The 57,671-nt window shown below is 42.8% G+C and carries 55 protein-coding genes and 3 pseudogenes (2 of these 58 running past the window's edge); 25 read left to right on the top strand and 33 right to left on the bottom strand.

Features of this window, described 5'->3' with window-relative positions; genetic code table 11:
* From Q7A_RS08620 to Q7A_RS15665, 4 genes are all read right to left on the bottom strand, one after another.
* A protein-coding gene (locus Q7A_RS08620) for a LysE family translocator (protein ID WP_014706964.1) crosses the window boundary here: on the bottom strand, positions 1 to 11 show its 5' portion. 616 nt of this gene lie to the left of the window's left edge; 11 of the gene's 627 nt are visible here — the first part of the coding sequence; the start codon lies at positions 9 to 11; the stop codon falls past the left edge of the window.
* Positions 12 to 119: 108 nt separating this feature from the next.
* Positions 120 to 1,493 carry a Trk system potassium transporter TrkA gene (gene trkA, locus Q7A_RS08615; protein WP_014706963.1) on the bottom strand — a complete coding sequence of 458 codons (1,374 nt, stop codon included), beginning with the start codon at positions 1,491 to 1,493 and terminating at the stop codon, positions 120 to 122.
* A 16-nt stretch (positions 1,494 to 1,509) separates the two neighbouring features.
* Positions 1,510 to 2,451, bottom strand: coding sequence for a TrkH family potassium uptake protein (locus Q7A_RS08610; RefSeq protein ID WP_331230998.1), 942 nt, complete (start codon positions 2,449 to 2,451; stop codon positions 1,510 to 1,512).
* Positions 2,432 to 2,956, bottom strand: coding sequence for a potassium transporter TrkG (locus tag Q7A_RS15665; RefSeq protein WP_331230996.1), 525 nt, complete (start codon positions 2,954 to 2,956; stop codon positions 2,432 to 2,434). The genes Q7A_RS08610 and Q7A_RS15665 overlap by 20 nt, the downstream gene beginning before the upstream one ends.
* A 242-nt stretch (positions 2,957 to 3,198) precedes the next feature.
* Here Q7A_RS15665 and Q7A_RS08605 point away from each other — a divergent pair, with 242 nt between their 5' ends.
* Positions 3,199 to 4,695 carry a sensor histidine kinase gene (locus tag Q7A_RS08605; protein ID WP_169697744.1) on the top strand — a complete coding sequence of 499 codons (1,497 nt, stop codon included), beginning with the start codon at positions 3,199 to 3,201 and terminating at the stop codon, positions 4,693 to 4,695.
* An 8-nt stretch (positions 4,696 to 4,703) separates the two neighbouring features.
* Entirely contained in the window at positions 4,704 to 5,381 is a 678-nt protein-coding gene (locus Q7A_RS08600) for a response regulator (protein ID WP_014706961.1), read from the top strand.
* Between the two features lie 55 nt (positions 5,382 to 5,436).
* On the opposite strand, the pseudogene Q7A_RS08595 reads toward Q7A_RS08600, so the two are convergent.
* Positions 5,437 to 6,321: pseudogene (locus tag Q7A_RS08595) on the bottom strand (hypothetical protein).
* Between the two features lie 757 nt (positions 6,322 to 7,078).
* On the opposite strand from Q7A_RS08595, the gene Q7A_RS08585 reads away from it, so the two are divergent.
* On the top strand, positions 7,079 to 7,450 hold the full coding sequence (locus tag Q7A_RS08585; RefSeq protein ID WP_014706959.1) for a DUF4870 family protein: 372 nt from the start codon (positions 7,079 to 7,081) through the stop codon (positions 7,448 to 7,450).
* A gap of 127 nt (positions 7,451 to 7,577) precedes the next feature.
* A complete protein-coding gene (gene dacB / locus Q7A_RS08580; RefSeq protein WP_014706958.1) occupies positions 7,578 to 8,984 on the top strand; it encodes a D-alanyl-D-alanine carboxypeptidase/D-alanyl-D-alanine endopeptidase in 1,407 nt (468 codons plus the stop codon).
* An 80-nt stretch (positions 8,985 to 9,064) separates the two neighbouring features.
* Here the strand turns inward: dacB and fae are convergent, their stop codons facing one another.
* The 3 genes from fae to Q7A_RS08565 form a co-directional block, all read right to left on the bottom strand.
* Positions 9,065 to 9,616, bottom strand: a complete 552-nt coding sequence (gene fae / locus Q7A_RS08575) for a formaldehyde-activating enzyme (RefSeq protein WP_014706957.1) — start codon at positions 9,614 to 9,616, stop codon at positions 9,065 to 9,067.
* 282 nt (positions 9,617 to 9,898) lie between these two features.
* On the bottom strand, positions 9,899 to 10,807 hold the full coding sequence (ypfJ, locus tag Q7A_RS08570; RefSeq protein ID WP_014706956.1) for a KPN_02809 family neutral zinc metallopeptidase: 909 nt from the start codon (positions 10,805 to 10,807) through the stop codon (positions 9,899 to 9,901).
* Between the two features lie 548 nt (positions 10,808 to 11,355).
* A complete protein-coding gene (locus Q7A_RS08565; RefSeq protein WP_014706954.1) occupies positions 11,356 to 11,721 on the bottom strand; it encodes a hypothetical protein in 366 nt (121 codons plus the stop codon).
* Between the two features lie 441 nt (positions 11,722 to 12,162).
* On the opposite strand from Q7A_RS08565, the gene Q7A_RS08560 reads away from it, so the two are divergent.
* Positions 12,163 to 12,648 carry a phosphate-starvation-inducible PsiE family protein gene (locus Q7A_RS08560; RefSeq protein ID WP_014706953.1) on the top strand — a complete coding sequence of 162 codons (486 nt, stop codon included), beginning with the start codon at positions 12,163 to 12,165 and terminating at the stop codon, positions 12,646 to 12,648.
* Between the two features lie 8 nt (positions 12,649 to 12,656).
* Here the strand turns inward: Q7A_RS08560 and Q7A_RS08555 are convergent, their stop codons facing one another.
* The 4 genes and pseudogenes from Q7A_RS08555 to Q7A_RS15735 form a co-directional block, all read right to left on the bottom strand.
* Positions 12,657 to 14,948 (bottom strand): ATP-binding protein, encoded by a 2,292-nt coding sequence (locus tag Q7A_RS08555; RefSeq protein ID WP_089418522.1) that lies wholly within the window; start codon positions 14,946 to 14,948, stop codon positions 12,657 to 12,659.
* Entirely contained in the window at positions 14,948 to 15,964 is a 1,017-nt protein-coding gene (locus tag Q7A_RS08550; RefSeq protein WP_041354469.1) for an ABC transporter substrate-binding protein, read from the bottom strand. Before Q7A_RS08550 ends, Q7A_RS08555 begins: the two co-directional genes overlap by 1 nt.
* Positions 15,965 to 16,105: 141 nt before the next feature.
* Positions 16,106 to 16,480: pseudogene (locus tag Q7A_RS15740) on the bottom strand (methyl-accepting chemotaxis protein); the annotation flags it as partial.
* A 156-nt stretch (positions 16,481 to 16,636) separates the two neighbouring features.
* Positions 16,637 to 17,401, bottom strand: a pseudogene (locus Q7A_RS15735) (PAS domain-containing protein); the annotation flags it as partial.
* A 202-nt stretch (positions 17,402 to 17,603) separates the two neighbouring features.
* On the opposite strand from Q7A_RS15735, the gene Q7A_RS08540 reads away from it, so the two are divergent.
* Positions 17,604 to 17,954 carry a YkvA family protein gene (locus Q7A_RS08540; RefSeq protein ID WP_014706949.1) on the top strand — a complete coding sequence of 117 codons (351 nt, stop codon included), beginning with the start codon at positions 17,604 to 17,606 and terminating at the stop codon, positions 17,952 to 17,954.
* Positions 17,955 to 17,968: 14 nt separating this feature from the next.
* Here Q7A_RS08540 and Q7A_RS08535 read toward each other — a convergent pair whose 3' ends face one another.
* The 6 genes from Q7A_RS08535 to Q7A_RS08515 form a co-directional block, all read right to left on the bottom strand.
* Positions 17,969 to 19,303 (bottom strand): class II fumarate hydratase, encoded by a 1,335-nt coding sequence (locus Q7A_RS08535; protein ID WP_014706948.1) that lies wholly within the window; start codon positions 19,301 to 19,303, stop codon positions 17,969 to 17,971.
* A gap of 22 nt (positions 19,304 to 19,325) precedes the next feature.
* Positions 19,326 to 19,556: a DUF2789 domain-containing protein gene (locus Q7A_RS08530; RefSeq protein WP_041354467.1), complete on the bottom strand. Its 231-nt coding sequence runs from the start codon at positions 19,554 to 19,556 to the stop codon at positions 19,326 to 19,328.
* 122 nt (positions 19,557 to 19,678) lie between these two features.
* Positions 19,679 to 19,846 carry a hypothetical protein gene (locus tag Q7A_RS15200; RefSeq protein ID WP_014706946.1) on the bottom strand — a complete coding sequence of 56 codons (168 nt, stop codon included), beginning with the start codon at positions 19,844 to 19,846 and terminating at the stop codon, positions 19,679 to 19,681.
* A gap of 164 nt (positions 19,847 to 20,010) precedes the next feature.
* Positions 20,011 to 20,712, bottom strand: a complete 702-nt coding sequence (gene mtgA / locus Q7A_RS08525) for a monofunctional biosynthetic peptidoglycan transglycosylase (protein WP_014706945.1) — start codon at positions 20,710 to 20,712, stop codon at positions 20,011 to 20,013.
* A gap of 108 nt (positions 20,713 to 20,820) precedes the next feature.
* Entirely contained in the window at positions 20,821 to 23,304 is a 2,484-nt protein-coding gene (locus tag Q7A_RS08520) for an ABC transporter permease (protein ID WP_014706944.1), read from the bottom strand.
* Positions 23,301 to 24,032 (bottom strand): ABC transporter ATP-binding protein, encoded by a 732-nt coding sequence (locus Q7A_RS08515; protein ID WP_014706943.1) that lies wholly within the window; start codon positions 24,030 to 24,032, stop codon positions 23,301 to 23,303. Before Q7A_RS08515 ends, Q7A_RS08520 begins: the two co-directional genes overlap by 4 nt.
* Before the next feature lie 28 nt (positions 24,033 to 24,060).
* Here Q7A_RS08515 and Q7A_RS08510 point away from each other — a divergent pair, with 28 nt between their 5' ends.
* Together Q7A_RS08510 and Q7A_RS08505 are read left to right on the top strand one after the other, a co-directional pair.
* Entirely contained in the window at positions 24,061 to 24,699 is a 639-nt protein-coding gene (locus Q7A_RS08510) for an arylesterase (protein ID WP_014706942.1), read from the top strand.
* Between the two features lie 105 nt (positions 24,700 to 24,804).
* Positions 24,805 to 25,470: an HAD family hydrolase gene (locus Q7A_RS08505; protein WP_014706941.1), complete on the top strand. Its 666-nt coding sequence runs from the start codon at positions 24,805 to 24,807 to the stop codon at positions 25,468 to 25,470.
* A 59-nt stretch (positions 25,471 to 25,529) separates the two neighbouring features.
* Here the strand turns inward: Q7A_RS08505 and Q7A_RS08500 are convergent, their stop codons facing one another.
* The 5 genes from Q7A_RS08500 to Q7A_RS08480 all read right to left on the bottom strand — a co-directional run bounded on the left by Q7A_RS08500 (position 25,530) and on the right by Q7A_RS08480 (position 31,536).
* Positions 25,530 to 26,651 carry an ABC transporter permease gene (locus Q7A_RS08500; RefSeq protein WP_014706940.1) on the bottom strand — a complete coding sequence of 374 codons (1,122 nt, stop codon included), beginning with the start codon at positions 26,649 to 26,651 and terminating at the stop codon, positions 25,530 to 25,532.
* A complete protein-coding gene (gene rbbA, locus Q7A_RS08495) occupies positions 26,652 to 29,462 on the bottom strand; it encodes a ribosome-associated ATPase/putative transporter RbbA (RefSeq protein ID WP_407939498.1) in 2,811 nt (936 codons plus the stop codon).
* Positions 29,429 to 30,502 (bottom strand): HlyD family secretion protein, encoded by a 1,074-nt coding sequence (locus Q7A_RS08490; RefSeq protein WP_014706938.1) that lies wholly within the window; start codon positions 30,500 to 30,502, stop codon positions 29,429 to 29,431. Before Q7A_RS08490 ends, rbbA begins: the two co-directional genes overlap by 34 nt.
* Before the next feature lie 251 nt (positions 30,503 to 30,753).
* Entirely contained in the window at positions 30,754 to 31,059 is a 306-nt protein-coding gene (locus Q7A_RS08485) for a hypothetical protein (RefSeq protein WP_014706937.1), read from the bottom strand.
* A gap of 138 nt (positions 31,060 to 31,197) precedes the next feature.
* Positions 31,198 to 31,536 (bottom strand): DUF2845 domain-containing protein, encoded by a 339-nt coding sequence (locus Q7A_RS08480; protein WP_014706936.1) that lies wholly within the window; start codon positions 31,534 to 31,536, stop codon positions 31,198 to 31,200.
* 232 nt (positions 31,537 to 31,768) lie between these two features.
* Here Q7A_RS08480 and Q7A_RS08475 point away from each other — a divergent pair, with 232 nt between their 5' ends.
* Positions 31,769 to 33,451, top strand: coding sequence for an NAD-dependent malic enzyme (locus tag Q7A_RS08475; protein ID WP_014706935.1), 1,683 nt, complete (start codon positions 31,769 to 31,771; stop codon positions 33,449 to 33,451).
* A 64-nt stretch (positions 33,452 to 33,515) separates the two neighbouring features.
* Here the strand turns inward: Q7A_RS08475 and Q7A_RS08470 are convergent, their stop codons facing one another.
* Positions 33,516 to 35,699, bottom strand: a complete 2,184-nt coding sequence (locus Q7A_RS08470; RefSeq protein WP_014706934.1) for a TonB-dependent receptor — start codon at positions 35,697 to 35,699, stop codon at positions 33,516 to 33,518.
* A 266-nt stretch (positions 35,700 to 35,965) separates the two neighbouring features.
* Here Q7A_RS08470 and Q7A_RS08465 point away from each other — a divergent pair, with 266 nt between their 5' ends.
* The 3 genes from Q7A_RS08465 to Q7A_RS08455 all read left to right on the top strand — a co-directional run bounded on the left by Q7A_RS08465 (position 35,966) and on the right by Q7A_RS08455 (position 37,329).
* On the top strand, positions 35,966 to 36,241 hold the full coding sequence (locus Q7A_RS08465) for a cupin domain-containing protein (protein ID WP_014706933.1): 276 nt from the start codon (positions 35,966 to 35,968) through the stop codon (positions 36,239 to 36,241).
* Between the two features lie 108 nt (positions 36,242 to 36,349).
* On the top strand, positions 36,350 to 36,877 hold the full coding sequence (locus tag Q7A_RS08460; protein ID WP_014706932.1) for an NADPH-dependent FMN reductase: 528 nt from the start codon (positions 36,350 to 36,352) through the stop codon (positions 36,875 to 36,877).
* An 89-nt stretch (positions 36,878 to 36,966) separates the two neighbouring features.
* Positions 36,967 to 37,329, top strand: coding sequence for a helix-turn-helix domain-containing protein (locus tag Q7A_RS08455; RefSeq protein WP_014706931.1), 363 nt, complete (start codon positions 36,967 to 36,969; stop codon positions 37,327 to 37,329).
* A gap of 146 nt (positions 37,330 to 37,475) precedes the next feature.
* Here the strand turns inward: Q7A_RS08455 and Q7A_RS08450 are convergent, their stop codons facing one another.
* Entirely contained in the window at positions 37,476 to 38,360 is an 885-nt protein-coding gene (locus Q7A_RS08450; protein ID WP_014706222.1) for an IS982 family transposase, read from the bottom strand.
* A 99-nt stretch (positions 38,361 to 38,459) separates the two neighbouring features.
* Here Q7A_RS08450 and Q7A_RS08445 point away from each other — a divergent pair, with 99 nt between their 5' ends.
* On the top strand, positions 38,460 to 38,786 hold the full coding sequence (locus Q7A_RS08445) for a hypothetical protein (RefSeq protein WP_041354466.1): 327 nt from the start codon (positions 38,460 to 38,462) through the stop codon (positions 38,784 to 38,786).
* 106 nt (positions 38,787 to 38,892) lie between these two features.
* On the top strand, positions 38,893 to 40,506 hold the full coding sequence (locus Q7A_RS08440; RefSeq protein ID WP_014706929.1) for a methyl-accepting chemotaxis protein: 1,614 nt from the start codon (positions 38,893 to 38,895) through the stop codon (positions 40,504 to 40,506).
* A 3-nt stretch (positions 40,507 to 40,509) separates the two neighbouring features.
* On the opposite strand, the gene Q7A_RS08435 is transcribed toward Q7A_RS08440, so the two are convergent.
* A complete protein-coding gene (locus Q7A_RS08435; RefSeq protein WP_014706928.1) occupies positions 40,510 to 41,478 on the bottom strand; it encodes a DUF3080 family protein in 969 nt (322 codons plus the stop codon).
* A gap of 210 nt (positions 41,479 to 41,688) precedes the next feature.
* Between Q7A_RS08435 and Q7A_RS08430 the strand changes: the two genes are divergently transcribed.
* The 3 genes from Q7A_RS08430 to Q7A_RS08420 all read left to right on the top strand — a co-directional run bounded on the left by Q7A_RS08430 (position 41,689) and on the right by Q7A_RS08420 (position 44,302).
* Complete coding sequence (locus tag Q7A_RS08430) at positions 41,689 to 42,696, top strand: sensor domain-containing diguanylate cyclase (protein WP_048480988.1); 1,008 nt, start codon at positions 41,689 to 41,691, stop codon at positions 42,694 to 42,696.
* A 93-nt stretch (positions 42,697 to 42,789) separates the two neighbouring features.
* Positions 42,790 to 43,818, top strand: a complete 1,029-nt coding sequence (locus Q7A_RS08425; RefSeq protein ID WP_014706926.1) for an acyltransferase family protein — start codon at positions 42,790 to 42,792, stop codon at positions 43,816 to 43,818.
* A 280-nt stretch (positions 43,819 to 44,098) separates the two neighbouring features.
* The gene (locus Q7A_RS08420) at positions 44,099 to 44,302 is read left to right on the top strand and encodes a cold-shock protein (RefSeq protein ID WP_014706925.1); all 204 of its coding nucleotides are present in this window, start codon (positions 44,099 to 44,101) and stop codon (positions 44,300 to 44,302) included.
* An 81-nt stretch (positions 44,303 to 44,383) separates the two neighbouring features.
* Here Q7A_RS08420 and Q7A_RS08415 read toward each other — a convergent pair whose 3' ends face one another.
* Positions 44,384 to 45,130: an SDR family oxidoreductase gene (locus Q7A_RS08415; protein WP_014706924.1), complete on the bottom strand. Its 747-nt coding sequence runs from the start codon at positions 45,128 to 45,130 to the stop codon at positions 44,384 to 44,386.
* A 123-nt stretch (positions 45,131 to 45,253) separates the two neighbouring features.
* Here Q7A_RS08415 and Q7A_RS08410 point away from each other — a divergent pair, with 123 nt between their 5' ends.
* The 3 genes from Q7A_RS08410 (at position 45,254) to Q7A_RS08400 (ending at position 47,444) form a co-directional block, all read left to right on the top strand.
* On the top strand, positions 45,254 to 46,570 hold the full coding sequence (locus Q7A_RS08410) for a mechanosensitive ion channel family protein (protein WP_014706923.1): 1,317 nt from the start codon (positions 45,254 to 45,256) through the stop codon (positions 46,568 to 46,570).
* A gap of 110 nt (positions 46,571 to 46,680) precedes the next feature.
* A complete protein-coding gene (gene pqqA, locus Q7A_RS08405) occupies positions 46,681 to 46,752 on the top strand; it encodes a pyrroloquinoline quinone precursor peptide PqqA (RefSeq protein WP_081443609.1) in 72 nt (23 codons plus the stop codon).
* Positions 46,753 to 46,865: 113 nt separating this feature from the next.
* Entirely contained in the window at positions 46,866 to 47,444 is a 579-nt protein-coding gene (locus tag Q7A_RS08400) for a TetR/AcrR family transcriptional regulator (RefSeq protein WP_151903912.1), read from the top strand.
* 134 nt (positions 47,445 to 47,578) lie between these two features.
* Here Q7A_RS08400 and Q7A_RS08395 read toward each other — a convergent pair whose 3' ends face one another.
* Complete coding sequence (locus Q7A_RS08395) at positions 47,579 to 48,601, bottom strand: helix-turn-helix transcriptional regulator (RefSeq protein WP_014706921.1); 1,023 nt, start codon at positions 48,599 to 48,601, stop codon at positions 47,579 to 47,581.
* Positions 48,598 to 48,729: a hypothetical protein gene (locus Q7A_RS15635; RefSeq protein ID WP_014706920.1), complete on the bottom strand. Its 132-nt coding sequence runs from the start codon at positions 48,727 to 48,729 to the stop codon at positions 48,598 to 48,600. Before Q7A_RS15635 ends, Q7A_RS08395 begins: the two co-directional genes overlap by 4 nt.
* Positions 48,730 to 48,877: 148 nt before the next feature.
* Here Q7A_RS15635 and Q7A_RS08385 point away from each other — a divergent pair, with 148 nt between their 5' ends.
* The 4 genes from Q7A_RS08385 (at position 48,878) to Q7A_RS08370 (ending at position 53,184) form a co-directional block, all read left to right on the top strand.
* Positions 48,878 to 50,920, top strand: a complete 2,043-nt coding sequence (locus Q7A_RS08385; protein ID WP_014706919.1) for a TonB-dependent receptor — start codon at positions 48,878 to 48,880, stop codon at positions 50,918 to 50,920.
* Positions 50,921 to 50,985: 65 nt separating this feature from the next.
* Positions 50,986 to 51,261, top strand: a complete 276-nt coding sequence (locus Q7A_RS08380; protein ID WP_041354463.1) for a hypothetical protein — start codon at positions 50,986 to 50,988, stop codon at positions 51,259 to 51,261.
* The gene (locus Q7A_RS08375; RefSeq protein ID WP_014706917.1) at positions 51,258 to 51,545 is read left to right on the top strand and encodes a hypothetical protein; all 288 of its coding nucleotides are present in this window, start codon (positions 51,258 to 51,260) and stop codon (positions 51,543 to 51,545) included. Before Q7A_RS08380 ends, Q7A_RS08375 begins: the two co-directional genes overlap by 4 nt.
* Before the next feature lie 13 nt (positions 51,546 to 51,558).
* Positions 51,559 to 53,184: a PepSY-associated TM helix domain-containing protein gene (locus Q7A_RS08370; protein WP_014706916.1), complete on the top strand. Its 1,626-nt coding sequence runs from the start codon at positions 51,559 to 51,561 to the stop codon at positions 53,182 to 53,184.
* A gap of 215 nt (positions 53,185 to 53,399) precedes the next feature.
* On the opposite strand, the gene Q7A_RS08365 is transcribed toward Q7A_RS08370, so the two are convergent.
* From Q7A_RS08365 to Q7A_RS08355, 3 genes are all read right to left on the bottom strand, one after another.
* Positions 53,400 to 54,191 (bottom strand): hypothetical protein, encoded by a 792-nt coding sequence (locus tag Q7A_RS08365; RefSeq protein WP_238595892.1) that lies wholly within the window; start codon positions 54,189 to 54,191, stop codon positions 53,400 to 53,402.
* A gap of 30 nt (positions 54,192 to 54,221) precedes the next feature.
* Entirely contained in the window at positions 54,222 to 55,625 is a 1,404-nt protein-coding gene (locus Q7A_RS08360) for a sensor domain-containing diguanylate cyclase (protein WP_014706914.1), read from the bottom strand.
* A gap of 226 nt (positions 55,626 to 55,851) precedes the next feature.
* Positions 55,852 to 56,163: a hypothetical protein gene (locus tag Q7A_RS08355; protein ID WP_014706913.1), complete on the bottom strand. Its 312-nt coding sequence runs from the start codon at positions 56,161 to 56,163 to the stop codon at positions 55,852 to 55,854.
* Positions 56,164 to 56,299: 136 nt separating this feature from the next.
* Here Q7A_RS08355 and Q7A_RS08350 point away from each other — a divergent pair, with 136 nt between their 5' ends.
* Positions 56,300 to 56,665 carry a hypothetical protein gene (locus Q7A_RS08350; protein ID WP_048480987.1) on the top strand — a complete coding sequence of 122 codons (366 nt, stop codon included), beginning with the start codon at positions 56,300 to 56,302 and terminating at the stop codon, positions 56,663 to 56,665.
* A gap of 1 nt (position 56,666) precedes the next feature.
* On the opposite strand, the gene Q7A_RS08345 is transcribed toward Q7A_RS08350, so the two are convergent.
* Positions 56,667 to 57,671 carry the 3' portion of an ABC transporter permease gene (locus Q7A_RS08345; protein WP_014706911.1) on the bottom strand. Its footprint extends 234 nt past the window's final position, so the window shows 1,005 of its 1,239 coding nt (coding positions 235–1,239); its start codon lies off the right edge, out of view — the gene reads right to left on this strand; it ends in the stop codon at positions 56,667 to 56,669.

Here is a 57,671-nt window from a genome sequence, read left to right as displayed (position 1 = left end):
ATTGGCATCATCTTGGAGATCACATATAAAAGTACTTATTCAGATAATGATTTTCACAAAAAGTCTAGAATCGGATCACACTCTGCAGTCTAGAGAAAACTTGATAGCTAAAAACGGATTTACAAAAACTCAAATCCCACTTGAAACAGTTTTTCAACCTCATCGACATCCTGCTGCTCGGTCAAAAAGATGACCAGATGATCACCACTTTCAATCTCAATATTTTTTTCGGCAAACAAAATCTTTTCTTTGCGTAATATCGCTCCGACGGTAGCCGTTTTAGGCAGTTTGAGTTCTGAAAGTTTGCGTCCCACAACATTAGAAGTCTGCTTATCGCCATGTGCCACAATCTCTATGGCTTCTGCAGCCCCCTGTCTTAACGAATGCACGGTAATCACATCACCACGACGAATATGGGTCAATAAGGTCCCAATAGTGATTTGTGCGGGCGATACAGCAATATCAATACTGGTTCCTTCAACCAGCTCTACATGGCTGGCCTTACTGATAATGGAAAAGGTTTTGCGAGCTCCCAGGCGCTTGGCCAGCATCGCAGACAAGATATTAGCTTCGTCGTCGTTAGTCACAGCGCAGAACACATCCGTTTTATGAATATATTCTTCCTTAAGCAGGCTGGCATCGCCTACATCACCATGTAATACTAGGCTGTGATGCAGATCTTCGGCGATCACCCGTGCCCGATTTTCATTATGTTCGATAATTTTAACGTTATGCGACTTTTCCAAGCGTTGAGCCAGTTGTTTACCAATTTGTCCGCCACCGGCAATAAATATTCGTTTATACGGTTGGTAATCTTTTTTGAATACTTTTACCAACTCACTGATTTGATGTTTTTCGGCCAGAAAAAATACTTCATCTTCAGCCTGCAAAATGATTTTTCCACCCAATGGAATAGCACTCTCATTACGGAAAATAGCCGCAATGCGCATTTGTATTTTGGGAAGCAGATCCAGCAAATCATGGATGGCTTTACCATCCATAATACTCCCGGCATCTACTCTAACGGCGACCAATCGTGCGCGATCTTCAAAAAAAGTCAGAACCTGCAAGACTTCAGGTTGCTCAATCAGATGGGTAATGTAATCAGTGACTAATTGTTCAGGACTGATAATGACATCAATTGGCACCGCATCCAGCGCAAATAAAGCCGGATATTCCAGATAATCTGCGGCACGTATCCGAGCCAGTTTTTTGGGCGTATTAAATAATGAGCTGGCAATCTGACAGGCAATCATATTGATCTCATCATTATGGGTGACCGCGATCAGCATGTCGGTGTCTTTGATACCCGCCTTTAACAAGGTTCCGGGATGCGCTGCATACCCTACCACCGTGCGAATATCCAGATGCTCCTGCAGTCGTTCCAGTAGTACCGGGTTTTGATCAATGACCGTGACATCGTTACCTTCATTGACCAGACTTTCTGCCGTCGAACTGCCGACCTGTCCCGCACCCAGAATAATAATTTTCATCTGCAAAACCTCTCTGTTAATTGCGCCAATAGGCTGGCAGAAATAGAATCAACAAGGTGAACACTTCCAGGCGCCCTACCAGCATCGCAAAGATCCCGAGCCATTTAACCGTGGCATCCATTGTGGCAAAATTCGAGGCTACCTCCCCTAAACCCGGGCCCAGAAGATTGATCGTTGCGACTACCGCCCCAAAGGCTGAAACCAAATCAAGCCCGGCTGCCATCATCGCAACGGTCAGCACCAATGCTGTGACAATATAGAGCACATAAAAACCCCAAATCGAAAACAATACTGTTTCAGATATTGGCCGTTTTCCCAACTTCACCACCGACACAGATCTTGGATGCACCAATAGCTCAAGCTGCCGTAAACCCAATTTAGCAAGCAACATGATGCGCATAACTTTAATACCGCCAGCGGTTGAACCGGCACATCCACCAATAAACGATAAAATCACCAGAATTAATGGGATGTGTAATGGCCATTCCGCAAATACCGCCGTACCAAAACCGGTACTGGTCATAATGGAAGCCACCTGAAACGCAGCATAACGAAGCGCTTCCCATCCGGCAGAATACACCCCGGCGAAATAAAGACTTATCGCAATAAAAATACTGGCAAACACAAACAACAATCCAAAAGTTCTTACTTCTGGGTCTTCGGCATAGGATGATATTAGCTTGCGTCTTAGCACTAAAAAATGCACGGCAAAGTTCACCCCGCCAGCCAGCATAAATACGATGGCGATAGCTTCAATAAGTGGGCTGTTAAAATAGCCGATACTGTCGTCATGAGTAGAAAACCCTCCAGTCGCCACCGTAGTAAAAGCATGGCCTATCGCATCAAAGAAGCTCATTCCCGCAAACCAGTAAGCCAACGCACAACACACCGTAAGCAACAGATAGATCAGCCAAAGGGAACGGGCAGTTTCAGCGATTCTAGGTGTCATTTTTTTCATTTTTGGCAACGCCGGAAGTTTCCGCTCGATACAGCTGCATGCCACCGACGCCCAATAAAGGTAGAATGGCGACTGCCAGAACGATAATCCCCATGCCACCTAACCATTGTATTTGTTGTCGATGATATAAAATTGATTGGGGTAATTGATCTAACCCAACAATAACGGTTGCACCCGTGGTGGTAAATCCTGAAATGGATTCGAATACCGCATCGGTAAAGCCCAGATGCAGACTGAGATAAAACGGTAAAGCACCGACCAGCCCCAATAAAAACCAGAATAATGTTACAACCAGAAAGCCGTCTCGAACCGATAATTCCTGCCGTTGATAATAGTTGCTTAACCACAAAGTCAATCCCAATAAAAACACGATCAGACTGGAACCGATAAAGGTCATTGATTGGGCATCGTTATAGATCCAGGAAACGATCAACGAAGGTAGAAAACTGAGACTGTAAAACATCAACAGCAAACCAAATAACCGGATGATGGCTCGCCAATGCATTAGTTTATGACCTCAACCAAAAATGTAAGCCAAGCAGCACACGGTGTAATATACGTTTGAAACAAACCCTTAAAACTCAACATCAGTCTATTCATCCCAATAATCAACGTGGATGGATTATTGGTGCCAGAAGACTGAAAGTCAGCTAAAAAAAAGATAAAAATTTTATATAAATTTTACTTTTTTAAATGCGATTTATTGTTAAAACAGCTTTAACAATATTCCAGAAAAAGCGAGCAGCGATGCGTTTTCGACCAACCAATACCCCGCTCAAACATTATCTACTGGCGATCGGATTGATTTTAGTGATCGTGGTGTTTGCCCAGGTGCTTAACCGTTATCTGCCCTACACCAGTCTGTTATTACTGTTTCTGGCGGGTGTATTGCTGATATCAGCCAAAACCAGTTTTGGTCCGGCACTATTAAGCAGCTTGCTCAGCTTTTTGACATTCAATTACTTTTTCACTGAGCCTTATTACACTTTTAATATGTTGCACAAGGCAGATGTCGCCACATTAATTATATTTTTGATGGTGGCATTGATGACAGCACATTTAGCCACGCAAATGCGCGAAGCAATAGCCAAGCAGGAAACGGCATTAAACCGGCTGTCTCATTTTTATGAGTTCAGCCAAATGCTCTCTTCAGCGACCAACACAGAAGCCACTATCGAAATTTTATGGGAAGCGTTAAGACGGGTTCTGAGCAATGATGGTCGTGTGGTGATTGCCATTGAGCAGCAATCTAACTTGATTTTGCACCCAGAGGGCATATCAAGTGGCCACCCAGGTGAAGAAGTTTTTAAATTGATGCTATCCAAACATCTGGACGGTGAAACCTGGCATAAGGGTTGGCTGTTTTTCCCACTGAGCTGGGATGGTCGGCAACTTGGTCTGGTTGCCATTAATGAACGTATTAATGACAGGCAAATTGCCGCAATAGAAACGTTCTGCCAGCTAACCGCAGTGGTATTGCATCGTACCATGCTGGTGGCGGAACTCTCACAAACCAAATTACTGGCGGAAACTGAACAGTTACGGGCCACATTACTTTCTTCGGTATCCCATGATTTACGTACTCCCCTCTCTTCCATTATCGGGGCGAGTTCGTCATTACGGGAATACGCTCAGCATTTATCAACTGATGATCAGCAGTTGCTGATCCAGACCATTGAAGATGAAGCGCACAGATTAGATCGTCATATCCAGAATCTGCTTGATATGACTCGTCTGAGCCAAGGGAAACTGAACCTGAATCGTGAATGGATGGATATCGACGATCTGATTAACGGTGCTATAAGCCGATTGGGCCATCCATTGGAAAATGTGCAATTTAAGCTTGAATTAGCCGAAGAGACCCCGATGCTTTTTATTCAGGGATTACTGATCGAACAAGCCATATTCAATCTGCTGGATAATGCCATTCGCCATAACACAGCAGAATTGGCTATAACGTTAATCGTTCAGCATGATGACAACTGGATAACGCTGGATATTATTGATAACGGCCCGGGTATTGCGGATGCTGAAAAAGAAAAAGTATTCAATATGTTTTACAGCCTCGCTCAAGGCGATCGACACGAATCCAGTTTACCGGGCACTGGAATGGGACTGGCAATTTGTCGCGGCATGATCGAAGCGCATGGTGGCGAGGTGATGGCATTGGATAATCCTTATGGCAGAGGCACGATGATGCGGGTCAAATTACCAAACAATTCTAATAATGCTAACTTCAACTGAGCGTTTACATGGCCACAATATTACTTATTGAAGACGAAGTGCAGATTAAGAAATTTTTGAGGATCAGTCTTGAAGCACATCATCATAAGGTGCTGGAAGCCCGGCTCGGTGAACAGGGATTAGCCATTATGGTCGAACAACAGGTTGACCTGCTGATTGTTGACTTAGGTTTGCCGGATATGGATGGACAGGATGTTATAAAAGCATTACGTAAATGGTCGCAGATACCGATTATTGTTCTGTCTGTTCGATCCAGCGAAGACGAAAAAGTGCAGGCATTGGATGCCGGTGCCAATGATTATGTCACCAAGCCGTTTGGCATCAGTGAGTTGATGGCGCGCGTTAGAGCGTTACTGAGGATAAACGACAACACTGCGGCTTCGAGCAGTAAACGCGAAATCAATGGCCTGTTTATCGATTTAGCGGAATATCAGGTCAAACTGGATGACAGAATAATTCATTTATCTCGCAAAGAATTCGAGTTGCTTCGTTTACTCACAGAACAGCCAGGGCATATCCTGACCCATCGTTTTTTAACCCAGAGCATCTGGGGTGAAAGCTTTGTTGATGAAACACATTATTTACGTGTTCTGGTGCGCCAGTTACGCCACAAGCTTGGAGAAGAACCTATACAACCAAGATTTATTGAAACCGTTCAAGGTGTGGGGTACCGGTTTAAAGTTTAAATCAAAAAAGTCACTTCACCTTAAATTCTGCCTCAATAATATGACAGGAGCCATATCACTGAGGCGTGAAACACTTTCGGACATCGTAATTGCTGGCAGATATATTTCCACCGCGCCCTGTCCAATTGGTATGAAAAAACTCACCTCGCGGTTTATCCAGCCGTTCGTAGGTATGGGCACCAAAATAATCGCGCTGCGTCTGTAGCAGGTTGGCTGGCAAACGTTTACTGCGGTAACCATCATAAAATGACAAAGCACTGCTGAAGGTAGGCACCGGCACACCAATCTCAATCGCTTTAACGACCGCTTTTCTCCAGCCCGAGAACGCTTCGCTAACGGCGTCAATAAAAAAAATCATCCAGCAACAGGTTCTGTAAATTCGGATTACGCTCAAATGCGTCACGGAAGTTGGGTAAAAACTGGCGCCGAATAATACAGCCACCACGCCCGCAATACCACCAAAGTTCAACTGCCAACCATAGGTTGTCGCTGCTTCACGCATTAACATCTAGCCTTGGGCATAGGAAATGATTTTGGAGGCATAAAGTGCATCGCTTACCGCATTAATCATTTCACGTTTATCACCGGTAAACGCAACAGCCTTAGCCGGTAATACACTAGATGCCGTAACCCGTTCATCTTTCAGAGCTGATAAACAACGGGCAAATACCGCCTCGCCAATTAATGTCAGCGGCGTGCCTAAATCCAACGCATTCATGCCCGTCCACTTGCCGGTACCTTTTTGACCTGCGGTATCCAAAATATGATCGATTAACAAACTGCCATCGGGTTCTTTTACTTTAAGAATGTCGCGAGTAATTTCAATCAGATAGGAATCCAGCACGCCATCATTCCATTCGGCAAAGACTTGCTGTATTTCGTCCCCCGACAGGCCCATGCCTTCACGCATCATTTGATAAGCTTCACAGATAAGCTGTATATCATCATATTAAAACACAGTTTATTCATATAAAAACAATCGTTAAAAACGATTTAACTCCATAAAAACGTGACACAGTTAACATTTTTGGATTGTTTTCTGCGTTTATTGCGCAGAAAACGTGACTTAGTTATCATTTTTTTGTGTGAGGTTGTTATTTTGTTTAAATAATATTGAATTAAGCGTTTAAATTAACAGCTACATGCCATTGTTAATTAATAGGTTTTCCGTTTTTCTTAGGTGTTGACGGGTAAAGTTTCCTGTGAAAACAGGAATTATTCATTTACGTTAAATGAAGTTGTAGGAGTACTAATAAATATGTGACTGACCTGTTAGTTCAATATTGGCCTAACGGAAAACAAAGATGTTTTTAAAATCAGGGAGATATCGATATGGCAAGTTATTATCTAGCTTCAAATCCTAACTTACCTAACAATGGCTGCGATATTCATCGTGTATGTCCCGAAGGGTGTCCCAACCTGCCACCTCCGGTAGAACGCATTAATTTGGGTGATCTGCCGGATAGCAAAACGGCAATTCATGTAGCCAGAAGAAAATTTTATAATCATGCCCATTTAATTGATGGATGTGCACACTGCACCAACTCCACTCCTCACGAAACGCTTAATTAATTAAACCAACTAATTCAAACAGCGGTACAAAAACTTTTCCCAACCTAACTTTTTCCTGATATAAAAATTTTGGTATCTGCCTGCAAAAGATTTATCCTTGCAGGCAGATAACCAAAGGATAATTCATGTCTGAACCCAGAGTCATTCCCACTCCTTCCCCAGATCCCGTTATGAACGATAATTCTAATCAAACCAAAATACTGACGATTGTCATTTATGCACTGCAAGCAGCATCATTTATTGTTGGTTTAACCTTCCTGGTGGCCGTTATCATGAATTACATCAAACGTGATGATGTCCGTGGTACGTGGCTTGAATCACATTTTCGCTGGCAGATCCGTACCTTCTGGTTTTGTCTTTTGTGGGGCTTGATAGGTGCTTTATTGAGTGCTGTTGTTATCGGGGTTTTCATTCTGCTGACCAATGCGGTTTGGGTTATCTACCGTATAGCCAAAGGCTGGATGAATGTGGCCGAAAACAAACCGATGTACACTTAAGATCCATCTGCCATTCGCTGTCATTATGGGAGTTTCTCCAAGGACAGCTTTTGTTTCAAATCAAATGCTGATTTTCATGTTAGGCTTTGCAATCTTTCAACCCTAAACTCATGTATCACTGGACTGTATGACCAAATATCTCACTCTGGCAATGTTGCTCTTATTTAGTTTTTCAACTCAAGCTACACAAACTTTCTCTGACCCGGCATTGAATGGCAAGCCTACACCGGAAGGTGCGGATATTGCTTTGTATGTTGTCGATACTGCAAGTGGCAAGGAAATTTACTCTGAACGTGCTGAACAGTTCCAACAACCTGCCAGTTTGCAGAAAATTATTACCGGTCTCGGAGCTCGCCTGGTTCTGGATAAAGATTTTCGGTTTGAAACCACAATGGAAACGACTGAAAACGATGCCATAATCAACTTCAGTGGTGACCCGACTTTTACTCGTACCCATCTGCGTGTTCTGGTCGAAAAGCTTAAACTCAAACAAACCACTATCGATGGAAATCTCTATTTGAATGGCGGCGCCTTTGATACCTCTGAGCGAGCTGTTGGCTTACCATGGGATATTATGGGCGTCTGTTACAGTGCACCTTCCAGTAGCATTACCATGAATGGTAACTGTATCTACGGAAAAATAGAGGGTACTTCCCCAGCCCCCGTTAAGGGTCTGAAAGCCAGTGGCTCGCCTTATATCAGTATCAGTGCTGACGATATCATCATCCGCGAAGGCCTGGAAAATCAGAATATTGATTGTGATCTCAAGCTGACTGCCGACAATAAAAATCATTTCTCTCTAAACGGTTGCGTGGGCTCACATCGTTTACCGGTAAACTTCCATCTCGCAGTACAAAACACCACCTTATATCTCAAAGAGGTTCTTCAAGAGGAACTGGATCGTGCCGGAATCAGATTACGTGGCAAAATTATCCGTGACGATACCGCAACCGGAACCGTTATTGCCTTGCATCAATCAGAACCGTTGATGAAACTGATCGATTTGATGATGAAACGCTCTGATAACCTGATTGCTGACAATTTGCTTAAAACGATTGGTCGTGTTTATTTCAAACAGCCCGGCAGTTACGAGAATGGCGCAGCCGCTATCAAAGCGGTTCTTAAAGAAAAAGCCGATATTGATTTGTCTCGTGCGATTATCATGGATGGTTCAGGGTTATCACGTAACAATCGTGTCACTGCCAAACAGTTGATGCAGGTCATCCAGTACATCTTCAGCAATAAGGAACTGGGACTGGTTGGAACCCTCCCCGTATCCGGACAATCAGGAACCCTGCGATATCGCAGCAGCCTGGTTAATACCCCACTGAGTGGCAAAGTAACGGCTAAAACCGGATCTATCTATGGTGTTTTCAATCTGGCCGGAAAAATCAATACAAAATCAGGCAAGTCATTGTACTTTGTACAGTTACTTTCAAATTATCATTCAAACAGCGATAACCGCAATGTAGCGCGTAAGCCACTACGCGATTTTGAACGTAGTTTCTATGAAAGGTTATTTAACGAGCATTGATAGGCTTTTATTTGCCCTTCAACCATAAAAAAACCCTCTTTGCTTACACAAAGAGGGTTATTAGTGAATACGGGTTTAACTTACCAGGCTGATTCACCAGTCTCAGGATCATACATTTCATGATGGATTTTGTGGCGGTTGGCAATCAGCTCATCAATTGTTGGTGAACCTGACATCGCACGTTTGATGGCCAGTTTCATGGCTTCGTAATTAGTGCGGTATAAATCCTTGCGATCAACATCCGGATTAGCAGCCGCATCTGGAGCGATCCAAATCATCGCCACGATGCACAAATCATCGGCATGTTCTTTTGGTATTACGCCTTCAATAACACTATCCAATACCGCATCGGCTACTGCCGACTGAACCGGCCCACCAAACAGTTCCACATAACTGCTAGATTTAATGGTGACTTTAGGCACGATCATGGTTGCAGGTTTAACCTGTTGATTGGTGGCACGAATGGCAAACATACGGGTGTGACCTTCTGTCTGCCCCATCAAATTGGCAAATGCCTGGCCTGCCGGACCTTTGGTGCTGCCAATTAAAATTTCCGGCATCGCATCAGTGCCTTGATCTTCACTGGCAAAAACGGTGGCTTCTGCAGTTCTAAACCAAACGGGTTCTGACATTGTTAAACTCCAAATAATTATAAGAAAAAACGCGCCATTCTATGTTGCTGGTATCTGCGCCCGCAAGCAATAATCCAAAAGGTGTAATTGACCGTTATTTATTGAGCACGTTTTTGGTATTAATCACTTTCCATAAATGCTGACGAACGCATCAAAATGACCAGTTTTCAGTACATGTTCAATGCATACTGGGGTAATATTAAGTTTTAAGCTTCCAAAATATTGCATTCGGTGAGCAGAGTCGCTGTTATTTTTAAAATAAAAAACTCTTGCCTAAAGGGATTAACTGTTTGCAAATGTATTACAACGCGCGATATCTCCAGTTTCAAACCCCGTTTTAAACCATTGCATGCGTTGTTGGGAGCTGCCATGGGTAAAAGAGTCAGGGCTAACATAGCCTTGCGATTTTTTTTGCAAGGTATCATCCCCTATTGCACTGGCGGCTCGTAAACCTTCTTCAATATCACCGGTTTCCAGAAGCTGACGTTGATCATTTGCATGATTGGCCCAGATACCTGCAAAACAGTCTGCCTGTAATTCCTGTTTCACTGAGAGTTTGTTGGCTTCTTTTTCATTTAACCGGCTGCGGGCAGTATGAACTTTCTCTGAAATTCCCATCAGAGTCTGAATATGATGTCCTACTTCATGGGCAATTACATAAGCCTGAGCAAAATCACCAGGAGCTTTGAATCGGTTTTTGAGTTGATCGAAGAAATTCAGATCCAGATAAATCTGTTGATCCGCAGGACAATAAAAAGGGCCAATTGCTGACTGAGCCGTTCCACAGGCCGATCGTACCGCTCCTCTGAATAATACCAGACGAGGCTCCTGATACTGCTCATCATTTTCCTGAAAGATACTACTCCACGTCTGCTCGGTATCGGCGAGGATTACTGAAACAAACTCCACCAGTTCCTTTTCTTGCGGCGTTTGATTTAGCGTTTCGGTGGAAACACTGGTGGGTGGACTATCTCCTAGTCCCAGCGCATACAGCATATTGTCTAAATTACCGGTAAACAAACCATATGCAACCACACAGACAATAACTAACAAAGTCCCTTTGAAACCCAGAAATCGAAAAACTAACGGTAATAATCGTAAACCATCACGTCCAACGCCTCCTGCTGTGGAAGTACGCATTGCCCGTTTGTCTTCAATATTGCTGCTTTTGGGTCTGCCCTTCCAACGCATTGTTATAAATCCTTAATTTATACCAGCTGAAATGTCGATGAAATTAACGCTGTGTGGTTCTGCAGACATCATAGTCTTTTCCAGAGGTGAAGCTAAAGGAGTTTAATAAGCGGAAATGGTATTCATTTAAAAGCTTACTTTCTGCCGAAGTATAAATTTTCACGACATATTCACCTGGAAAACGCTACTTTAATTCTAAATTATTCAACGAGTCGGTAATATGCGTAATAGTAAATCTGAGCCAAATTTGAAGCACAGCCCACAATCGAAACGGTTACCTTGCCGAGGCTGCACTGCCGACTGTAAAAATTATGCTTTTTGTGACGGTAAGCCATGGAGACAAAATCAAGCAGGTGTCCAAATGGGATCCAAAATTCATTAATTTAAAAGAAAACCCAATAAACCATTATGATTTATTGGGTCTCGTTGATAAGACAGATCCCGGTGAATTTTCTAGCTGACACTGAGAAATCGGCCAGAAAATTTTTCTTCCTTAAAAACGCTACGATCTCACCCAATCTAGTAATGGTTACCAGCACAAGTTAAAACTATTCGCTTTCACCCATTTCATGGGCAGGATGTTTACCGTTTCCATTCTTATCGTACGCTTTTTTGTCAGGTCTAACCTCACCCTCTTCTCTATCCATTTCGTCGTAATTCATTGTTTCGCCTTGAGTATTTTTGCGTTCAATATCACTACCTTCCATATCATGAGCGGGATGATTAGCTTTCTCATCGTCAGCTTTATTTTTATACGCTTTTTTATCAGGAGTCACCTTGTTTCCATCTCTATCTACTTTATCGTAGGTTTTAGTATCACCTTTTGCATCATGATTACCATGATCATCGGCAAGAACTGGTGTAGCGATGAAAGCTGTAGCAATTGCAGTTGAAAGAAATAGTTGCTTAAACATTTCATTCTCCTTTTTATTTATCGGCATATTTTTTGTTAATTACGAAAAACATCTGAATCCAACAAGAAAAGTGCCGATATTGCTTTCCTTGTAATTAAAACTAACGCAATGGCTATGCCAAATGACTTCTGATTAATTAACCAGCGGATAATAAATTTATTTTTTCTTTATTTTTATAACGTTAGAAAAGAAATCTATAGATTAAATTACAATTTTTTTGACTATTTAAAATGAAATTTTCCTCATTGAGGCATGAATTAATCATGTAATTTTTACAACCTGATCGGAAAAATTTCAGGTCTAGAAAAAGCTTTTCCTTTATATTTACACTGAAATAAACATATAAATTTGTTTTGTGAAATTACACATAAGCACTTGAATTTATGACTGTATTACCCATATCTCAGTCACTTTTAAGATTCATACTGAGAGGTAAACAGCATGCAAATGAGACAGGCAAAACCATTCAGTCATCAGTTCAAAAAAGACTGGGCATTGATGAGCTATTACGAACGGTTTGAACAGATAATCGCTTTGGTTTTATCAGTTGTTATCTCCGTTATTATTCTCATATCGCTATACCAACTGATACGAACTGTATTTGATTTGTTGATAATAGATGCTTTCAATCCACTGGAACATCAGGTGTTTCAAACAGTATTCGGCATGATCATGACATTGCTCATTGCAATGGAATTCAAACATTCCATTGTAAAGGTAGCTTTGCGTCAGGACAGCATTATTCAGGTTAAAACCGTCGTTTTAATTGCATTAATTGCTCTGTCACGTAAATTTGTGATTCTGGATCCAGAGGCCAATAGCCCTGCCAAGATTTCTGCGCTTGCCGGAGCAGCTGTCGCAATGGGAATTGTGTATTGGTTGCTACGGGATCGTGATGACAAGATCGGCAATCACCAGAAGGTTTAAACCCTGTCCTATTCGCCAGTCAGCAGTGCCATCCTGACTTTGCTGGCCAGCTCTTCACGCTTATAGGGTTTAGATAGGAGTAATACCCCTTTATCCAGTCGACCATGGTGAACAATAGAATTTTCGGTATAACCTGAAGTATATAAAACACGTAATGCTGGTCTCAGCTTCAAGGCGTGTTCAGCTATTTTTCGACCATTAAATCCCTCAGGCAAAACCACATCGGTTAATAGCAAATCAATCGACTGCTCGGATTCCAGAATATCCATTGCCTGTTTGCCATCGGCGGCTGACAATACGTCATACCCTAAAGCTTTCAATTGGGTTAGCACATATTCTCTTACCAACGGATCATCTTCAACGACTAAAATAGATTCATGACCAACCTGTAATGTATCGGAATCTTTTTTATTAACGGTCAGCTGGGCGGTTTTATCAATGGCGACCGGCAGGTATAACCTTACTGTTGTTCCCTGCCCGGGCTCAGAGTAGATATTAACGTGTCCGTTACTTTGTTTAATAAAGCCATAAACCATTGCCAGCCCTAAGCCGGTGCCCTTATCTTTTGATTTAGTGGTGTAAAAAGGCTCAAAGACCTTATCAATTTTGTCTGCATCTATCCCACAGCCAGAATCCGAAACGGCAAGCACAACGTAATCTCCCGCAGCGATGTCATGATGATGAGCATATTGTTCCGGTAGATGGGTATTTTCGGCTTCAATGACCAATTGTCCGCCTTTTGGCATTGCATCTTTTGCATTTAAGGCCAGATTAAGCAGAGCATTTTCAAACTGCCCCGCATCGACTAGTACATCCTTTAATGGCTCTTCAGCAATAAACTTGGTGCCAATTTCTTCACCAACAGCACGTTCCAATAAGGGCCACAGCTGATCGATTAGCGGTTTTATCTGTTCTGGTTTAGGGTCAAGCGGCTGTTTACGGGCAAAGGCTAGCAAACTGCGGGTTAACTCCGCACCACGATAGCCGGCTTGTAAAATCATATCCGCTAGCGGTTTCAATCTGCTGGAGTCTTCAAATGATTCTGTAAGGATTTGGGCATTACCAATAACCACTGTTAATAGATTATTGAAATCATGCGCCACCCCCCCAGTTAACTGCCCCACTGCTTCCAGCCGCTGCGATTGGCGCAGCCGATTTTCAAGCTCCATACGTTCAGAAATGTCCTGAAAAGCACCATGAACACCGGTAATGTTGCCTTCGTTGTCACGAAAAGCTTCACCAGAGGTACGAACCCAGACCGGTTCACCGGCAGAATTAAGAATTTGTAATTCCACATCATAGGGGATTCCAGACTGATAACAGTTCTTAAATAATGCCTCGATATGCGGTTGATGATCCGGAATATAAAATGCCAACCTTTCTTCAAATCTGGGGGAATATCCTTCTGGTTTACCATGGATTCTAGCGACCATATTCGACCAATTAATCTGTTTGGTCGACATATCTACAGACCAACCACCAAAGCGTGTGATTCTGCCCGCAATTTCTAATAATTCAGCCTGTTTTTTTAGCTCATTTTGTTGCTGAAGGATTTGTTGATGGAAACGATCCTTTTGATCCAAAAGCCCGTTAAAAGCCATGGATAATTCAGCCATTTCATCTTTGCCAAACACCTCAGCCCGGGCTTTATCGTCATCCTGCGAGATTCTGCTGATAGTATTGATAAGATTTCGGGTCGGCAGAGCAATGCGTTGGTAAATCATATTGAATGCCAATACACATAACACACCAAAGATTAATGTTGACATCATAAAAATAAACAAAATGCGATTAATGTGACTCTCGATAATTTGCTGATTTTCCAGCATTAACTGATCTATAGAGCTCTCAATTGCAATACCATGATCAGCAACCTGGTTGATTAGAAGTCTTGATCTTAATGGTAAGGACAATGGGTTCATCTGTGAGTTATTGATTATCGGATTATTATTCTCCGGCAGATACTGATAAGCATCCTCTACTGATTTAATCAACTGATCGATATGCCGCATCGCTCGGTGGGCATTAAATTTTCCTCGCTCCAGCTCTGAAAGATCGTTCTGGATTGTTCGAGCATCACTCAGAAAAACCTGCCACAGGTGATCGTCCGGTCGGAATATCACTAAATTATCACTGCCAACAGATAATGCATCAATTTTGTTATTTAGCGTTGTAAGCGAATTAAGTTCAAGCCGCATTGTTTCGACCTGATGATAACTCCATACACCTAAAGCGATTAAAAAAACTAATCCCAGCAGACAAGCCGTAATAAAAAAAATAGACGTTTGAACCAGCTTCATCACTGGTTTTCCTCAGAACGTATCATTGGGATTTTTACTAAATAAGGCTGTACTGCTTCTAATGGTTCGGGAGCAAACCAGGAGGTCACATCGATTGGTTTGTCTGCCCCGGGGAAATTATTAAGTTTTGCCCATTGAATATTTTGATGTAATTCTGAAATCAAAGACCAGTTTAAATTTAGCTGATGTAATCCTGGCAGGTAGTTTTGTCCCAGAATAGCATTCTGCCTTACGTCTGTAGTATACAAATCCATTACGACTTCTGTATCAGAGTGGATGAGATTGATGGCATCACCGTATGCCATTAACAATTGCTGACATTGTTGTGGCTTTTGTTCAGCCATTTGCCGACTCGTTATCAGAAGCCATTTTGCGGTATAAACATGACTACCCTCAACTTGTTGAAGCTGATCACCATATTCGGCAATAAAATGATTGGTCCATGGCTGCCAGGTTACAATCGCATCAACCTTCCCATCCATTAATGCCCTACCCAGTTCTGATATGGGTAAGTCAATGATGTCGATTTTTTTTGTATTTACTTGATAAAAAACAGAATAAATCCACCAAAGATATTCAGAATTTGTGCCTTTAACCAAGCCAATTCTTCCTCCCGTCAAATCCGTGACTGTCTGATTTTTTTTACCATTGGAGGTTGTAAGAATTTGATTCATCAGGGTGGAGTGCAAAAGGTTTCCGAGAATTACAGGTTCATTATCCTGTCTTTCATTTTTTGCATTTACCAGTTTATCCAACGTAAAAGCTGTTGGTGATACCAGGGCAAAGTCCACTTTCCCTGCACGCAAAGCTTCAAGACTTTGCTTACCTGAATGATTAAAGCTGACATCAACATCCAGCTGATATTTTTTGAATAACTGATTTTTACTGGCAACAAGGGTCGGTAAATCCCCTAAATAATTCACACCAGCCAATTTCAATGGGAGTTCGTCAGTATTCTCAGAACTACAAGCGACTAAAAATAAGACGAATAATATTAGTACTCTTTTCAGGCCCATCTTATTTTCCGTAATGAGTTCATATGCTTACAGTTATTATTGCGTACACAACGCTAAGAGCTTTAATTTATTTAAGGTATCTCAATAAATTAATCCTAATACTTTTTATACTCTTAAAGTCAAAATCTTGAAATCCCCTACTTATAAAAGCGAAGAAACCGTTCGTGACACATCCTCGGCGCCATGCAATATTTCCGTCATGACTGATGAAACAGCAGTAAGTTGTTCATTACTGTCCAGAGCCCGTTGTTTCACACTATCCATCTTTCGCGTGACTTCATGCGTAAGCTTACGGTTTTGCTTAACAACTTCTTTTATTTCCTCAGTGGACTCGCTGGTTCTCGACGCCAACTTTCTGACTTCATCAGCAACAACTGCAAAGCCCCGCCCCTGCTCACCCGCACGAGCAGCTTCAATGGCTGCATTTAATGCCAACAGATTTGTCTGTTCAGCAATGTCATTAATCGTTGAGACGATATTTTCAATATTTTTAGATTCATTATTCAGCTGTTCGATATTTGCTGAAGTTTCCGATACATCCTGCAGAATCGTGTTTGACATTTGCACGGAGGTATTCAGTAATTCAACACCATTTTTTGCTATTTGTGAGGTTTCCTCCGCAGTGGAAAATGACAGCTCAGCAGCACGCATAACCCTATCGTTGTATTCGATTCTCTGGGTGATATCACTGGCAAACTTGATGACTTTAACGACCTTACCTTGTTCATCAAACACAGGGTTATATGAAGCTTCTAACCAGATTGAATGCCCCGAAGCAGTTTTTCTCTGATATTTATCGGTAAAAAATTTTCCAGAACGGATATCCGACCAGAAACTGGGGTTTTCTTCGTAAAATTGATCAAAACAGAATATGCGATGGTGTTTACCAACCACTTCATTTAAAGAATAACCTACTACCGAAAGGAAATTATCATTAGCCGTTAATATTTCACCGTCTGGCGTAAATTCAATAATCGCCATTGAACGGTTTAAGGCATTAGATGCCGCTTCAAGATCACGCATTTTGTTATGTGAACGCGTCACATCTGAGGCAATTTTAAGAATAGCGGTAACTTTATTGTCTTTGTTGGTAATTGGAAAATATGACGCTTCTAACCATATTGTTTTGTCTGACTTGGTAAGTCTTTTGAACATACCGGATTGTTGTTTGCCTCGTGAGAGTCCGTCCCAGAATATTTTATATTCGGTAGAACGAATATAATCGTCATCGCATAAAACCTGATGATGTTTTCCTATCAGTTCTGACTTTTCATAACCAACAACGGATAAAAAGTTGTCATTTACATCTTCGATAATACCTTTACTATTAAATTGAATAGTCGCTACAGACTCCTGTATTGAATTTATAAGGCTGTAAATTTCATCATATTTAGCAGTTACCTCTGCTAAATCACTTATAAGTTTTTTATTAAACATCTTAAAGTAGCCCACTATTACCGAATAATCTTTATTATTATTTTCAACACAAAATAATCATTACTTTTTTGTGGAATTAAAGCGGATAGAGTGTGAAATTTATGTCAATAGCTGACTGGCTCTCCGGGATTTTTCCATAAATAGCGATCTCACAACCGAATCAATGATCTTTATAAATAAACTAAAACAGTTTGCCCGACACATGAACCTTCAGATCTCTGCTTTATTTCTGGCAAGCCAGGATCCGGCGGTTCCAAAAGTGGCTAAGTGGTTGGGTGTTGCGGTAGTAGCGTATGCATTAAGCCCGATTGATCTTATTCCGGATTTTATTCCGGTTATTGGTTATCTGGACGATTTGATTATTTTGCCTTTAGGAATTTACTTAGCCATCAAGCTGATACCGGAGGCCGTTTGGTCTGACTGTCTGGCTAAAGCTGAGTTACATCCCATTCAATTACCCAAAAATCGTTATGCAGCGGCTGTAATCATTGGCTGTTGGATACTATTTGCAGGCATGTGCAGTTATGCTGTTTGGTTTCTGATATCAAACTAATCAGATGTACAGCATCATCGTGGTCCTAACATATTTTCCGGCTGGATAAGTTCATCGAATGCTACTGCAGTGATCAAACCAGAGCGAACAGCCTCTTCCCGTAAAGTAGTGCCATGAGAATGCGCCTGTTGTGCAATCAAACTGGCGTTGTCATAACCGATTACCGGTGATAGGACCGTAACCAGCATCAGTGAGTTATTTAAAAACGCTTCGATTTGTGGCCGATCCGGCTCCAGCCCACGCAGACAATATTCCGTAAAACTGTTGATGACATCTTTCAATAATCTGATGGATTGTAACAATGAATAGATCATCAATGGTTTATAGGTATTCAGTTCTAATTGCCCCTGAGCACCAGCAAAGGTTATCGTTAGATGGTTTCCCATCACCTGGGCACATACCATCAGCATACTTTCACATTGGGTGGGATTCACTTTGCCCGGCATGATTGAGGAACCCGGCTCATTTTCGGGTAAATGCAGTTCGCCAATACCGCAGCGAGGGCCTGAACCCAATAATCGGGTATCAGCCGCTATTTTGTTCAGACTAACCGCCAGAGTGTTTAAAACACCCGACACATTGACCAGACCATCGTGAGCAGCCTGCAGCGAGAGCCTGTTGTCACTGGCAGTAAAAGGTAAGTCGGTATATTCGCTTAACTGTCTGGCAAAGTTTTCAGCAAATTTGGCTGAACTATTCAGTCCTGTTCCCACGGCTGTTCCACCTTGAGGAATAGCATAAAGTTCAGCTGTAGCCTGCTTCAACCGATCAATATTATTTTGTAATTGAGTCGCATAGGCCGAAAACTGCTGCCCCAAAGTTAATGGCGTAGCATCCTGCAGATGCGTTCGGCCGATTTTTATTATGGATTGCCATTGTTTCGAATGTTCGGCCATCACCTGCTGCATCTGTATCAGTGCCGGTAACAGCTGATATTGAATTTGCTCTAGCGTAGCAATATGCATTGCTGTCGAAAAACTATCGTTGGTGGATTGCCCCATATTGCAGTGATCATTGGGGTGCACCTGAATCGTCGAATTCAATCTCTGTGTCGCCAGATTGGCAATCACTTCATTCGCATTCATATGGGTTTGCGTACCCGAACCGGATTGCCAGATGGTTATTGGAAACTGCTGATCATGCTCGCCGTTGATCACTGCGAGGCTAGCCTCAGCTATTGCCAGACCAATCTGTTTTTCCAATTGCAGGCAATCAACATTCGCTAGGGCCGCACAGTGTTTCACTAACCCCAAGGCACGAATAAACTCACGAGGAAAGGTTTCACCACCAATGGCAAAATGTTTCATGGCCACCTGTGTTTGATGGCCCCAAAGTTCTTCAGCAGACATATAAACCAATCAGCTTTAACGCTTACTGCCGTAACTGAACATTAAGCTGATCAACTACCTCAGCCCAATCAGAATCAGAGGCTAGACATTCTTTAATAAAAGCTGATTGAGAGGGTGACCAGAAACTGGCATTTTCCAGTTTTTCATTTTCCTGCAGCGTATGGCTAGCCATAAATTGCTCAATGGCTGCTTCATTGCTTTCCAAACCCAGCTGCATAAAAAGATTTACCATCGTGTGTTGCGATGTATCCATAACAAAAACCTCGATTTTCAATGTTGTTCAAAGAGTTGACTGGAATTGAAGCGAGATAATTCATCAGAATTTGGCAAAAATCCTCACGCTACTTTATATGTTATATAGCAATCCTCATAAAGTTAATCGATTAACGTCAGCCATTCTTGGTAACTTGGCTTCGCCTGAGCATGTAAACCGGCCGTTCTAAACGCTTTTTCACTATCAATAATTTTGCCGTTATGCTCAAAAATATTATCATCAGCGTATAGTTGCGCCCATGTTTCAAGGTCCTGCGTTAACGTCTTCATTTTCATCCTTTCACTATCTTCGTGGAAAAATTCTATTATGTTATTTTGTTGCCAATTAATCGGTGATGATATTAGTGAGAGGATGTTTAATTTTTATGAATAATGGCTGTTCTGACCTCAATGTGTGAGCTTGCTCACATTTATTTCTCAAAGGAATGTTTGCATCATTTTTCATTTATCGGTGCCAACCAATGAACACCGCCAAGTTTACGTTGTTGTTGTAAATTCCACTGAGCACGTTGATACAGATGTTGTGCAGGTTTTGCTGGATGATACTTTATCGGGCTGGGCAAGGATGATGCCAGTAATGCCGCCTGTATTGGAGTCAGTTTCATTGCTGAGCGACCAAAGTGATATTGACTGGCGGCTTCCAGCCCAAACACCCCAGGCCCCCACTCCGCAATATTCAGATAAATCTCAAGAATTCGCTGTTTGCTCCAGCTGAGTTCAATCAGCAAGGTAAACCAGACTTCCAGACCTTTTCTGAACCAGCTGCGGCCAGTCCATAAATACATGTTTTTTGCCACCTGCTGACTGATGGTGCTGGCACCACGCAAGCCACCCCGGCGCTCTCGTTCTTTGAACGCCTGCTGAATCGCCTTAAGGTCAAACCCACTGTGTAACGGAAATTTCTGATCCTCAGAAGTCACGACAGCTAAAGCCGCATGTTTGGGTATCTCATCCCAACTGAGCCAGGTCTTGCGGAGTTGAAAGTCTTCAGTTGACGTTATCCAGCGGTCTGCCATCACCATGGTTATCGGTGGATTTATCCAGCGAAAAGGTAATACCAACAATGCACTCAACAGGACAAACGCCAATATCGTTAGCAGCAATAACTTTAAGAGAAAACGATATATTCGATGCACAGTTATTCCTAAGCAAAACAGGCATCCTCAGGATGCAAATCTGCACATAATGGGACGTTTGTTTGAGTCATGCAAGCTACTGTAAGCCAATACAAATTGACTCTCAGCTTATTCCAGCCTTCTTAATAACAACATAGGCGAAACGGTTAATACAGGTGTTAATTGCCAGCGTCCAAGTATGGCAAGAATCACTGCACTGAAAAAAGGCAGGCTTAACACAACTGGCCAATGCCAGCGAAATTCGCCATCAAACATACGATTTTGTAATGCCCACACGGCAACTTCAGCTGCCAGTACACCCAGAATACCGGCCAGAAAACCAATCAATGCAAACTCAATCGTTGTGGCTTTGACCAGTAATTTCTGTTGGCCACCCAGGGTACGTAATAAGGCGCCCTCACGCTGCCGCGCCGACATCGTTGCACTGACAACGGCTACCATCACAGCAATCGCTGCCAGTAAAATCATCAGTAATATCGCTTCTACCGCCTGTGTTACCTGACGAATAATTTGCTGGATACGTTCGATAATATGATCAATCTCCAGCACTGAAATGGTGGGAAACTGTCGCACAAAATCATTTAGTAACGCTTTATCCTGTTCAGCAAGGTAGAAGCTCGTCAGCGAGGTACTGGGTAATCCATCTATGGTGCCATTGGGCGGAAAGATGATGAAAAAGTTGGGCCGCATGCTGTCCCATTGCACACTGCGAATACTGGTGATGGTTGTGCTCACCTTTTCAGCCCCAACCGTAAAGCTCAGTTCATCACCCACCTCGACCCCAAGTGACTCAGCCAGTGATTGTTCAATCGATAGCCCTGTTGTTTCACCCGGCTTAAACCATTGCCCGGTAACGATTTGATTATCCTCTGGATAAGAATTTGATGTTGTCAGATTTAATTCACGACGCAATTCATCATCATCCTTATTTAACGCAACTTCCTGTGCAGGTTGCGCATTAATCTCTGTCAGTCTGCCACGAACAATAGGATATAGAGGACTGCGGTTTATCTGATGCTGTGAGAAAAAAGCTTCTACCTCATCAACTGATTCCGGTGCAATATTCAGCAGAAAATGATTTGGCGCATCCTCCGGTAACTGTGCCTGCCAGTCAGCCAGTAACGATGATCGCACCAGAACTAACGTAGCAGCCAGCATAATAGTCATCGAAAATACCGACATTTGTGACAAGGTCGCATTACGATGTCGATACAACGCAATCACCGCCAATCGCCAACCACCTTTTCCGGCTGGAAATCTGCGTAATAGCCAGATTAGCCCAGCACCGGCAACTGCCAGTGAAATAACTAACGCAACAACTGCCCCGAGTAATGCTGTTACCAGCTTGATATCATTGACATACACCCATAACAAACCAAAAATCACTAAGACAGCCAGCAACAAATCTTTGACTAAAGCGGCCTTGTCATTAGTTGGTAAACTACGAAACACTCGCATTGCCGGTGTATTACGTAAACGATCAATCGGTGGGAAGGCAAAGGCAAATAAAGCGGCTAAGGCAGTTAACACAGCTGGCCAAAGTTGCCAGAAATCCACTTCAAATTGTAACGGCTGGTCCATTAACTGTGCGGCCAGTGAAGCCAACAGCCAGGCAGCAGGTATGGCAAGCATTAAGCCAATAACAGTAGCCATCAGGCCCCATACAACTAAGCGCGATAAATATAATTTACGAATGCGTTTGCCAGTCAGTCCCATGGTTTTTAGTAACGCCACGCGATCCCGCTGGCTTAGGGCATATTGACGGCTGGCAACAGCTATTGCCACGACTGCAAGCAACACAGCCAGACTTCCGCCAAGTAATAAAAAGCCCTTTGCTTTTTCTAAAGATTCCCCCAGAGTTTCGCCTTGCCGAACATCCACCCAGCGGTAATTATCTGTTAAGCGTGATTCCAGCCATGCTTCAAAATCAGCCAGTTCGGTCGCACTACCGGCAAATAAACCACGATGCCGAACACGACTCCCAGGTTGTATTACCTCCGTTGCAGCCACATCATCCACATGCATCATCACCCTTGGTGCGAGAGAAGAAAGCCGAAAGCCACCATCCGGTTCACGCATAATCACGCCGGTCACTTCAAGGGAAGTGGCGCCAATTTCCAGCGCATCACCAGGCCGTAATTCCAATAAACGCATAAGCCGGGGGTTCAACCAGACTTCGCCGGGTTGAGGCCCAGAGGATGAATCTTGTCTCGGACTCTCCAGATCGGCTTGCCATTCAATTTCACCACGAAGTGGATAGGCATTATCAATCGCTTTGACGGCAACCAGTTGAAATTGGCTTTCGTTGGAAACCATAGTGCCAAACTCAATCATTCGGCCAACTTGAAGACCTTGCTTTTCTGCCTCTGCATACCAGGCATCTGGAATGGGAGCATTGGTTCGGCTATTTAACTGACGATCTGCCGCCAAAAAAGCACTGGCCGATGTCATTAATGTTCTTTGCAGATGCTCTGCAAAGGCATTTATGGTTGCCACAGTTGCCACAGCAATGATCATCGCCATTAACATGACTTTTACATTTCGCTCACGTAAATCCTGGGTGAACGAAATCACTTTAGCCGTTACGTTCATGCAGATAACACCTCTGCATTTTTTTCTGTTTTTTCATGCAGCACGCCTGCCTCAATAATGAAATATCGCTGACATCGCTCTGCCAGCTGTTGATCATGCGTCACCATCACCAGCGTTGTACCGTGCTCACTGTTCAGATTCATTAATAATTCAGTAATCGCCTCACCAGTTCGGGTGTCCAGATTACCGGTAGGTTCGTCTGCAAATAACACTTGAGGATTCACAGCAAAGGCTCTGGCGATGGCTACCCGTTGTTGTTCACCACCCGATAATTGTCGGGGGGTATGTTGCATCCGCTCGCCCAAACCGACCCGCTTAAGCAAGCTCTCTGCCTTTGACTTTACATTAGGTAGGCCAGCTAACTCTATGGGTAACATCACATTTTCAAGCGCAGATAATGTGGGTAACAATTGAAAAGACTGAAACACAAAGCCGACCCGTTGTGAACGCAAGCTGGCACGTTCATCTTCAGACAAAGCACTGATAAGATGTCCATCAAGACTTACTGTTCCACTGATCGGTAAATCCAGTCCTGCCAGTAACCCCAGTAATGTGGTTTTACCTGAACCGGAACGCCCGACAATGGCTGCAGACTCGCCTTTACGAATGTCCATATTGACTTGTTGTAAAATCGACAGTTTATCGGTGCCCAAATCAACCGAATGTGACAGATTTTGTACCTGTATCATGAAGTCTTTTGACGGAACCGGTTGTCTATCTGTGGACATACTTTCCTCACATAATTAATTGGCGGTTATGAAAACCTTATTACCTACACAAACATTGTTTATCTGGCTGTTTTTGGTTCTAGTCAGTTTCCAGTCACAAGCTGCTGAACCCCAGCGAAAAAACCTGTTAATTGTTGGCGACAGTCTCAGTGCAGCCTATGGCATCGACAGTGATGCCGCCTGGGTCGAGTTACTCAAAGAGCGCCTTGAACAGGAAACACCCGAAACCTGGAATGTAGCCAATGCCAGTATCAGTGGCGAAACAACCGACGGTGGTTTACGCAGATTACCGGATTTGCTGGACAATCATGATCCCGCTATCGTTGTGATTGAGTTGGGCGGTAATGACGGGTTACGCGGTTTCCCACCCGATGTCATTCGAACTAATCTGGCCAAAATGATTCAGTTATCCCAACAGCATGGTGCCGAAGTATTATTGGTAGGCATCGAAATTCCACCTAATTATGGTCAACCTTATACCACAGCGTTTGCCAATGTTTTTTCCAGTCTTGCAGAAGAATATAATCTCGCATTCCTGCCCTTTTTCCTTGCTGATGTATATGATGGCGAGGCCATGATGCAGGCTGATGGAATCCATCCTACGGCAAAAGCTCAGCCACAGTTACTCGACAATATCTGGACCGAATTACTGGCATTACTTGAATAGCATGTAATCACTAATTTCCTTAAACGCATTATCAGACCTCATCAACAGACAATTGTTGCCTGATGAACCGATTAATTATGTACTTTCAAAAATACAAGATTACAGATGATTAAAGCCATCATTTTTGATATGGACGGCGTTTTGATTGATTCCGAGGAAATATGGGATCACGCTGAAAAAACCGTTTTTTCCAGTTATGGCATTTCGGTTACGGAAACGGATCAGTTACTGACTCGCAATATGAATATGTTGGAAGTTTCTAAGTATTGGTCAGCAAAAGCGCACAGACCATTTTCACTGGAAACCTCGCAGCAGCAAGTCATTGAACACGTCTGTCAGCAAATCCAAAAAAAGCCCCTTGCCATGCAAGGTGCACTCAACTTACTGAAACACATTCAGCTCAGCAATCTACCAATCGGACTGGCCACCAATGCACCAAAACAGGTTTGTAGTACAGTGCTGAGTTGTCTGGAAATCGAAACCTTTTTCAACTCGATTCAAACTGCCGATGATGTGGAAAACACCAAACCTCATCCGGAAATTTATTTGAAAAGTGCAGAAAACCTACAAGTGGAACCACATCATTGCCTGGTATTTGAGGACTCCCCTACCGGCGTCAAAGCGGCCCATGAAGCGGGTATGCAGGTTATCTATGTAAACCCAAGGCGAATGGCTGATGCTTCGATCCTTACTATTATTCGCTCTGCATTAAATTCACTTGACCAGTTTTCCTGGTCTGATCAACAGTTTTTTGGCTTGGAAAACGCATAAAAAGTACTAAAGACTGGGACATTGCAGTAAGAATAATTCAGCAAACAACTAGCTGAAAATTACGCCATGGAAGCAATGGTTTTTCGAAAACGACTTAATGATAAACCAAATAGAACGCCCCCCAACAAAATCAAAACAAGAAACTGTGGCCAGACCTCGGTAAAACCTGCTCCTCGATACAAAATGGATTGTGCCAACATGACAAAATGGGTATCTGGGGCCAGTAACATAATGTACTGAATAATATCCGGCATACTTTCCCGGGGTGTGCTGGCCCCTGACAGTACTTGTAACGGTAATAGAATCATTACCAACAATAAGCCGAATTGAGGCATTGAACGGGCAACCGTGCCCAGAAAGATGCCTAGTGAAGTGGTCGCAAACAAGTGAAACAATGTGCCCAGTAAAAACAGCCAGACCGATCCCTGTATGGGTACGGCTAACCATGTCTGAACCACCAGCCATAAAGACAATGCTGTTGCTGTGATAACCACTAAAGCCATGGCCCAGACCTTACTGGCCATGATTTCAAAGGGTGTAACAGGCATGACCAGTAAATGCTCAAGCGTGCCATGCTCACGCTCTCTGATAAGCGCTGCTCCGGTTAAAATTATCGATAACATGGTGATGTTATTGATAACCTCCATTACCGCCCCAAACCACTGGCTATTCAATTCCGGATTAAATTTTGCGCGTAACACCAAATCAACTGGTGTCACGCTCTCCTGCCGATGTCGTTTTACAAAGGCGTCAATCTCACCGCTGACGATAGACTGCACATAATTATTACCGGTAAACGCCTGTCCCATACGGGTTGCATCAATATTTAGCTGAATAACGGGTTGATGACCAGCCAGTAAATCACGTTGAAAATTTGATGGAATATGCAAGGCAAATGTATCAATTCCCATATCCATCCGGGCATCAATCTCATGCTGCTCAATCAGCACAGGAGGCAAAAAATAGGGTGGATAAAAGGCATCTACAATGCGCATGGATAAAGGGGAGCGATCATCGTCCACAATCGCTATAGGCGCGTTATTCAAGGAATCAATCATTGCGGTAGCCGCCGCATAAATCGACAAACTGAACGCGTAAACGATAAAGATCATCAATACCGGATCACGTAATAAACTACGCATTTCTTTGACACCCAGATGCAGTATATTGCTGATGGCCATTTATCGTTCCTGCTTTTTCAACAGCATAACGCCGATCAGCATTAATACCGGGACAGCAATAAATAATGCGTTAAATGCGGAGTGCAGATCCGAATAAGACAGTCCTTTGGAAAACACGCCTCGGGAGATAGTTAAAAAATGCGTGGCAGGATAAACCTCACCAATCCATCGGCCCAGGCCTTGCATTGATGACACTGGATCAATCATGCCCGAGAATTGCACTGCCGGAATCAACGTTAATAACGCGGTACCAAATAACGCCGCAATCTGACTACGAGTGAAGGCTGAAATCAACAAGCCCAGTGAGGTAGCACAAACTACATAGAGCAATGCTGCAAATGTCAGAGTGAGAAAACTTCCGGTAAGCGGCACCTGAAAGATAAATACCGCAAACAACACCAACAATACGAAATTCAACATGCCCAGCACGATGTATGGCAATTGCTTGCCGAGTAGAAATTCCAAACGACTTACCGGCGTGACATACAGATTCACGATCGAACCCAGCTCTTTTTCCCGCACTACCGACAATGCCGTCAACATCGATAAAATCAGCATTAGCAACAGTGGAATCATCGCCGGTACCATTGCCACCAGACTTTTCACATCGGGGTTATAACGAAAGCGTGCTTCAATGGTGGCAGGTTGTGCCGTGACAGACGATCCCAGTATTTCCCTTGATTTCATAGTCAGCCAATGACTATGCATTCCCTGCACATAACCACGAATATTCTCACCTCGTGTCGGCATTGAGCCATCAATCCAGGCGCCAATTTCCACCGGTCTGCCTCGAGCCAGATCCCGGCCAAATCCATACGGGATCTCAATTGCCAGGCTGAGTTCGCCGGACTGCATTCGCTGCTCTATTTCGGCATGGCTATATAATGCAGGTTGTTCAATAAAATAACGTGATCCTGATAAATTAAGCGTGTAATCACGGCTGGTCGCTGATTGATCAGCATCAAGCACCGCAAATTTAAGATCTTCTACATCCAGACTGATACCGTAGCCCACCACAAACATCAGCAATAATGTGCCCAGCATTGCCATGGTTAATCTGATGGGGTCTCTAACTAATTCAAGTGTTTCACGTCGAGTGTAACTGTATAAGCGGCGTAGACTAAAGCCTGTGAGCGAAGCAGATGGGGCATCATTTTTAGTATTGGTTTTTATTGATTTTTTAATACCATCATCTGTCATCGGCAGATTTTCCTGGCGCCGTACTTCCTCCTGCAAATAATCGACAAAAGCATCTTCTAATGTGGCGGCATTTCTGGCTTTTATTAAATTCTCCGGCGTATCAGTCACCAACACCCGTCCCGCATGCATCAATGAAATCCGGTCGCAACGCTCCGCTTCGTTCATAAAATGCGTTGAAATAAAAATGGTTACCCCATCCTGCCGAGCCAGGTCCACCATGATTTGCCAGAACACATCACGTGCAATCGGATCAACTCCCGAAGTCGGTTCATCGAGAATCAACATTTCCGGTCCATGGATCATGGCTACGGCAAGTGACAATCGCTGTCTTTGGCCAAGGGGCAAAGCATCCGGCAAACTATCCAATACCGCTTCAAGTTCAAATCGTTTTGCCATCTCGTCTATTCTGACTGCAATGCTATGCGGGGACAGTTTGAATAATCGTGCATGCAAATCCAGATTCTGCTTTACTGTCAGTTCACCGTATAACGAGAATGACTGCGTCATATATCCCACTCGTTGACGGGTACTCAGATCATGTGGATCAATGGTTTTGCCAAATAACCTGGCCTGTCCTTCAGAAGCCGCCAACAGCCCTGTCAACATTTTCATCGTAGTGGTTTTGCCACAACCATTGGAGCCGAGAAAACCAAAAATCTCACCTCGTGGGATACGAAAACTCACCTGATCTACGGCGGTGAAATGACCAAAACGCATGGTGAGATTATCCGCCTCAATGGCAAATTCATCTTGAACAGACTCTTCGCGCGAGGAGATAACAACAGGTTGATGTCGCTGGCGTTGTTCTTCTGGTAACAACGCTATAAAAGCAGATTCCAGCGAGCTGGTAGATGTGTGCTCAAGTATTTGTTGTGGCGTGCCTGTGGTGAGCACCTTCCCCTGATTCATTGCCACTAACCAGTCAAAGTCTGCGGCCTCCTCCATATACGCAGTTGCCACCAGAACACTCATTCCCGGATTATCACTTCGAATTCGGTTAATCAGTGACCAGAATTGGCGTCGTGATAATGGATCCACGCCGGTAGTAGGTTCATCCAGAATGAGTAAATCCGGGTCATGAATCAGCGCACAACATAAACCCAGTTTTTGCTTCATACCGCCGGATAATTTACCCGCGGGCCGTTCAGCGAATGCTGTCAGACCAGTAGCTTCCAGCAATTCGTTGATGCGTTGTTCACGCTCAAGTCGATCATGACCGAATAAACGGCCAAAAAAATCCACATTTTCAAATACGGAGAGTGTGTGATACAGGTTTTTGCCAAGCCCTTGAGGCATATAGGCAATGCGTGGACAAACTGTTTGCCGGTGCTGTTGTTTTCGCATGTCACCACCCAGCACTTCAATAGTGCCCTGCTGAATGGCGTGTGCACCAGAAATCAATGAAAATAAGCTGGATTTCCCCACCCCATCTGGCCCGATAATACCGACCATGCGCCCTGCCGGAATATCGAGACTCAGATCATTTAAAGCTTGCGTTTTACCGTAACAAAGACTGACATTTTTCAGCACCGCCACCAGGCGTTTGTCATTCGACTCTGACAATGCCACGGCTGCCATCAAGGAATCCTCACTGCCAGATGTTCTGGCCATTCTCCCTGGGAATCTTCAAGAACATATGCGACACCCGGAAGGCCGGTTTTCACACGCAATATATAGGTATCCAATAGATCCTGCGGGATCTGGGCACGCACTCTAAACATCAATTTTTCCCGCTCAGTCGCGGTTTCGACGGTTTTGGGTGTGAACTGTGCGACATCGGCCACAAAAGATACTTTAGCTGGAAAGACGTAATCGGGTGCGGCATCAAGAATAATTCTGACATCGGTTCCTAAGGCTAAACGGCCTGCACTGAGGGTGGGTAAAAAGAAAGTCATATACACATCCCGCAGATCGACCAAATTCAACACGCGTCCACCAGCGGCAATGACTTCGCCAGGTTGGGCAATACGATACTGTACCCGACCATCACGGACAGCTTTAAGCTCACTATCAGAAATATCAGCTTGAATACGATCAATACTGGCTTGTGCACCTAATAAGGCCGATTCTGCTCCAGCCATTTGAGCTCGGGCCGTGACAATGGCAGCATCTGCAGCGGCTACCTGAGCCTTTGAGGCACTGACCGCAGCTACCGCACTTTGTTGACGGGCAAAATCATCATCGGCTTCCTGTTGAGAAGTTGCTCCACGTCCAGCCAACGACGAAGACCGTTCATAACGCTTACGAGCCACATTTAATTCAGCCTCACGCTGGGCAACCAGGGCTAATGCAGCCTGTTTTTCTGCTTCGCGCTGTACCAATTGACTATTGGCGATAGCAACAGAGCTCTCAGCTTGATGAAATAATGCCTGGGCCTCTCGTAACTGGGCCATCAGGTTTTCTGTATCCATCCGGGCCACTACCTGGCCCGTGGTGACAAAATCACCTTCTCGAACCAAAATATCCTGTATACGCCCTGCGGTTTTGGCAGCTACATCGATTTCAGTCGCTTCAATTCTGCCGTTGCCATAAACCAGACCGGCATTAGGATCCGGTGCCAAATAAAAACGCCATACAAGAAAAATGGATAAGACAATTATTGCCACAAGCATTAACGCACGAAGCAATTGAGTATTTCGGTTAAGTGGCATCCGTTTTCCCTTATACAAAGAAATTTGCCAAATCGGCGCAACCGGCCAGAAATGTTTTTTAAAGCGGCATTGCCATTTCAGATTATTTGAGGAAGCATTGGAGATTATGGAGTTGCAAAACCCTATATAAATCGCCTAAAGCATGTGGCTGTTTGATTTAAGTTTACAACAGCCAAGCATAATTAAAGCATAGAACATGAATTAACTTAGCAGCTTTTGATGCAGATCAAATGAATTTAGCCACCGAAAAATTATTGATGTTGTTCACACCCTTGGAAAACCTGTTGTTCCACTTTTTCTTCGGCTAACTCATCCGGGAAGGTGTAAGCAAGATTGATCGCCAGATCTACTACCCGCAAGAACTCATCATTTGCAAATTCCGGGCGCATCGTTTGCAGAACTTCCTGTTTGGATTTTCCAGCTTGTTTGTGATGGTAATAATCGCCTGTGAGATTGGCAATAAGCTCACACTGTTTATTATCTGTAGTCTCATCGGCATGAAGCGGCAAGCTAAAAAGTGCCAGGATGGGCAAAGCCAGAATAATGTGTGTTTTCATCGGCAGCTCTTTGATTTGTGTATGTCACTTATGACTCTCGATAAAACATTAAAATCCACTACCTGATAAATATTTAAGATTGTCAAAAAAAAACGGCCTGAAACGGCCGTCTTTTATTAATTAATTGTGTTAGGTCATTTAAGGCTGAGGCGTATTAAAAATTTTCACAATCTGACCGTTTTTAATTACCACATGTGTTTCCTGATGTTCCACTACGCGATATAACCATTTTTCGAAATAATCATTTTCTTCGTCGGAATCCGCCACTTTTCTTAAGACTGGGCGGGTATGTTTGCTGATAAAGGCAGGTTCCCAGAATTGACCACAGATAGCTTTAATATCGTCCGTGCTCATACCGATAGTTATATTGTTAGCACCACATGCCATGCTTTCTTCATGTGATGAAGCACTGCCTGCAAATACACTGCCAGAAAATAGTAGCGCCGTCATTGGCACTAGAAGGGTTGATAATTGCATAACTTTCCTCATACCACAGCCACTGGTTTTAATGAATTCGGGACAATATGCGACCTTAAGGTACAGTTCGTCAACCGGTGTGTTTCATAAAAATCAAAAAACATCTATTTATTCACGAATTTTGGGGTGAGTTTGCACCAGCAACATGGCATTACTAAGCAAGAACAGTTGAATTTTCCCTGTCTCAGATGTTTATACTGACCATCAAACATCTTTCAGGAATGTTATTGCAATGCCGTCAAAACCTATTTATATCAACTATGCTGGTCCTATCCTCCTCGCAACATCCCTTCTTAATAAAGGCACAGCATTCAGTGAAGCAGAACGGCAACAATTTAACTTAAAAGGCTTGATACCCCAACGATTTGAAACGATTGAACAGCAGGCTGAACGTGCCTATCAGCAATATTCCAGTTTTGTCGAGCCGATTAACAAGCATATTTATCTGCGTACTATTCAGGACAATAACGAAACGCTGTTTTACTTCCTGCTGGAACAGCATCTGCAGGAAATGATGCCGATAATCTACACGCCCACGGTAGGTGATGCGTGTGAACGTTTTTCGCAAATCTATCGTCGGGCACGTGGCCTGTTTATTTCCTATCCTGATCGTCACCAGATTGATGAAATCCTGCTCAATGCTACCAAACGCAATGTAAAAGTCATTGTAGTTACTGATGGCAGCCGGATTCTTGGCTTGGGTGATCAAGGTGTTGGCGGGATGGGGATTCCGATTGGAAAGCTTTCTTTGTACACCGTTTGTGGTGGAATCAGCCCGGCCTATACCCTGCCCATCATGCTGGATGTCGGCACTGATAATCCGCATTTATTGGATAGCCCTCAATATATCGGTTGGCAACATCCACGTATTGATGCTCAGCAATATGATGAATTTATGGAACTGTTCATTGCAGCTATCAAAAAACGCTGGCCAAATGCGCTGTTACAGTTTGAAGATTTTGAGCAACGCAAAGCCTTGCCATTATTAACTCGATATCGTGATGAACTTTGCTGTTTCAATGACGATATTCAAGGAACCGCCGCGGTGACTGTTGGATCACTGTTGGCCGCCTGTCGTGCCAAACAACAAACGCTATCCGAGCAAACGATTGTATTTGTTGGAGCCGGTTCAGCAGGCTGTGGCATAGCCGAACAAATTGTGGCTCAGATGATGACTGAAGGCACTAGCGAAGGGGATGCCCGCCAGCGAATTTTTATGATTGATCGGCCGGGACTGTTGACCCAATCATTACCTGGCCTGCCGGATTTTCAACAAAAACTGGCTCAGCTGGATCTGGTGTGTGCTACCTGGAATATTTCAGGCATTAATGCCAACTTGGCTGAAGTAATTGATCATGCACATCCCACGGTATTAATTGGTGTGTCCGGACAGACCGGCATATTTACAGAAAACATCATCAAAACCATGTATTCACATTGTCCAAAACCGATTATTTTTCCATTAAGTAATCCTTCCAAACAAATTGAAGCCCAACCCCAACAGCTTATTGAATGGACCGATGGCAATGCGCTTATTGCGACTGGCAGCCCTTTTATGCCTGTTGCTTATAAAGGCAAGATTTATCCTATTGCCCAATGCAATAACAGTTATATATTCCCGGGTCTCGGCCTTGCCGTCGTTGCTGCCGGAATAGAACGAATTACCGATGATATGTTGATGACTGCCAGTGAAGTGCTGGCTGCGGCATCGCCACTCGCTACCAGTGGTCACCAGGAACTTCTCCCTCCGTTAACAGATACAGCAGATCTGAGTAAAAAGATTGCCTTCGCCGTAGCCAAACTGGCTCAGCAAAAACAACTTGCCCCAGAAATTACCGATAGTGCTTTATTACAGGCGATTGAAGATAACTTCTGGCTGCCACGTTATCGTGAGTATCAGCGGGTGAATGTGTAATTAACACGCATAAAAAACGGCTTGCAGTTATTACTGCAAGCCGTTTCGAACTGATTAATTGTGTTTAGAAATCCATCGTTGCACTTAATGTGACGGTACGAGGAGCACCTAGAACCAAGTATCCTTGCCCTTCATAGCCACCTACCGATGCCCAATAATCACGATCGAACAAATTGTTTACGCGTGCACGTAATGTTAAATCCTGATTGCCTAACTGCAACAAATAACGTGCCCCAATATCCACGGTAGTCCAATCATCGACTTTCAGCGTATTCGCCGCATCAGCGTAACGTGAGCCGGTATAATTCACTCGGCTATCCACGGCTAAACCAGCAACTGTAGGTATTTCCCACTCAGCTCCAATAGTGGCTTGCCATTCAGCAACACCAATTACCCGATTACCATCAAAAGTCTCATCACCTGTATCTTTCTGTTCGGCATCCAGCCAAGTAACACCACCTAATAATTTCACATCATCAGTTGCCATACCGTACATGGTTAATTCAACACCTTGATGTTGATCTTCACCAGACTGCTCTACAACGCCGTTATTATTAATGGCGCGAGGTTTATCGGTAGTGAAGTAAGCCAGTCCAAGTCCAAGCGTATCTGTTTGATATTTCAAACCAACTTCATATTGCTCAGCAACGTAAGGTTCCAAAGATTCCAGATACCCCAAGCCCGTATCGACAGACTCACCCTGTCTTAAACTTTCAATGTAGTTAGAATATAAAGAGACTTGATTTGTCAGTTTAAAAACAATGCCAACTGAAGGAGTAATTTCGCTTTCTTCATAAAAAGTTCGTTCACTTGTGTTGTATGCATAGTCCTCAACTTTAATAGATTGATGTCTTGCCCCTAGCGTCAGCAATATTTGGTCATTAAAAAAGGATAAAGTATCGCCAATAGCAAAACTGTTAAATTTAGTTCTAGCATTTAACGAGGGGGAATCAAGTTCATTTCCTGAAAAAGTCCCATTACCAAAAAGGAATGCTGGCTGGTCAATATATTGTGGATTATAAAGATTAGTAGCAAATTCCCCATCACCAAACTCACCTATGTATGCATTTTTCTTTTCTAGCTGAAAGTAAGAATAAGCAACTACCCAGTCATGACCAATCGACCCAGTATTAAAATTCCCACTAAATCCAAATTCACCTGTATCAACACGATCTTCTCGGGTATTGTCAAACCTACCCATTAAACCGTCTCCACTCTCAGCATCAGTGATTTCAATATTTGCTAATGAGTTTGCTTCATCACTACGACGCATGCCATAGGCAGCCCAAGCTGTTACATTATCATTAAGGTCGTACTCGGCTCGGAATGTACCAAAATAATTTTTTTCATTTGAATATGACCATGGTTGAGCCCAGTTATCGCTTGCGTCCGGTGCCGAGGGTATATCTGAAAGTCCAGAAACAGTAACATTTGTTCTCGTTTCATCTAATTGATGATTCTGATATCCCATATCTGCTGAAAGACGTAATCTATCTCCCTGCCAATCTAAACCAACATTAAATAAATTCAGTTCTGATTCTTCATCGTCGACTGATGTTCCCCCATTTCGATGGGCCGCATTTACCCGTACACCAAATTCATCATTTTCACCAAACCGTCTGGCAACATCAGCAGAAACATTCGCTTGACTGCCACTATCAAACCCAACCGTAACGCGATTCAAATCATAATTTGGTGCACGTTTTGGTAATAGATTGATAGCCCCACCAATGCCTCCTCCGTTTGGATTAGCGCCGGTTAAGAATGAGGAAGCACCTCGCAACACTTCTACTCGCTCAAACAGTTCGGTTGCAATATATTGTCTAGGGAGTAATGAATATAGTCCGTTGTAAGCGATATCATCAGAATTCAGGATAAAGCCACGGATAAAATAAGATTCCTGAAAATTGCCAAAACCTCTCGCCACCCGAACGGTGGGATCATTTTGCAGAACCTCACCGACACTTCGCGCCTGTCGATCCTGAATAAACTCATTGGTATAGCTGGTTATACTAAATGGAGTGTCGAGATTATCTTTTGTACCCAGAATGCCCGCACGTCCACCTTCAGCAACTTGGCCACCTGCAAATTTGGGAGATAAACCTTCAGCAGACGCATCCGCACTGGCCGTGACTGTAATCGATTCCAATTCTGCTGAATCAGTTTCGGTTTCGGCAGCAGATACTGCGTGTGAAGCTAACAAGGCTAAGCTGATAGATATCGCAAGCGGCGATAGTTTAATTCGCATGAACTTTCTCCGGTGAAGAAAAAGAAAAAATCATATGCTACGCATCGACCAGCTTAATGTAAATACAAATCGTTGTCATTTAGATACAAATGACACATATATTTTTATGTCGGAAACATCCAGTTCAACGTATTCCCCTCAGTTTTGCTATTATTTGCCGGTCAAATACTGACATGTCGCTGTGTTATCGCGCATGGTCGACAAAAAAAGCAATGGTTATGTCGCATGACGGGCCATGATTGACCCTTTTTAAATTCAGGATTTTTATGCCAGAGATTATTATTGAAAAAAACCCTTCTGAAGCCCGCTTGCAGGAACTGGGCGTGTCCGGTTGGGAAATTTGGGATTGTCCAGTAACCGAATTCCGTTTGGATTTTGATGAAACCGAAAAAGCTTACATTCTTGAAGGTGAAATTGTTGTCACACCAGATGGTGGCCAACCAGTCACAATCGTTCCTGGTGATTATGCAATTTTCCCAACAGGCTTAAAAAGCATGTGGCAAGTGACCAAACAGCTGAAAAAGCATTACAGCTACGATTAGTAATACTTAAAGGCATCTTCGGATGCCTTTTTTACTTTTACAGTTCTCACAACTTTTCGCCAAGCTATCTGTCATTAGACATTGAGTACTCATAACACTGGAGATTTTATGAAAGTCATCGCTTTTGCAACCAGCAATAGTCAACAATCTATCAATAAGCAATTAGTTACTTATGCAGCGAGTCTGCTTGAGAATGCTGATGTAGAAGTGCTGGATCTGAATGATTATGAACTCCCACTGTTTAGCGTTGATATTGAAAAAGAAATTGGTCAGCCCGCATTGGCTCAAGCCTTTCTGAATAAACTGGGCAATGCCGATGCCTTAGTTATTTCTCTTGCAGAACATAATGGCAACTATTCAGCGGCATGGAAAAACCTGTTTGACTGGTGTACACGAATCGAACAAAAAGTCTTTCAGAAAAAACCAACTGTTCTGTTATCAACCTCTCCCGGTGAACGAGGCGGTGCCACAGTAATGGAAATTGCACTCAATTCAATGCCCCGCTTTGCTGCGGAAATAAAAGGTAATATGTCACTTCCCTCTTTTTTCGATAATTTTGATACTGAGAGCGGGAAAGTTATTCACGCTGAATTTGACAAACAATTGCAAGAAACGATGAAACAATTAACACAATAGTATATTGTCACAATTTAGAAATATGGTTGCAGTATAGTTAAAAAATTTGTCGATATGCTTTTGAATTATTTTTTGTTTAAGGATCTCACATGAACGACTCGATAGCATTGTTGGATTTAAAGAAAAAGTCCCAAAAACTGCTGAATAAAATCAGCGAACAAGCTTCCGTCAATAGCGAAAGAGCCAAGGCTTTATTGCTCTTATCTGAAGGTGCAACTCAAGAAGAAGCTGCTGAAAAGACTGCTTTGAGTGTAGGTCAGGTTCGTTATTGGCTGGGCAGATACCGTGCAAACGGTATGAATTGTTTTCCGGAGCCAATTAAAATCAGTAAAGAAACTGAAAAAAAAGCTTCTACCAATAAAGATAAACAAAAGACAAAAAAATCGAAGGTCAAAGACGGTAAAACTAAAAAAACGGATAAAAAGAAAAGTAAAAAAACCAAATCTAAATAATGTAAAACGCACGTTTACGATTTATGGCTCTATAGCGCTACGGCCTCTGCCACGTTGTGACATATTTATTATCGCCATCTATAAATAAATCCTGTGAGCTTACTACTGTCTGCTATTGTTCTGTATGACAAAAAACATAACTAACCTCAGATCTGCATAAGCGCGCCCTTTTCATTCCTGTTCAACTTGATAGAAGGCTTCTTGGGTTGGAAGGTATAAGCCACCAATCCAGCCATGAGGTGGACCATAAAGCTGACAGGGCTGCGGTGCCGTGAGTGTTCGATTTGAGAAATATTCTTCAATTGGTCAAATATTGTTTCAATCACATAGCGTTTTCTCAACATCAACCGGTCCCATAACGTCATCAGTTGCGGTTTCATATTCTTGCGAATGCCGGTGACCAGCTTAATGCCTTGTTCGGCTAATGACTCTTTAAGTGTTTGAGACAGATAACCTTTATCGCCATACAAGGTGCCCCATAGCTGTTTGACCATGTCCGGTATGGGCTTGCGGTCATCAATATTGGCCGTTGTGATTTTTACTGAAAGTATTTCACCTTGTTCGTTCACTAACAGGTGTAGCTTGAAGCCATAAAACCAGCCCATGGTGCCCTTGCCTCGCTCTGCAACACCGCTAAAGACACGGTTTCGAGGAATGCGAATGTTGTGGCATACCGCCAGTTTGGTTGAATCAACAAAGGCGATGCCGGTTGGTTTGCCGTAACGTTGTGTCATAAAGGCACACAGGGGAACCAGCACACTTTGCAGCAGTTTCAACATGCGGGTATAGCTAACCAGTTGGGGGAAAGCTTGCTTCAAGTGCTTCCGGGCATAGTGTGTATAAAAGGTCTTGAAGTCTCTGAAGCGGAGCTGGTGAAATAAAATCAGAATAGTGATGACTTCACTTTCCGACAACTTGCCAGGCTTGTTCCGGCATTTATCTCCGGCTGCTATCTGCTGGTGTTGCCAGGCCGGGATAAATCTTTGGCAAAAATCATCGACTTCGCAATACATTTTCTCTAAATTGTACATACTTGAGCCCTTTCGTTTCTCGTTTTTGGTCAAACGATTCGATCGTGGCTCAGGCTTTTAGTTCCTCTTTTCTTATGCGCAGCTCAGGTTAACTACATTATGTCTAGAAATGCGTCATATTATAGTCCTCAACAGCCTAGAAATTTTTATCCCCTTTCCCCCCATAATTATGCGGCGTTAGGATCTGTTGAACATGGCATCGCTTGCAACAATGGTTACGATGAAAGATATACCCCCATTGATAATCGAAGCGCAAAGCAAAGTGATGCCTTTCAGCCAACTCCCATGATGCTGGTTTTATCCGTCCCACTGCTGCAAGTGATTTATGTAGAAAAACAACACATCATTATTTCTGCTTTGTCAGGTGACAAAAAAATAATCCCAGAAGTAAAAGAAAAAAATAGACTGGTTGATAATATTTTCTAAAGATTTGGATTAATTTGTCGACAACATTGCTGTAAATCAACCTTGCCGGAATAACTGTCGCGTATAGCTGACAGATATTTGACATTGCGGTTTTTGAGGACATTATATGAACATCCACAGTATTCGCACCAAAAGCTCTTTACCCGTAATGGTTATGGGGTTAACGATTATTATTGTCATCTCGATGTTTTGGTGGATGATGTCCCTACAAGATCGACTGATTGAAATACAAGCGCGTAGTTTTATGCCCGCAAGTGAAGTCATTCTCAATGCCGATCGTGACTTGTATCAAGCTAAACTTGCTCAACTTAATATTCTTTCCGGAGGGTCGGACAGTACCCAACAGGAAACTGATCGCCAGGAAAATATTCAACAAGTCTCAGCACGCTATGCTGATTACCGAGAATATCTGCAAGATTTCCCCGAAGTAGCCGGTGATCCCACTATATTCGATCAAGCTTACCGCAACTGGGTTGCTTCCTCCGATGCCCTTATTGAAGGCTTTAATAATCGCCAGTCACTCAACGCTCTTGAAGAAACAGAAGAACAAAGGTTTGCTGAGTTACGAGATATTCTCGATAAATCAGGTGAGGCAGTGATTAGTGGGTTCGAAGCTATCGAACAAAAATTGGAAGCTGATATAAAAACAAAAATGACGATCACTTTTATAGCTGTTGCTATTGTCTTACTGATTGCCTTAACGTTCAGCTATCTGATACCCAAAAAATTGACTAACGATATTAATTATTTGGTAAAAAGAATTAATGAAATTGCCTCGGGTGATGGTGATCTCACTGCTAGAATAGATGTGTCGTCTAAAGATGAATTCGGTAATCTGGCTCAGGCGTTTAATGTTTTTGTCTCCAACCTGCAGGATCTGATTAAAAATATTCTGTCCCAGGTTGCGAACCTCGGCAATCTCACTGCCAGTCTGTCAGATGCGTCAGTTCATACCAAAGAAATTAACGATAAACTTAATTTATCGACAGAATCCATTGTGAGTGCTGTTCATGAAATGACACTGGCCAACAAAGAAATGGCTCAGGTTGCAACCAATTCAGCTTCTGAGGCAGATCAAACTGCTGGTTTGGCTGATCGTGGTATGGCGGTTGTCAGAACCTCGAATGAAAAAATCGCTGCGTTGATCCGTAATATGGATTTGGTATTGAACTCCTCTCAGGAGCTTGAAACCAACTCAAATAATATCGTTACTGTTTTGGAAGTTATTCGTGGCGTGGCCGAACAAACTAATTTGCTGGCACTGAATGCTGCCATTGAAGCCGCTCGGGCAGGTGAACACGGTCGAGGCTTTGCTGTCGTGGCAGATGAGGTCAGAACTCTGGCAACCCGTACACAGCAGAGCACCAATGATATAGATGAAATTATTCAGAAATTACAATTGTCTGTCAGTGCTTCCGCGAAGGCTATTTCTGAAGGTAAGGTAAATGCTGATGAAACAGCGAATACCTTTGTTGAAGCCGATACAGTTTTCCACGAAATTCAGCAGTCCTCTAACCGGGTAAATGATATGGCAACCCAAACCGCTCAGGCGACTGAAGAGCAAACCTGTGTCGCTGAAGAAATCAGTAAAAATCTGCACGGTCTAAACCAGCAGACAGAATCTGCCAGTGAGGTAGCTGAAACAGGTGAAGAGTTAGCGCAGGAAATCAGACGTTTTTCTGAAAACATGAAACAAATGATGAGCCGCTTTAAAGTCTAGCCACTAGTCGGGGGTGGGTCGAAGACCACATTGTTCCAGCAAATCTTGCCAGGCTTCAGTGTGTTCTTTGATGCGTTGCTGATATAACGCCCAGATATTTTCCTGATAATTCAGATTTAATGTTTGTTGATAATAATCATTAAAAGTCCGCGGCATGATCTCTGTTTGTATCTTTGCCAGTCTAGCTAAGGGTTGAAACAGCTGATCAGCACCGCTGTTTACAGCCGACATATAAGGTTGGACTTTTTCAATATAAACCTTGAAAAACATCGATTCCAGAATCTTGGCCTGATTGTTCGGTCTACCCTGTAAACATAATGGGTTTTCATCAATGCGTTGCTTAAGAATATTGGTTCCATCATCCAGCCGGCTTATCAGTAATCTCGCACTATTGTGTAATTGCCCTGCCCGGCTTCCATATTGCCAACGTTGTTGAATCTCGCCCATATACTCAAGATCCTGTTCATACTGACCTTGAAGCAGTTGCTGAACCCGTTTGTTTACATAAACAATATCTTGATTATAGCTACTGATTTCGTATTGGCTTTTCTCTGGATCATAAAGTCCTGATGACAAACTCATTAGCTGCGCGATTTCCTTTGTTCCCCAGGTAGCATTCCAAATCACACGTGGTAAATACTGTTTTTTTAATTCAATTACTTGCGTCAGCTTTGTTCTTAATGATTCATTGTCAATCTCGACCAGACATTGTTGTGCTGCATCTATAAACTGCAATTCATAACGTAAACTATTCAAGGGCTGCATGACGCGTCCCAGAATCGAGTTTTTTTCTCCCACCACAAATTGCAGTTCACAGCCATATAAAGACAAAAAGTCCAGCATATTTATATCGTGTTCGGGTATGGATAATCGACGGTCTCTAGGTCGCGGAATTCGCTCTATATCAATCAGATCTGAATAGACTGGCTCCACATCCAATACATTGGCTAACCGTTTCACATATTCATCCATCAGGGTTTCCGGTTTTGCCAAAGGGTCGCAGGCACAAAGCAAACATATAAGGCTGAACAGAACTAAAATTCGATATGGAATATTCATTAATATGACAGGTCGAAAGGGTTTAAAAATCAGATATTTGACTGAGACACTTTAAATAGGTTAAAGACTCGTTATAAATTTATTGTATGCTCCATAACAGACTAAAAATATAGGATAGGTATCTTGACGATTACGACAGATACATCTCATCCAATGGTGAGTGATGAATATTTTCAACAATGGCAGGATCTGATTGATCTGTTAGCCGAATTCATGCAAGTACCTGCTGCACTTCTGACGCATGTAGATGAAAATAATCAGCTTGCGGTAATGGTTAAAAACCGTGCATCGACAAACCCCTATCAAAGTAATCAGAAATTTGATTTAAGAGGTTCAGAAACCTATTCCGAATTTGTCATCCATGAACAGAAAACCCTGTTTGTAGCCAATGCCTATGAAGATGCCGCATGGAAAGATAAATATGACCCGACGCTAGGTATGATTAATTACCTTGGCTTGCCCGTCACCTGGCCGAATGGCGACCCGTTTGGCACACTATGTGTTCTCGACACAGAAACGCATTATTACAGCGAATTACAACTCAAGATGATGGTGCAGTTACGCAATATTTTTGAAGCGCATCTTGATATTCTGGAACAAAACCTTGAGTTGGAAGAAGTCGCCAAAACGCTCGAATTTCTTGCCAATACAGATGATTTAACCGGTATATGGAATCGGCGGGCTTTTATTGCCCAGGCAGAAACCGAACTGCAGCGAACTTCTCGTCACAATCGAACGTTATGCCTGTTAATGTTTGATATCGATAATTTTAAACGTATCAATGATTTGCACGGCCATAACACCGGTGATGAAGCTATCAAATTATTTACAGACTGTATTATGAACTCAAAACGCGCTTACGATATTTTTGGTCGTATTGGTGGAGAAGAGTTTGCCATGATTCTTCCTGAAACCGATCTTTCCTCAGCTCGAGCATTAGCCGAACGGATGCGTGAACGTGTAGAACAATTGAACCTGCCATTAGTCAGCGGTGAAAACGTGACTTTCACTGTCAGCATAGGCCTGACCGAATATGGTAAAGAAGATGAGGGTATTTTTGCCCTGCTCTATCGGGCAGATCGTAAACTCTATGAAGCAAAACACCAGGGTAAAAACTGCGTAGTCGCCTGATATGTGAAAACATTTATATCAACTTTCCGCGTTTATGGCCGCTCAGTTTGTTTAATTAATCACCTTGTCGAGTTAACTCTACAGGAGCATTAGATGGCGAAAGCCAAAAACCGGTTACAGGCACTTGATGCCTTAAGAGGTATGGCCGCATTCGGCGTAGTACTGTTTCATTACATGCCTTATTACGATGAACTTTATGGTCACACTTTCTCATCACCTGATGTGCTGGAATTTGGCCGCTATGGCGTTCATCTGTTCTTTATGCTGAGTGGATTTGTGATTTTGATGACACTGGAACGAACCGAAAATGCCCGCTGGTTTGGTCTGGCCAGGGCCTTCCGTTTATTACCGGCTTTATGGGTTTGCATTCTGCTGACTTTCTTCATAGTTCAAATGCTCGGCCCGGATGATCGCACTGTTTCGTTCAGCACAGCATTAATAAACTTCTCGCTTTTACATAGTTACCTGGATTATTCCCATGTCGATGGTGCCTACTGGAGCCTGGTAATTGAAGGTACATTTTATCTGTGGATGGCCATACTATTTTATGCATTGAAAAGCTGGCAGCAACTGCGCACTGTTCTGTTTGGCTGGGTGATTATCAGTTACATATCGGTCATTAATCTGCAAAGTCTATACCCGTCATTACTGTTTTTGACCCATGAATTACTATTTGCCATGTATGCCCCTCTGTTTATCAGCGGGATGTTGTTATATCGCTGGTACAAGTCGGGGAATTTGACCGCCAGTGAAGTGCTATTCCTCGCGCTGTCGATGAGTCATGCACTCGTTGCCTATCCCGCACCATTCAGTCTTTTTGTTTTAGCTTGTTACGCGGTTTTTGTGCTGGCAATAAGCGGTTATCTGGATTTTATTATCAATCGACTCACCTTATGGTTGGGCAGCCTTTCCTATTCCCTTTATCTGGTCCACCAAAATATTGGTTACGGAATCATCGATCATAGTTATGCAATTGGCTTATCTGGTGTCACCGGAGTTGCTATTGCCATTGGAGTGTCATTTCTGCTGGCCATATTGATTCACTACCACGTAGAAAAGCCGGCGTTAAACTGGTTTCGCGAAAGACGTTATAAAACGGCCCCATTAGTTGCAATGAATTAATTAAGTCAATTATTTCTGACTGATGAGTAGTCATCGGGAGTATCTATGGAGCCATTGCAGATATATTTCGATTATTTAGCAAATAGGGTTTGACCTTTACATATAATCTCTATATATTCGGTCGTGCTTGCAAGTACGACAGATATTTGTTTTCAAGTTCGATGTTTCCGCTTTAATGTTAGATCCAAAGAGTACTCGTCCTGTTATCAAAATACCCGCTCCACTTACAGCATACCCGCCCATATTGGGCATTTTAGATTTACAAAAAATAGGATGATTTATGTCTTCAACTGGAACAGTTAAATGGTTTAACGAAGCTAAAGGCTTTGGTTTTATCGAACAAGAAAACGGCCCTGACGTTTTCGCACATTTCCGTCAAATCCAAGGTGACGGTTTCAAAACATTGACTGAAGGCCAACGTGTAACATTTGATGTTACTCAAGGTCAAAAAGGTCCACAAGCTGAAAACATCGTTCCTGCATAATTGCTACGTTAACAGTTTGATTTTCACCTTCGGGTGAAACGAAAAAGCCCCGTTTTCCGGGGCTTTTTTTGTATCTGGGTTTTATTCAACACTGTCAGCCTCCACAACATTACGGGCAAAACTCTGATAGTGAACCCACATCTCCTGTGCCATCGCATCAGGAAACACATGAAACTGACCGGCTTTGAGGCCATCGATAATAGCTTTTGCAACCGTATCAGCGGTTTCTGCAATATCACCAAACCCGGCATCTTTTGCCATATCAGTTGCTATTGGACCAGGATGCACACTCATTACTCTGGTGCCTTGTTCAGCTAACTGCTCCCGTAAGGCCTGAGTTAATGAATAGGCCGCAGCTTTAGAAGCGGCATAGCTTGAAAAGGCCGGAAATGCTCTTAATGAAGCAATTGAATTGAGTTGGACAAAGGCTCCACCACCATTTGATTTCAATACCGGTGCAAAAGCCTGGGCCATGTAGAGCAAACCGTTTACATTAACCGCCATCTGAGTTTGTAGGGCTTCAACCACATGCTCATCCAGCGGCATTGCCATTAGTAAAATACCTGCATTATTTACTACCAGATCAACATCATTGGCTTTTTTTGCAGCAGCAAAAATGGTTTCTTGCTTTGCTATATCCACCTCAAGGACAACAAGCTGTTCGGGATATTGCGCCAATAATGCATCAGCTGATGCGACATCACGCACCGCCAGATAAATTTTGCTGACACCTCCATGAATAAAAGCCTCGACAATCGTTTTACCAATACCACGGTTAGCCCCTGTCACCAAGGCTACTTTACCTGTTATGTCATAGGTGTCATTCATCTAGAACACTCCCATCTTTCACAGAATCAGTCATTACACTCTAAAGTAATTCTCAGACCAGCTTGATTCAACGCTTGTGCTCACCTACATTAGCAGTCTTTTAGCAAATCATTCGGAATCGTAATGGATATTCAGCAAATTGAAACTATCTTCTTTCAATCACTGAGCATTGCCATGGACTGGGCAAGCAGTCCAAAGTTCTATTCTCAAATCGGACTGATAGTATTAGCCGGTTTACTGGCTTTTTCGATTGCCAGTTTTTTAAAGAACCGCTCACCACTATTAAGACAGCTCCCCGCTTCTGGTCCTTTACTTAAATTCCGTAACAGCATTTATCGTAGTCGGGATCTGATTTTTCCGTTAATGATGATTCTGGCATTTTCGATTGCTGCAGATATCAGTCAGTTATGGATAGGCCAAAGCTGGTTAATTCAAATATGTCTGAGCTGGGCTGTGATTTATATGCTCTACAAACTGATAAATCGAGTGGTTCATAAAGCATTATTTAAAAAGCTCGCTCTCTTTATTATTTTACCCATCGCTGTGTTACATCTTTTTGGCTGGCTGGATGCAGTTATCGTTTATCTTGAATCTCTGTCATTTGAATTAGGCAATATCAAGATTTCCGCTTACGGCATTATTCGTGTGCTGATATTCGGCTCGATTTTATTCTGGCTAGGACGTATTTCCAGTAATGCCGGGCAACAAATTATCCGTAGCCAGGAAGATCTGGATATTGGTACCCGTGAAGTATTTGCCAAACTGTTTCAGATCGCCCTGTTCTTTATCGTCTTTATTCTGCTGTTGCAGATCATGGGAATTAACCTGACTGCACTGGCAGTGTTTGGTGGTGCTCTGGGTGTGGGTTTAGGTTTTGGCTTACAGTCAATTGCTTCCAATTTTATCTCTGGCATCATCCTGCTGCTTGAGCGTTCGTTAAGTGTCGGTGACTACATTGAGATGGAGGATGGTCGCAAAGGTATTATCCGTGAATTGAATATGCGTTCGTCGACGCTGGAGACCTTCGACGGTAAAGATATCATGGTGCCGAACGAACAGTTCATCACCACCAGTTTTACCAACTGGACCCATAAAAATCTCAAACAACGCTATTCCCTGGAATTTCAGGTCGCCTATAAAACAGATCTGCATTTTCTGTTTGATTTATTACGGCAGGTTGTCGCCAGCCATCCTCGGGTGATAAGTGGTGACGATGTGCCCATTGAGGAACGTCCGGATGCAGAAATTGCGGGCTTTGGGGACTCTGGTGTCGATATTCTGATTGAATTCTGGATGGAAGGCATCGATGATGGTGTTAACCGTGTGGGAGCCGATTTATTGTTAATGATTTGGGATGCGTTAAAACAGCATGAAATTGAAATCCCATTCCCACAACGTGAAGTTAAAATCCTCAATGCCAGTGGTGAAGCAATTCGTTGATTCAGGAAAATCCTGAGTGGCAACAGGGTAAATGCTTATTTGATTACAGCAGTACAAGTGTATTATTTGAACTGTAAAAAGTAATTTCACTTTTAACAGGAGAAATCGACATGTGGACTAAACCAGAATATTCAGATATGCGTTTCGGCTTTGAAGTAACAATGTACATCTGCAACCGTTAATTTGCAGCTAAGCGAAACCTAAGAAGCCCCGACAAGTTCGGGGCTTTTTTTTGCCTATAGGTTTTATCCGATATGCTGAGTGTGTATGTTCTATACTGTTAACGGGAGGAAATATGATGACCCAACACTCCGAATTGTGTGAAGCCATTATTAACAGTGCAGTCAGCCTGGCTTCACGTTCCTCATGGGAATCGGTACGGTTGTCCGATATTGCTGCCCAACTCAATATTTCACTGGCCGATATTTATAATTGTTTTGCTGAAAAAGAACAAATCAGTGACGCCTGGTTTGATCGTGCCGATCAGAATATGCTGAAGGCGATGCAATCCAGTGTATTTGCAACATTAGATAATCAGCAAAAATTTCATCACTTGATGATGGCATGGTTGCAACCACTTGCAATCAATCAAAAAGTAACCCGGCAAATGATTATAAATAAACTGGAACCTGGTCATCTGCATATTCAGATTCCTGCATTGCTACGAATCAGTCGTACTGTGCAATGGTTGCGTGAGGCATCAGATCAGCGCTCAGCCTTGCCATGGCGAGCTGTGGATGAAACAGTGCTAACCGAGGTGTATTTGATCACTTTTTGTTGTTGGCTTACTGATAACACTTCAATATACCAGCGGACTCGAGGTTGTCTTGAAAGACAATTAAAGGTTGCATCCAAAATCGGCTTTCTGAAATAACTCTTTCAGACTAGGGTCTGTTGATCAATGCAAAGAGGTATCATTCAATCCAAGGCGAGAAGCGGATCAAAATACCCAGTTAAAAGCCTTCCTTATTCATTAGTTGGCCTTCAAGTTGTTCTCAAGTAGACACTTCACGACTTGTGGGCATGATTTCGATCATTATATTCGGCCCTTTGACTACTCATCTGCACAAACTCTGAAGGTGTAAATGAAAAACGTTTTTTGAAAGCTGAAATGAAATTAGATGGGTGAGCATAGCCTGCAATAAACGCCGCCTCGCCAATCGATTTTTTCTCCACAATCAAGGCTTTTTTAGCCATTTCCAGTCGTTTTTGGCAGGAATATTTATTGACTGTCATCCCATAAGCCGATTTAAATCTTCGCTGCAAGGTACTCATACTCAACCCTAGCGTTTCTGCCATTTCGGGGATAGCCATTCTCCGCAATAATAGTGTATCAATCCGTTGTATCAGACGTGAATCGGATAAGCTCATAGGTGCCATGTCAGCAGTATTCTCTGAACCATTAATGCCACTACATAATGATAATTCTTCTAGACATTCGCCCACAATTTGCAATGCAAAAGATTCTCTTAAAAGCTGGTGACGTATTGATGAGTTATCACACAAGTCCAGTAAAGCTTTTGACCTGTCAATTATTTGCTTGGATGGAAGCCAATAATGAAAGGCACAATGCTTGCTAAACATCTGATCCAGCAAATCTTTATCTTTTGTCGTTCGGGCTTTTTCTTCTAACCAATATCGTTCAATGAATATGTTCAGCTTGCAAACCCGCATACCCCTCTTGAAATGTCGACTGAGGATTTCTGGCTGATTCAGGATAAAGGCCGAGCAATCGACATCAGCATGACGATATTTACCCAGTTGGTAGCAATTTGGTCCTAATGAAAATGACACCGCACCTTGAAACATAATAGTGAAACTGATCCCCGGCGGCAGCTCAGCGAAGCTGGTTCGGTCACGCATCTCAATCAAGTTTCCCGCTTGAATTGAAAGGCCATGACGATTAAAGCTGTGATGAAATAAACCCTTTAGAAGCACATCATCCTGGATGAACTCTTTCGAAAATATCGAGTAACAGGTATTCAGACGTTGCAGATCAGAAAAATGGATAATTTGTTCCTGCCAATTCACATTGAATTCCTTACACCAAGCTGATTGATTCCAATTAAATTATTTACTGACATTTGCGGTTTAACCAAGAAGTTGTCTCTTGTTTCCAAAGATTGCCAAATTTTCATACTATTTTGCTGTTTTTTCATAACCATTCTCAGAGAATTACGATCACAGACTATCATATAATGATAATGATTTTCATTTACATAACGATATGAATTCATTGAACCAGTCTTACGGCTGACGAAGCTCTTTTTACTGACTGGAAAGTTAATAGATAGCAAGGATAAATTCATGAAGAAACACTTTTTGGCAGTGGCAATTTGTTCCTGTCTGAATGCGCAGGCAATCGCTGAAACCGCGACGGACGTTACCGATAACAATCGAGTCCAGTTAAACAATATTGTGGTGGAAGGTGAAAACCAAAGCAGAAGTCTTAAAGATACGGCGGCTTCAGTTGCCGTCATAGGTGCAGATGAATTAAACAGCACCCAACATCAAAACTTGCGTGATGCTATTTCTTCTATACCCAATGTTGTCATCCAAACGGGGGTTGTCCCGAATGTTCGCGGCGTAACAGGAAATGGTGCAGCTGGCGGTTTCAACTCGATCAGTGGTGGGGCTAATGCACGCTTCAACACGATTATCGATGGTGTCGCACAACCATTTGTAGCTGATTTTACGGGTGACTCCGGTTTATGGGATCTTGAGCAAATTGAAGTTTACCGTGGTCCCCAATCGACAAATCATGGACGTAACAGCATTGCCGGAGCCATGTACATCAACACTAAAGATCCCACATTTGATTGGGATGGTGCGGTTCGCCTAGGTTATCGAAACAAAGATCAATATTTTGACAAAGCGTTAATGTTGTCTGGTCCAATCATTGATAATGTTTTGGCATTTCGCTTCGCAGGTCAGTTGGTTGATGGTGAAACCATTACATCCAATGACAAATATGAAACCAATCCAAGCAATATCGACTTAAATGAATTAGACACACGTCAAGGTCGTGCCAAATTGTTATGGACACCCACTGATGCATTTGAAGCGTTATTGACCTACTCAAACTACAATGAGGAAGGTGATGCTGGTCGACGTTACTTTGTGAATGATGGCACCGAAAACTATAACAAGATTGAGGGACTAATTCGTGATATGGACACGGAAACAGAAATCACCAGTCTTAAAATGCGCTACCAGCTCAGTGATAACTCATCGCTGGATTTCCTGATTGCAAAAATGGATTACCAACTCGGTTTTGACAGTTACGATCCAGCTCCGGCTGACAAACAGAATTTGCTTTATAACGATGAAAATAAAACGGTTGATGTGAAATTTAACTTTGGTGAAGGTAGCCATGCGTTGAACGGATTTGTGGGCTTGGATTATTTCAAACGGGATCAAGATGTCAAAAGTACGGGTTCATATCAATATACCGGTGATGACACTGCTGATTCCAAGGCGGTATACAGTGAAGTCAATTTTGGCCTAACAGATAAATTAGTGCTCACTGGCGGATTACGTTATCAAAAAGAGTCACAAGAACGGCACTTTATATATGGTGCTATTGACTCGAACCTGGACGAAAACAACACTATTTGGTTACCCAAAATTGCCCTGAGCTACGACCTGACAGAAACGAATCGCGTCGGGGCGAGTGCACGCAAAGGTTACAACTCTTCCGGTGGTGCGCTTGATGCCATCGCTGGAGAATATTACTACTATGATGATGAGCGCGTGAACACTTATGAATTCTTTACACGAAATGAATTTGATGACGGGCGATATTCGTTGAATACCAATGTTTTTTTCAATGACTATGATGGATATCAAGGCCTGGCAAATCGACATATCGTTAATATCGACAAAGCTGAAACTTACGGTGCTGAAATTGAAGGAATTGTGTGGGTCCAAGATGATCTGGAAATCAATGTATCGTTAGGTTTGTTACATACAGAAGTGGTTGATGGTGGTGACGATTACCCAGGTGTAGATGGTAATGAACTCAGCTCAGCACCGAAAAAAACTGCCAATATTGGTGCAAGATACTACCTGACGGATAATTTCGATGTGGGTGGTAACCTGCAATATGTCGGGGGTTATTATGCCGATATTGAAAATAGCGAAGAACAAAAAATCGGTGGTTATTCTGTAATCAATCTACGCGCCAACTACAAAATAGGTCAACTTGCGTTGGCAGCCTACATTAACAATGTGACAGATAAATATGCCAAACGCGTTGACTACCCTGCAGACGCACGTTATCCACAAGGTTATATGGATGTGATTGATCCTCGCCATGTTGGGGTTTCAGCCACTTACTCTTTCTTTTAACCTGACGAGTAGAAATCAATAAAGCAGCTGTTTGCACGGCTGCTTTATCATTTCAGGAAGTGATTATGTCGATATATTTTTACAGTGCGCTGCTGTTGGCTTTCTTCGGTTGTATTTTTATTTACCTAGCATCAAGACACCAGCTTTGGCTGAAACGTAATTTTCCCCCACTGCTGTTGAGGCGTTCAGGACTCCTATTATTTGTGATCAGCCTGATTTTTCTTATCACAAATATGCAAGCCATCACCGCCGTCTTCATTTTTTTGGCCTGGGTTATGCTCTGGCTCGTGTTGTTCCCTTATCTTGGCGCGTTGAAATCAAGCAGGGATAAGCGTCCATGAAAAGCCACTCATCTTCAACACAAAATGACTGGATATTGAAAACATTTGCAGGTTTGATTGCCGGATTTTTTATTGCGCTGGCAGTCAGTGGTCTGTTTTTTTTACTACCACTTACTATCGATCGAAGTGCAGAAGCACAGTTGATAATGTGGCTGCAAGCCTTGGTTTGGCTGACGATACTTAGTACCTGTTATCTGTTCAGAACAGGCATAAAGGCCTGGCTTTGGCTTACTGGCGTGAACCTCCTACTTTACGCATTGTATTTTTTGTTCAAATTTTTTTGAGAACTAAGTCCACATGAAAGTGAAAGCTGACATTATTCGCATCTATAAAATACTCCATACATGGGTCGGTATTATTAGTGGCATGGCATTATTTATTGCCTTTTATGCTGGAGCGTTAACCATATTTAAAGAGTCAATTACACATTGGGCAACACCACCACATTCAGAAGTAGAAGCTTCACAACTGCAGGACGTCTCTGGATTGATTGCTCGAATTATTGAGGCGGAACCTTCAGCAGCTGACACTGTACTGCTCAACTTATATCCAGACAAATATCACACCCATCAACTGATGTGGATAAATCAGGATGAAAATGCCGGAGATCATGATGTCTCAACTAATCGCTACTACACCGGTCGTTTGGATAAAAAAGATCAACTGTTGACTGAAGAGGTCCATCCTGTCCCCGTTGCAGAATTCATTGATACGTTACATCGTGTTGTAGGCTTACCGGTAGACAGTGATACAAATCGCTGGATTATGGGAGTGTTTGCTACGTTATACACTTTGGCTTTAGTTTCAGGATTGGTTATTTTGCTACCCAATTTAGTGAAAGTATTTTTTGCATTTCGTCTCGGTCGTAAACCAAAACATGTCTGGCTGGATGCTCATAATGTTGTTGGGGTCAGTAGCCTGCCCTTTCATATCATCATGGCGTTGACCGCATTTGTTTTTGCCTATCATGACTTGCTATATGACGCTCAAGATAATGTTATACATGACGGTCAGTTACGTCAGGCTTTATTCGCCAGCGCCCCAAAACCTAATCCACTCCAAAGTACAGATCCATCGGTAATGCTTTCTCCCGAATCCTTATTAGATATCGCCCAAACGGCTTCCCCAAGTTTTGAGCCCTATCAACTTGAATATGTCGGCATCACAACCCCAAAAGCCAGTGTTCGAATATGGGGGTATGATGATTACGCGCTAGCCCCCAGAACCCCCGGTGGCTTTATTGCTATCAACCCATACACCGGTGAAGTGCAATCAACAGATTATCTGCCAGGAGAAAATAACGACATGATCGTGGTGAATAGTCTTTTTGCATTACATTTCGCTACTTTTGGTGGATCACCAATACGTTGGGTTTATTTCATATTAGGTCTGGCGGGTGCCTGGTTGTTTTACACAGGTAATCTGCTTTGGGTAGAAAACCGTCGTAAACGGATAAAAGCCGATGACGCGTTGTGTTCACAACGTAAAGATACACGTGTAATGGCTTCACTGACAGTAGGTATATGTCTCGGCTGTGTTTGTGGTATTTCGCTCATGTTGGCGAGCAGCAAATGGTTATCACTTCAATCACAAGCCGTATTTTCCAGTTATCAATGGATTTATTATCTGATGTTTTTTGCTGCCTTGTTCTGGGCATTCATTCGCGGTGCCGCGCGTAGTTTAGTGGATTTACTCTGGGTTGCGGCGCTCACCACCCTAACTATTCCAGCAACAAGCCTGCTGGCCTTTATCTTACCGGATAGCGGACTTTGGGCGCATACGGAACCAAGTACAATAATGGTCGATGTTACTGCACTATTGATGGCTATTGGTTTTGTATTTCTAGCAAGGGCCACGTCACGACGGGTGTATCAATCAGGTGCAATCGACAGCGTATGGTCCTATCAACCAAAAGGGGCATAGTGCTACATTGTTCGTTGGACCATTGGCAACGCTATTGCAAAAAAATGATCCAACATTCAACGTTGGTCGTGATGCGTCATCAAAAAAATGCTCTACATGGATATTTATCTGAATGACTAACTGCTGGCCCATTGCTACTACTTTGTGCCAATGCTTCACCAAGCATTATTACAACCGAATTCGGATATCTGAAAATGATGGCCTCAGATGTGATATCACATTATTCTGCCTATCAATCGCCAGGCTATAAATAAAAAGCCAATAGGCAAAATCAGCATTATCAATACAAATTCAGCCAACAAGTAGATGGCCGCATTTATCCCCTGCTCTGCCTTGGCCTCAATACTCTGCAATCTGTTTTTAATATCCAGGTTATCTTTGAATCCCTGATACCAGCCGCGTTCGGAATCATCTGACTCCGGCTGAATTGCAGCCACTTCCTGCTGGGTGCTATGCAAAATAGCAATGGCATCCTGTCTATCTTGCTCCAGCCAGAGCTGTAACTGATTGGAGGCGACTATAGTGACCGGAATCGCTAAACGTAACAGGGTCATGAGTAACACAACCTTAAACAGCATGGAAGACCATCGGTCAGGAAGTTTCTGCCATAACAACAAGATTAAAACGATGGCAGCAAAACCAGCTATTGCCCAACGCAATATTTCAATATCACCAAGTGCTAACAGGATTTTCTGAATGCCCAGCGATGCAGAAGCCACTAGTAAAACGCTTGAAAACTGCTCAATCAAATCATTCAGTGGATCCAAAATCTGACCAGGAGTCAGCGTCAGACCAACTCCCATCGGTTCGATGGATAATTCAGTGCCTTGTGCCGCTGAAATAACCGCATTTAATCCCCGGGCAATCGCATAGACAGTGAGTGTGATCCTGAGCATCTGGCTTAATTGAGTTCCCGCATTTGACTCAAAAGGTATCAGCGCCAGGAGCAAACACAAAAGCATTAGCAGTACAGCAATAATCTGTGTTCGATGGAATATAGTTTTCAAGAATAACTCCGTTGTATATCGGGCCGAATATCAAAATACATGTATTTGATTCTTTCCTTGTGCTTTAGCTTTATACAAGGCCTTATCCGCATCCGACATTAAAGCCATTTCAGTCTTATAAGTTGGCTTGAAGCTCGCAATGCCAATACTAATAGTTATTTGTAATATTTTTCCATCCGGGGCAATAAATCGAGTAGATTCCACCTCGCTGCGAAAACGTTCCAGTGCAAGTTCACCCTCCTCACTGCTACTTTCTGGAAGGATTATTGCAAATTCCTCACCGCCGATCCGAGCGGGGAAATCAATATCACGACAGTTGTCGCGCAGAATATCAGCCAGTTTTTTTAAAACAACATCACCATAATCATGGCCATAGGTATCATTAATCTGTTTGAAATCATCAATGTCCCAGATAACGACACAATAACTTCTTCCGGTTCTCACGGCTCTGGCATGCTCTGTTTTCAAGCGGGGTAAAAATGCACGTCGGTTTGCCAGACATGTTAATGGATCACGTTCAGCCGCTTTTTTCCAAGCCTCGCGTGACGCCATTGTCAGATTAATTTGATTTTGTTGTATGGCGATGGCAAATACAGCCAATGCACTGGAAAAGAGGTAAGCAACCAAGCCTGTCGAGGTAAATTGATAATTATTTGTGAAAAATACACTATTATCAGAAGCCATAATGCTAAAAACAACCACAAAACTCAGACTGCTGAACAATGTGCTAAAAATCAGTTTCAATGAAATAGCCATTATCACCAGGACCGGTAATAGCAAAAATAATAAAACCCCATAAACGTAAGAAGCCAATATCACAATGAGTCCAATTGACGCCCCGCCTAACCACAGTTTTTTTAATTCGCTTAACTGAAACGTTGAGCTGTGTGAAAAACCTGTAAACACTTGGTAAATAAGCAGTATTCCAAGCCCATGAGCATTTAGAAGTGTGATATAAATGCCTGTAAATTCAGCAGCCTCAATATATCCACTTAACATCATATTCAGGCTTAGCATTAACGCGGATAAGGCTGGAACAACCCCACAAAGCAAAATAATAAATTTCAATAAATGTTGAGGTCTGCTCACGCCGTAAGGTAGAAATCGACGCATTAGCAACATTCCAAAAACACTTTCAAATCCCATGATCAATGAAGTAACAGCGATATATGGCGCGCTATGGATAAAAGCAGTGTCTGTTACAACAGGAAAATGTGCCGCGAATGTTGCCGTTACAATAAACGGAAACACACGCACTCCCCACAATAGGCACATCACCAGGCCGATACCGGATGAAAGCGACAACAAACTGATAGGATCTGGTGGAAACGAAAACCAGAAAAAACCTTGTCTTGCAAATAAGTAATACAGCAGGGTGGTCAACAGCAAATTCAACAGACCATTGATAGTGCCGGGAAAAATGGTAGTTTTCACCCTGCCTTCCCCCTTTCAAGAGAATAATTACCTTGAAAGCATCTCTATACAAAAAATGCTTCTAATCGATTGTTATAGTCTCAAGGAAAAAAAGCAAGAATTAACAAATTAGAGCAACATAATTTTAATCAAATGTAGCAGGCTTTGCAGACACTATTTGTTCGGTTTTCGCCTTATTAGATAAAAGCAATCTTCAATAGTGTTGACTTTGAAAGATCAACACGACTCAATCATAGGGTTCATAATTTTTATCGGGTTTATCGTTTTTTACAGCTGGATATTTTGAATCACGAATACCCAGAAAATAAAAAACCAGTAGTAATAGATAAAAAAATAGCAGGCCATCTTCAGAGGCTATACCCAATAATGCCCAGGCCGGCACCACATAAAACACTAAATTGAGGATAACCGTTAGCGTTTTTCCCAGATGGCGTTTTCCTAGGTCAAACAGATAACCGGCAAAGAGGCCTGTCATATATCCACCGACAATTGCCAGAATCAATAACAGAATGATGCCAAACGTTGAAAATCTATCCATTTGAAACCTTAATTCAGATAGCTACAGTTTAATAATGACGCTATAAGCATTTTTTGTCATTTTTTTAGGGAATAGTTGGTATTTGAAAATAAAACAGGCATTATTGTTTACAAAACAACGCTTTGGAAACTTGTATATGCGTCAATATTTTTTGCTGCTCAGTCTGCTATGTCTTTTGGGTTGCAGTGAACAATCTGACACACAAGAACAGAATAAAATTGATCCGGTGATGCAATTGAGTCAATGGTGTTTTGATCATTGGAAACAGCAGCAATGGACTTTAGGTGAAACCAATTTACCTGCAGTAGAGAACCAGGCATTTAGCGAAGGCATTCAAAAAATATGCCGCGCCCGCGCTGAACTTTACGCAGAGGGTTATGAAATTTACCCGTTTATTACCGACACCATGCAACGTGAGATTTATGCCCTGGTTTTTTCAGCTAGTGTGGAAGATATTAAATCACATCTAAAACAGCATCTTCCAAAGCTACAACGCATCTAAATCACAGATTCAATTGCTGATGTAACCCTTGTCGATAAGCACTGATTGCCGGAATTAAAGCGACCAGAAAACTGGCAAGCATCACCATCGGTAACATAAACAGAAATTCATTTATGATTGATAGGCGGGTCAGCAAAATACCGTATTCCTGCAATAACCAGTCTTTCAATACATACATGCTTAATTGCAAACTGATAAACGCGGCGACTGCTGCTACAAGACTTATCAATAAGGCTTCAAGCTGTAATAAGCAGAACAGAAATCCCGGTCGATAACCCAGTGCCCGCAATACCGACAATTCATGTCGTCGCTCACGCATTGAAACCAATAGCATATTCGCCATCCCGATCAGCGCACCCAACAGCACCAGTGAAGCAATCAATAATAACAGCTGTTCCACGCTGCTCAACATTGACCACAGCGACATCAATGTGGCTCCGGGCAAAATGGCCTGAAGCGGTTCCTGCTGATATTCATTGATTTGCCGCTGCAAATTAAAGGTCTGAATCCTCGAATTCAGTCCCAGCATAAATGCCGTTATGGCTTGTGGCTGCAACTCGTCAAGTTTTGGCTTAGCTGCACCCGGCATTTTTACCCCACCCTGCCAGTTGGCATGAATGGCTTCAATACCTTGCAAACTGACGTAGAGAGATTGATCTACCGGCGTTCCTGTTGGGGCCAGAATACCCGTAATTTTGAATGGATTATCATCATGTTTGCTGAAACTGGTATTGGCAATTCCATGAGAAAGCACGATAGCATCACCAAATTTATAGCCCAGTTGTCTGGCAACTTCTGAACCAATCACTGCATCGAAATGATCATCAAACGCTTTACCTTGTTTAAATTCGAGTGATTGCTTATTACCAAAGCGAAAAAACTCGAAAAAGTCTGTGCTGGTGCCAATGACCCGATAGCCACGATGGGAATCACCTAGTGAAATAGGAATTGTCCAGGCAACTGAAGAACGGGAAGCAATATCCTGATAACTCTGCCAGGAAATATT

The sequence above is a fragment of the Methylophaga nitratireducenticrescens genome (assembly GCF_000260985.4).
Lineage (GTDB): Bacteria > Pseudomonadota > Gammaproteobacteria > Nitrosococcales > Methylophagaceae > Methylophaga > Methylophaga nitratireducenticrescens.
This window is presented reverse-complemented; position numbering and strand designations above follow the sequence as displayed.

Coding starts and splice junctions, on each gene's coding strand:
- Q7A_RS08370 (WP_014706916.1), top strand. CDS start 51,559: ATGAAAGTGAAAGCTGACATTATTCGCATCTATAAAATACTCCATACA.
- Q7A_RS08470 (WP_014706934.1), bottom strand. CDS start 35,699: ATGCGAATTAAACTATCGCCGCTTGCGATATCTATCAGCTTAGCCTTG.
- Q7A_RS08510 (WP_014706942.1), top strand. CDS start 24,061: ATGAAAACCTTATTACCTACACAAACATTGTTTATCTGGCTGTTTTTG.
- Q7A_RS08460 (WP_014706932.1), top strand. CDS start 36,350: ATGAAAGTCATCGCTTTTGCAACCAGCAATAGTCAACAATCTATCAAT.
- Q7A_RS08475 (WP_014706935.1), top strand. CDS start 31,769: ATGCCGTCAAAACCTATTTATATCAACTATGCTGGTCCTATCCTCCTC.
- Q7A_RS15200 (WP_014706946.1), bottom strand. CDS start 19,846: ATGAAGACGTTAACGCAGGACCTTGAAACATGGGCGCAACTATACGCT.
- Q7A_RS08600 (WP_014706961.1), top strand. CDS start 4,704: ATGGCCACAATATTACTTATTGAAGACGAAGTGCAGATTAAGAAATTT.
- Q7A_RS08585 (WP_014706959.1), top strand. CDS start 7,079: ATGTCTGAACCCAGAGTCATTCCCACTCCTTCCCCAGATCCCGTTATG.
- Q7A_RS08550 (WP_041354469.1), bottom strand. CDS start 15,964: ATGGGCCTGAAAAGAGTACTAATATTATTCGTCTTATTTTTAGTCGCT.
- Q7A_RS08605 (WP_169697744.1), top strand. CDS start 3,199: ATGCGTTTTCGACCAACCAATACCCCGCTCAAACATTATCTACTGGCG.
- Q7A_RS08385 (WP_014706919.1), top strand. CDS start 48,878: ATGAAGAAACACTTTTTGGCAGTGGCAATTTGTTCCTGTCTGAATGCG.
- fae (WP_014706957.1), bottom strand. CDS start 9,616: ATGTCAGAACCCGTTTGGTTTAGAACTGCAGAAGCCACCGTTTTTGCC.
- Q7A_RS08420 (WP_014706925.1), top strand. CDS start 44,099: ATGTCTTCAACTGGAACAGTTAAATGGTTTAACGAAGCTAAAGGCTTT.
- Q7A_RS08535 (WP_014706948.1), bottom strand. CDS start 19,303: ATGTCTGCTGAAGAACTTTGGGGCCATCAAACACAGGTGGCCATGAAA.
- Q7A_RS08555 (WP_089418522.1), bottom strand. CDS start 14,948: ATGAAGCTGGTTCAAACGTCTATTTTTTTTATTACGGCTTGTCTGCTG.
- Q7A_RS08610 (WP_331230998.1), bottom strand. CDS start 2,451: ATGAAAAAAATGACACCTAGAATCGCTGAAACTGCCCGTTCCCTTTGG.
- Q7A_RS08540 (WP_014706949.1), top strand. CDS start 17,604: ATGAACCTTCAGATCTCTGCTTTATTTCTGGCAAGCCAGGATCCGGCG.
- Q7A_RS08490 (WP_014706938.1), bottom strand. CDS start 30,502: ATGCCACTTAACCGAAATACTCAATTGCTTCGTGCGTTAATGCTTGTG.
- Q7A_RS08445 (WP_041354466.1), top strand. CDS start 38,460: ATGTCTAGAAATGCGTCATATTATAGTCCTCAACAGCCTAGAAATTTT.
- Q7A_RS08450 (WP_014706222.1), bottom strand. CDS start 38,360: ATGTACAATTTAGAGAAAATGTATTGCGAAGTCGATGATTTTTGCCAA.
- Q7A_RS08355 (WP_014706913.1), bottom strand. CDS start 56,163: ATGGATAGATTTTCAACGTTTGGCATCATTCTGTTATTGATTCTGGCA.
- Q7A_RS08565 (WP_014706954.1), bottom strand. CDS start 11,721: ATGTTTAAGCAACTATTTCTTTCAACTGCAATTGCTACAGCTTTCATC.
- Q7A_RS08520 (WP_014706944.1), bottom strand. CDS start 23,304: ATGAACGTAACGGCTAAAGTGATTTCGTTCACCCAGGATTTACGTGAG.
- Q7A_RS08350 (WP_048480987.1), top strand. CDS start 56,300: ATGCGTCAATATTTTTTGCTGCTCAGTCTGCTATGTCTTTTGGGTTGC.
- Q7A_RS08505 (WP_014706941.1), top strand. CDS start 24,805: ATGATTAAAGCCATCATTTTTGATATGGACGGCGTTTTGATTGATTCC.
- Q7A_RS08380 (WP_041354463.1), top strand. CDS start 50,986: ATGTCGATATATTTTTACAGTGCGCTGCTGTTGGCTTTCTTCGGTTGT.
- Q7A_RS08515 (WP_014706943.1), bottom strand. CDS start 24,032: ATGTCCACAGATAGACAACCGGTTCCGTCAAAAGACTTCATGATACAG.
- Q7A_RS15665 (WP_331230996.1), bottom strand. CDS start 2,956: ATGCATTGGCGAGCCATCATCCGGTTATTTGGTTTGCTGTTGATGTTT.
- dacB (WP_014706958.1), top strand. CDS start 7,578: ATGACCAAATATCTCACTCTGGCAATGTTGCTCTTATTTAGTTTTTCA.
- Q7A_RS08425 (WP_014706926.1), top strand. CDS start 42,790: ATGGCGAAAGCCAAAAACCGGTTACAGGCACTTGATGCCTTAAGAGGT.
- Q7A_RS15635 (WP_014706920.1), bottom strand. CDS start 48,729: ATGAAAAAACAGCAAAATAGTATGAAAATTTGGCAATCTTTGGAAACA.
- Q7A_RS08410 (WP_014706923.1), top strand. CDS start 45,254: ATGGATATTCAGCAAATTGAAACTATCTTCTTTCAATCACTGAGCATT.
- Q7A_RS08375 (WP_014706917.1), top strand. CDS start 51,258: ATGAAAAGCCACTCATCTTCAACACAAAATGACTGGATATTGAAAACA.
- Q7A_RS08400 (WP_151903912.1), top strand. CDS start 46,866: ATGATGACCCAACACTCCGAATTGTGTGAAGCCATTATTAACAGTGCA.
- Q7A_RS08480 (WP_014706936.1), bottom strand. CDS start 31,536: ATGCAATTATCAACCCTTCTAGTGCCAATGACGGCGCTACTATTTTCT.
- Q7A_RS08560 (WP_014706953.1), top strand. CDS start 12,163: ATGCAAATGAGACAGGCAAAACCATTCAGTCATCAGTTCAAAAAAGAC.
- Q7A_RS08440 (WP_014706929.1), top strand. CDS start 38,893: ATGAACATCCACAGTATTCGCACCAAAAGCTCTTTACCCGTAATGGTT.
- Q7A_RS08415 (WP_014706924.1), bottom strand. CDS start 45,130: ATGAATGACACCTATGACATAACAGGTAAAGTAGCCTTGGTGACAGGG.
- Q7A_RS08465 (WP_014706933.1), top strand. CDS start 35,966: ATGCCAGAGATTATTATTGAAAAAAACCCTTCTGAAGCCCGCTTGCAG.
- Q7A_RS08530 (WP_041354467.1), bottom strand. CDS start 19,556: ATGGATACATCGCAACACACGATGGTAAATCTTTTTATGCAGCTGGGT.
- rbbA (WP_407939498.1), bottom strand. CDS start 29,462: ATGGCCAGAACATCTGGCAGTGAGGATTCCTTGATGGCAGCCGTGGCA.
- ypfJ (WP_014706956.1), bottom strand. CDS start 10,807: ATGCGTTGGAAGGGCAGACCCAAAAGCAGCAATATTGAAGACAAACGG.
- Q7A_RS08435 (WP_014706928.1), bottom strand. CDS start 41,478: ATGGATGAATATGTGAAACGGTTAGCCAATGTATTGGATGTGGAGCCA.
- Q7A_RS08455 (WP_014706931.1), top strand. CDS start 36,967: ATGAACGACTCGATAGCATTGTTGGATTTAAAGAAAAAGTCCCAAAAA.
- Q7A_RS08500 (WP_014706940.1), bottom strand. CDS start 26,651: ATGGCCATCAGCAATATACTGCATCTGGGTGTCAAAGAAATGCGTAGT.
- Q7A_RS08485 (WP_014706937.1), bottom strand. CDS start 31,059: ATGAAAACACACATTATTCTGGCTTTGCCCATCCTGGCACTTTTTAGC.
- trkA (WP_014706963.1), bottom strand. CDS start 1,493: ATGAAAATTATTATTCTGGGTGCGGGACAGGTCGGCAGTTCGACGGCA.